The following is a 56,358-nucleotide window of genomic DNA, read 5'->3' as shown; positions in this document are numbered from 1 at the left end:
CACGGTGACCTGGCTGGCCATGTTGACCGTGTAGTCGGCGTTGAGCGTGAACCGGGACAGGCGGTTGACGCCGTTGAAGGCCGCGAACTGTGCTGCGGTGCCGTTGGCGGGGGCGTCGCCGGCGGGGGTGCTCAGCGGCGGGGCGTAGTACAGGTAGACGTAGCGGTTGCTGGCGAAGTTCGGGTCCGCCGCGACCCCCTGCAGCCCCTCCTCGTCGTGCGTGTACACCGGGATGTTCGCGATCACGGACGTGTTGCCGGCCGCGTCGGTGCGCCGCAGTGTGCCGTCGCGGGCGGTGTGCAGGACCGAGCGGTCCGGCAGCACCGAGATCGCCATCGGCTCGCCCGTCTCGGCCACGCCCTTGGCCAGCGTGACCTGCTGATAGTCGGCCGGGTTGATCGCCGCCGAGGCCGGTGCCGCCGGCCCTGCGAGCACACCGAGCCCCGGCGCGAGCAGTATCAGGGCGGCCGCCATTGGCCGCCATCGATTCATGGCGTGATGTCGGTTCACTTGCTATCCCTTCCTGACTGCAACTGCCAGGCAGGGCGCGCGCCGCCGCGCCGGAGCCTTCTCGAGAGAGAGCGCTCTCCTCGGCTTTGCGGGCAACACTAAGAGGTTATTATCAATGTGTCCAGATGTATCGCCAGAAGTGGCAAAACTTTCGCCAACTCAGACGAAAGTCGGTTGGGGCAGACTGGGGCGTGACGGACTTCGACCGCGCGGAGGCAGCATGAGCTTCGACGTGACCGCCGACGCCTACGGCCGCTTCATGGGCCGCTACTCCGAGCCCCTGGCGCCCCGCTTCGCCGACCTGGTCGGCGTGACCGCCGGCGCGCGCGTCCTAGACGTCGGCTGCGGCGCGGGCGCCCTGACCGCCGAGCTCGTCGCCCGCCTCGGCCCGGACACGGTCAGCGCCGTCGACCCGTCCGAGCCGTTCGTCGCCGCGGCCCGCGACCGCCTGCCCGGCGTCGACGTCCGCCTCTCCCCCGCCGAGCACCTGCCGTTCCCCGACGACACGTTCGACGCCGTCCTGGCGCAGCTGGTCGTGCACTTCATGGCCGACCCGGCGGCGGGCCTGCGCGAGATGGCCCGGGTCACCCGCCCCGGCGGCACGGTCGCGGCCTGCGTGTGGGACCACGCCGGCGGCACCGGCCCCCTGGCCGCCTTCTGGCGCGCGGTGGCGTCCCTGGACCCGTCGGCCCCCGACGAGTCCGGCCTGGCCGGCGCCCGCGAGGGCCACCTGGCGGAGCTGTTCGCCGAGGCCGGCCTGCGGCACATCACGTCGACGGTCCTGACCGTGCGCGTCGCCTTCCCCGACTTCGGCACCTGGTGGGATCCGTTCACGCTCGGCGTCGGCCCGGCCGGCGACTACGTGTCGCGCCTGGACGAGCCGGGCCGCGCTGAGCTGCGCGCCCGATGCGCGTCCCTGCTCCCACCGGCGCCGTTCGAGATCACCGCGTCGGCGTGGACCGCTCTCGGTCGCGCCTGAGCTCCACATCCAGGGTCTCCTGCGCGACGCGCATCGCCTCGGCGTAGACCGGCTCGGCCAGCCGCCGCATCGCCTCCTCGTACTCGACGGTCTCGACGACCATGCTGACCCACCAGATATTGCCCCACGGGTCGCGCACCCGCCCGCCCCGCTGACCGAACGCGTGGGTCGCCGACGCGGTGACCACCCGCGCCCCGGCGGCAACGGCGCGCTCGATCGCGGCGTCGGCGTCATCGACGAACACCCGCAGCAGCGACGGCATGGAAGGCCACTCCGGCCGCTGGTCGAACGCCAGCAGGATCGTGTCGCCGACCCGGATCTCGGCGTGCCCGATCGTCCCGTCCTCCAGCTGTACTCGTCCCAGCTCAACCCCGCCGAACACGCCGGCGACGAACTCGAGCAACCGCCCGGTGTCCGGCGTGACGATCCACGGCGCGGCGGTCGTATACCCCTCGGGCGCGGCGCTGCTCATGACGTCTCCCTCGTTGTCGTAGCGAACTGCGCCCAACGTAGGTCCCCGAAACGGTCAGCTCCTGTCCTAGTAGGGTCCCGTTGCGCCGGTCTGCGATCATGCGTGCATGCCGGGGGTCCACCCGGACACGGCCGGCGAATGGCAGGAGCTCGCCGGCCCGGCGGTCGAGGTGTCGCCATCGGAACGGGCGAAGTGATCTCCGGTCCGTAGTCAGATCTCGTACGGCCCCGGCGAGATGGTGGTCGTCGACGCGCCCGGGGGTCGGGCCAGCAGGCCGGTTCCGCGCACGACGGCATCGTTGCGGTGTACGCCGCCGACGATGTCGATGCTCATCTCGGCGGCCACCGTGCGGGCGGTGCAGGCATACGTGAACTCGCTGAGCTCCTCCTCCATCTCGTCGTTGCCGTGCAGCTCTTCGGGGCTGGCGGAGATGCCCAGCGCGTCGAGGTGGCGGCGTTCGACCGGGAGTGGGCGGCCGAGTGCCAGGGCCGCGTCGTCCTCGCTGTACCGGCGGATGGTCCGGCCGTGCTCGGCGATCAGCCAGGCCGAGTAGTCGGAGTACTCGGTGATGAAGAACGCGTGCGCCGCGCCGTGCTCGGCGCTGAGCCGCTCGGCGAGGTGGCGCACCTCCTCGGCTCGGTCGTCGTCGCTCGGGTCGCACCATCGGCCGGCGACGACGGTCCAGCCGTTCAGCTCCGGTGTGACGAACACCAGGTTGTCGGGGTCGTCCCTGCGGTCGGCGACCACGCTCGCGGCGAGGGCGAACGTCGCCGGGCGCACGGGGGTCAGGCCGAGGCCGGTCAGGATGGCCTGCTGGTCGCCGCCTCGCACGCACATCCAGGTGTCCCAGCAGAGGCTGAGGTTCACGAACGGCTCCACGGGCGCCTTGATGCGCACAAGGCGTTCGGCCGCGGCGAGGTCGGCGGGGTGCAGGCCTGCTTCGCCGACGATGTTGACGAGGATCTCGAGCGCGGCGGCGCGCAGGGCGCCCGGGCCGTTGCGCCGGATCCGCTGCAGGTGGGCGACGATCGGTTCTCCGCGCCTTGCGAGGTGCCACACGAGGCGGTTGCGTTCGTAGCCGGTGCAGAGGCCGAGGCGGCCGAGCTCGGTCTCCAGGTCGGCGTCGTCGTCGGTCACGCTGCCATGATGCCGGGACCCCGACGGCGCCGCCGGAGCGGGAGGCGCCGGCGGCCGCCTGACTCAGCCGCTTCGACGTCCCCCGTCGACGACGGGGCAGCCGGCCAGCCGCATCGCGGTCACGACCTGCTCGGCCTCGTCGTCATCGCAGATGATCCGGACCCTGGAGGTCAGCTCGTTGTACGGCAGGTATCCCCCGCCGCTGCTGCTGCCCCGCAGCACCCAGCCGGGCTCGTCCTCCCAGAACGCGTCGGATGTCATGCCGCGATCCTGGCACTACCGGTCGGCCACGACGAGCCGATATCCGGCGTCGAAGTCCTCGCGGCGTACAAGGTCGCGATGGCGGTCGTGCCAACGGCCGTCCCGCAGGTCCGCGGCGAGCCGCTGCAGCCCCGGCCGCAGCGCCGCGTCGCCGACCTGCGCCAGCATCGATATGCCCGACCGTACGGCGGGGTCGAGGTATGCCTCGGGCCGTCGCCAGTAGGCCGCGCCGAACCCGTCGGTGCAGTCGTGGGGCACGGGCACCGGCTCGACCCGGGCACCGCCGAGCAGCTCGGCGAGCTGCTGTACCGGCACCGCCCGGGTGTCGTCGAACGCGGCCGCCTGCGGCAGGTACTCGTTCACCAGCCAGAACCGCCGGAAGGCCGGCTGGTCCCAGGTGAGGATGACGATGCGGCGCCTGGCGACCCGGCGCAGCTCGGCGATGCCGGCGTCGAGGTCGGCCCAGTGGTGCACGGTGAGCAGGGCCATGACCGCGTCGGCGGCGCCATCGGCGACGGGCAGCGCCTCCGCGCGCGCCTGGACGACCCGCGCCGAACCGGCGGGCCGCTGCCCGATCATCACCGCGCTGGGTTCGACGGCGAGGACGGTCTGCGGCGGCTCGTACGACCCGGCGCCCGCCCCGACGTTGATGACCGATCGGGCGTCGCCGAGCGCCGCGGCGATCTGCGCGCCGATCCGGTGGTCCGGTCGACGGGTCGTCGTGTAGGTCGTACCGATGGCGTCGTAAATGGCCATCGTGACAGTGTCCCAGGGCCGGTGCGCCTACTCGAAGACGATCTCCGGGTAGCTGCGAGGGGCCGTCGAGCAGGCCGTCGTCGCCGCGGCCGTGCAGGTGGCGGTCGAAGCACCCGGCCACGTACGCCCCGGGGCGAGGTGGCCGGCCGCGTGGACGAGCGACCGGCGCTGGCACACAGCGTCGATCTGTTAATAGTCTTAACTATTTGATCGGTTGCGGACCGGACGAGGTTCGGAGATATTCGACGGATGGCCGGTGGCGACGATCTGGCGGCGTTGCTCGACGAGCAGGCCGCGTTCTATCGGGCGGTTGCGGCCGAGTACGAGGACCACGCGCTGCCGTTTCCCGGCGGCGGTGAGCTGTCCGAGGCGCTGGATGCCTTCCGGCCGACCGGCAGCGTGCTCGAGCTCGCCTGCGGTCCGGGCACCTGGACGACCCAGCTGCTGCGGCACGCCACGGACGTCACGGCCGTGGACGGCTCTGCCGAGATGCTCGGGCGAGCCGCGGCCCGTGTCGGCCGGCAGCGGGTGCGATTCGTGCTGGCCGATCTGTTCGGCTGGCGGCCGGACCGTCGCTACGATGTCGTGTTCTTCGGGTTCTGGCTGTCACACGTCCCGGCCGAACGCTTCGCGTCGTTCTGGTCGCTGGTGGCCGACTGTCTGCAACCGGATGGACGGGTGTTCTTCGTCGACGACGCGTACCGCACGGACGAGGAACTCATCGAGGGCGAGCAGTCCCCGGTGATCCAACGCCGGCTCACCGACGGCACGGCCTACCGGATCGTCAAGGTCCCGCACCAGCCCGCGGACCTCGAGCGGCAGCTCGACCGGATCGGCTGGCGCATCAAGGTCCATCCGACCTCTGGGCCGTTCTATTGGGGAAGCGGAATCCGCCCGCAGACCACCCGTTGAGCGGCGGACGACCCCAAAAAGATAGGCAAGGAGATCTTCACTCCTCGCCACTTCTAACATATAGCAGACCGGGGGGCTTGCCGCAAGACCCGGGTCGTGCCGCAGAATCGTCGGCCGGACCAAGAACGGACGAGGACATGGGGGCACGACGTGCGCGCGGAGGTATCGCGGTGAGCGAGCAGTTCGTGTTGGGTCTTCACGAGGTCGACGAGATGCAGGTCGCGGTCGTCGGCGGCAAGGGTGCGCACCTGGGGGCGCTGTCGCGGGTCGACGGCATCCGCGTGCCGGCCGGCTTCTGCGTGACGACGGACGCCTTCCGGCGGGTCGTCGCGGAAGCGCCGACGATCGACGATCGGCTCGATCGGCTGTCGCGCCTGGACCCGGACGACCGGGAGGCGATCCGCACGCTCAGCGCGGAGATCCGCCGGACCGTCGAAGGGATCGCCATCCCGGGCGATCTGGCGGCGGCGATCACCAGCGCTCTCGCCCGGCTCGGCGAGCAGGCCGCCTACGCCGTGCGATCCAGCGCGACGGCAGAGGACCTGCCGACGGCCTCCTTCGCCGGCCAGCAGGACACGTACCTCAACATCGTGGGGCCGGCGGCGATCCTCCGGCACGTCAGCCGGTGCTGGGCCTCGCTGTTCACCGAGCGGGCCGTGACCTACCGCCAGCGCAACGGCATCGACCACCGCACCGTCCACATGGCCGTGGTCGTGCAGCGGATGCTCTTCCCGCAGGCGGCCGGCATCCTGTTCACCGCCGACCCCGTCACGGGCAACCGGAAGGTCGCCACCGTGGACGCCGGCTTCGGCCTCGGCGAGGCCCTGGTCTCCGGCCTGGTGAACCCGGACGTCTTCAAGGTGCGCGACGGCGAGGTCGTCGCCAAGGCGATCGCCGCCAAGCAGCGTTCCGTGCACGCCCTGCCGGAGGGCGGGACGCAGGAACAGGCGATCGACCCGCAGCGGCAGGAGCAGCCGGCGCTGACGGATGCGCAGGTCGTGCGGCTCGTGCAGCTCGGGCGGCGGATCGAAGCGCATTTCGGCTGCCCGCAGGACATCGAATGGTGCCTCGTCGACGACGGCTTCCAGATCGTCCAGAGCCGGCCGATCACGACGCTGTTCCCCATCCCCGAGTCCGGCGACGGGGAGAACCACGTGTACCTCTCCGTCGGCCATCAGCAGATGATGACCGACGCCATGAAGCCCCTGGGGCTCTCCTTCTGGCAGATGACGACCCCCGCGCCCATGGCCGTGGCCGGTGGCCGCCTGTTCGTCGACGTCACCCAGAGGCTGGCCTCGCCGGCGAGCCGGGCCGGCCTGCTGGAGCTCGTGGGGAAGTCCGATCCGCTGACCGGGGACGCGCTGCGGACCGTCCTCGAGCGTGACGGCTTCATCCGGCCGCTGCCTGACGAAGGGCCCCCCGGGCCGCTGATTCGCCGCGCGCAAGCCCCGATCGAGACCGATCCGGCCATCGTCACCGAGCTGATCGGGCAGAGCGAGGCATCCGTCGCCGCCTCGGAACGCGACATCCGCACGAAGTCCGCGGAGGCGCTGCTCGACTTCATCCGAGCGGACATCCAGGAGCTGCGGCGGCTCCTGTTCGATCCGCGGAGCTATCAGGTGTTCATGTCGGCGATGGAGGCCACGTGGTGGCTCAACGAGCAGCTCGAGGCGTGGCTGGGCGAGAAGAACGCGGCGGACACGCTCACGCAGTCCGTGCCGCACAACGTCACGTCGGAGATGGGGCTGGCGCTGCTCGACGTCGCTGACGTGATCCGACCGCATTCGGACGTGGTGGCGTTCCTGCAGCACGTCGAGGACGAGGGTTTCCTGGACGAGCTGCCGAAGCTCGCCGGCGGGCAAGAAGCGCGAGACGCCATCGAGGCCTGGCTCGACCAGTACGGCATGCGCTGCGTCGGCGAGATCGACATCACGCGGCCGCGTTGGAGCGAACGCCCCTCCACGCTCGTGCCCATGATCCTCGGCAACATCAGGAACTTCGAGCCGGGGGCCGGCGAGCGGCGCTTCGAGCAAGGGCGGCAGGAGGCCGGGAAGAAAGAGCAGGAGCTGCTGGAGCGCTTGCGGGCCATGCCGGACGGGGAGGGCAAGGCCGAAGAGACGAAGCGGATGATCGACCGGGTCCGGACCTTCATCGGGTACCGGGAGTATCCGAAGTACGGCATGATCAGCCGCTACTTCGTGTACAAGCGGGCCTTGCTGGAAGAGGCCGAGCGCCTCGTGCAGGCGCACGTACTCCGTGAGCGCGAGGACATCTTCTACCTCTCGTTCCAGGAGCTCCACGACGTCGTGCGCACGAACCGCGTGGATGACCAGCTCATCGGCCGGCGCAAGGATGCGTTCAGGTCGTACCAAGCGCTCACGCCGCCCCGGGTGCTCACCTCCGACGGCGAGGGCATCGCCGGGGCGTACCGGCGCGACGACCTGCCGGCCGGTGCGCTGGTCGGCCTACCGGTCTCCGCCGGGACCGTCGAAGGGCGGGCCCGCGTCATCCTGGACATGGCACAGGCGGATCTCGAACCGGGCGACATCCTCGTCACGGCCACCACGGACCCCAGCTGGACGCCCCTCTTCGTCGCCGTCGCAGGCCTGGTGACGGAGGTCGGAGGACTGATGACGCACGGCGCTGTGATCGCACGGGAGTACGGATTGCCGGCCGTCGTCGGTGTGGCGGACGCCACCCGGCTGATCCTCGATGGGCAGCGGATCCGCGTGCACGGAACCGACGGGTACGTCGAGATTCTTCGCTGAGGCAGGCGGGCGACGAACGCGGTGGAAGCGCGGCCCCGCGCGTGGTTACATGACCTTCATGGTGTCTGCCGACCGATTGCTCGCATTCGCGGCCATGTCGTTCCTGCTGATCATGATCCCGGGGCCCAGCGTGCTGTTCGTGATCGGACGGGCGCTGGCGCATGGACGCCGCGCCGCGCTGACCACGGTGGTGGGGAACACGATCGGCGCGTACCTGCTCGTCGTGGCCGTGGCCCTGGGGCTCGGTTCCATCGTGGAACGTTCCGTCGCCACCTTCACGGTGCTGAAGTTGGCGGGCGCGGCATATCTGGTGTACCTCGGCGTCAAGGCATGGCGGGAGCGCGATTCGCTGCTGCAGGTCTCCATCACCGACGCCGGCGCGGCACGCGGTAGCCTGCGCACCTTCTGGGAGGGGTTCGCGGTCGGCGTGTCGAACCCCAAGACCATCGTGTTCTTCGCGGCCGTGCTGCCGCAGTTCGTCGACCGCGCTCAGGGGCACGCCGCGGTGCAGATGCTGGTGCTCGGCCTGGTCTTCAACGCCATCGCCGTCGTCTCCGACAGCACGTGGGGCGTGGTCGCGGCCACCGCACGGGACTGGTTCGCCCGCTCGCCGCGACGGCTCTCCATGGTCGGCGGGATCGGCGGGCTCACGCTGATCGGGCTCGGCGTCACCGTTGCCGTCACCGGCCGCAAGGACTGAGCCCGTCAGCAGGTGGTCTCGACCGTGTGCGCCTTCACGGTGGCGCCGTACTGATAGGCGATCTGGGTGGGCCACTGGTACCAGGGCAGCCGCGCGGTCGCGACGAAGATGTTGCCGGTGAAGCACCGGCTCAGTCGCAGTGTTGCGCGAGAGGCCTGGTCGGGCGTCGTGACGAGAATGACCGAACGCCAGCCATGCTGCTCGGCCATCCTCGCGATGTCGCGAGCCTCACCCCGGGTGGTGAACGGATCGGAGTGGAAGCACAGGACCGGCACGTTGTCCAGCCGACCCTTGTGGCACCACGACGTGTCAATCTCGGCGTCGGAGACCGAGATCGCCACGAGCGGCGCCCGGCCCTGTCGCGCCAGGTCCAGCGCCACGGGACGCCGGTTGCCGGGGCCGCCGAGCTGGACGATGACGTCGGCCCGCTGCGGCAGCGGGGGCAGGTCCGGCCAGATGAACAGGTGAGCGGTCAGCACCGACACGCCCGCGAGCACCACCGCCAGGACGGCCATCACGACGCGACGCCGGCGCCGCCGGCGCCGGACGGACGACGGTCCGCCCGCAACGTCGGTCTTGCTCATCGGTCACAGATTACCTGGAAGTCCGAGCCCGCTATCGCTGCGCCTCGAAGTGTTCCTTCATCGCGGGGTAATAGTCGTTGAAGTCCGGCATCGGCTGGTCGTCGCGCGAGGCGACCAGCGCGTCCAGGTAGAACTCCCAGCCCGGTCCGACCTCGCCGACGCCCTCCGTGCCGGTCAGGTGCTGGGTGAAGCGCAACTCGGTCACGCCCGCGGTCTCGGCCAGCTCCAGGTCCATGAGCCAGCGCCCGTGCTCGTCACCGGCGGACAGCGCCAACCGGCGCGGCGGCTCGCACGCGTCGATGGTCATGTCCATCCAGGGCTTGCCCTCCTCCTGGACCATCTGGACCTTGATCGTGCGGCCCGGCGCGGCGTCGCCCTCCCACGGGCCGAACCAGCGTGCGGTGCGCACCGGGTCGGTGAGGCTCGCCCAGACGTCGTCGATGGGGGCGCGGAAGGTGCGGGTCAGCACGAGGTCGTTGCCGAACAGGCGGCCGGTGGGTGTCGGGCTCATGCGGTCTCCTTCTGGGACGGGTGGCGCTCGGCGGCCGTGTGCCGCTCGCGGCGGGCGCGGTAGACCTCGGTCTCCAGCGCGTCGAAGTGGTGCTGCCAGCCGGACGGGCGCATCAGCCGCCCCAGCCATCCGGCCAGCTCGTCGAGCGGCGCGGTGTCCAGCGTGTAGACGCGGCGGCGCCCGTCGACGGCGTCGTGCACCAGGCCGGCCTCGCGCAGCACGCGCAGGTGGCGACTGACGGCCGGACGGCTGATCGCGAAGCGGTCGGCGATCTGGCCCGCCGTGAGCGGTTCGGTGCGCAGCATCAGCAGGATCTCCCGCCGCACCGGATCGGCGATCGCGCCCGCCACCTCGTCCACGCCCGGAAGCGTAACCAGTAGGTTACGCTTTTCGCAACGCTCGTCGCGCGCGCTTACCCACATGGCACGGAACGAAGGGCGATGGCGTCCTGGGACCGGTTCGGCTCGTATCGCACCACGAGCGCCGAAGGGCCGGACCGGCGACCGCCCGGCATCCCGGCCGCGACGGTGGCCCTCAGCAACCCGATCTGGCTGACCGCCACAGACTGGACGGCAATTCGGCACTACAGATTACGGACAGCAAAAACGGACCGAGCGCCCGCACAGGAATTGTGCGGGCGCTCAGTCTTCGCTATGGGTTCCTGCAGGGAGCCGGTCAGACGCCGCGGACGTTCTCCGCCTGCGGACCCTTCTGCCCCTGGGTCACCTCGTACTCGACCTTCTGGCCTTCCGCGAGCTCACGGTAGCCGCTGCTGGCGATGGCCGAGTAGTGGACGAAGACGTCCGCTCCTCCGTCGTCCTGCTGGATGAAGCCGAAGCCTTTTTCTGAATTGAACCACTTGACCGTACCGCGAGCCACACGTTCCTCCTGATGGTGGTGGGAACCCGTCCGTCGCCTATCGCCGGCAACAAACTCCCACCCAAGCGCGACCATACCCTACCTGACGGAACGATGCGTCACCGACTCCCCCCGAAATGTGCCGACAATTTTCTCGGCGCCCGCGACTACAGCGGCCGCAATGGACTGGCCACCCTCCGCGGCGCTTCGGATGCGCGACCGCGAGGTACCGCCGAGCCTGCTCGCCGACGGCTTCGCCGGCCGTATCTGACCTGCGCTTGACCGGCGCGAAGGCGGCCGGGCCGCGCCGGCTTCAGCCGTCGATGACGAGCTTCCCGGCCGAATTGAAGTAGGCGAAGCGCGGCCCGGCCGCCTCCGCGCCGATCGTCGGGCAGGTGTCCGGCACGACCCGGGCCACGTTGAGGTGCCGGCCGGGGTCGGTCCACGCCGCGTACAGCTTGCCGGACGCGTCCACGCCGAGCGCGGGCACCGCGAACCACTGCGTGCTCGACATCGCCGGCAGCGTCGCGCTGCTGGCCGTCGCGATCGCCGCCGCATCAATGTGGGCCGCCGACGCCGCTCAGGAACGCGTGGGATCCGGGCGGGTGGTCGTCGCCGTCGTCGACCACATCGTGGTCGACGGCTGTTAGCCCGCGTTCGGCCGGCGGAAGGGGCGGGTCATCGCGGCGAGCAGCGTGTGCTCGTCGTCGTCGCCGGCGAGCTGCCAGGTGAACGCGCCGCGCAGCCCGTGGCGCGCCGCGAAGGTCGAGCGCTCCTCGATGGACTCGGCGTCCTCGTAGCTGACGAACGTCCCGGTGCCGGGGTGGTAGAGCCATGGCGAGCGGGCCACCGGGTGGCGGTACCGCTGCCAGGACGGATCGGCAAGCAGGTCACGTGCGATGTCGCGGTAGTCGCCGGCCTGGACCGTGCCGACCTGGGGCTGGAACAGACCCGCCTGCTCGCCGGCCGAGGCGACGCGGAACCCACGGCCGTAGAACGGCACGCCCAGCACGAGCTTGTCCCGCGGTACACCCAGACGCTCGTAGTAGTCGACCGCGCCCGTGACGTTGTTCCACCGGCGCAGGCCGGGCTCGAGCGGGTCGTCCGCGACCTCGGACATCGGCGCGTTGAAGGTGGCGATCGGCGAGAAGCCGGTGCCGAAGTCGTACGTCATGAGGTTGACGAAGTCCAGCACCCCGGCGAGGGCCGGGAGCTCGTAGCTGTCCGCCGGGTCGTACGGGCCCGCCGACTGCAGCCGGCCGGCGGGCAGCGCGGCGGTCAGCAGCCGGTCGAGCCCGAGCCGGTCGCGGACCTCCTGGGCCAGCAGCGTGGCGTTGCGCCGGTCCTCGGGCCGGTGGGTCACCTCGGCGGGCCCGCCGGAGACGGGGAACTCCCAGTCCAGGTCGACGCCGTCGAAGCCGGCGGCCAGCGCCAGGCACTCGTCGGCGAAGGCGGCCCGGGACTGCGGGGTGAGCGCCGCGTCGGAGAAGCCGCCGGCGCCCCAGCCGCCGATCGACAGCACCGTCTGCAGGCCCGGGTTGGCCCGCTTGAGCTCGGCCAGCGCCTCGAGGTGGGCGGGCGCCTGGGACGGCAGCCTCAGGTGCCCGTCCTCGATGGTGGCGAACGCGTAGAAGACGTGGGTCAGCAGGCCGGCGGGGATGGCTTCGACCGCGTACGCGTGCCCGTCCATTCCCGGAAAGTAGGCGCCCAGCACCGCCCGCCCCGTGATCATCTACGAACAGTAGCAGTCAGGTCGATGTCGTGGTCCTGCGCGTAAACGGCGAGGCAGCCGGTGGCGCAGAAGCCGATCGTCCGGCCGTCGTGGACGAGGGTGTGCGCCTGCGGTCCGAGACGCACGCGCATGCCGCAGACCGGGTCGATGACCACGCCGTCGGGGAGGTCCGCGGGGGCGGACGGCTCGACGCCGCGGGTGAGGTACCGCACGATGTCCGTCGACATCGAGGGCTTGCCGTTCATGCCGATGCTGCCCTCGTGTACGCCGACCACGTTGATCCACACGGCCGGGTCCTCGCCGCCGGTGGCCGCGCCGGCGTGCCGGGTCAGCGCGGCCCGCACCGCGCCCATGGCACGGCGGGACAGCTCCTCGCGCCACGCCTCCGGCACGGTGACGGTGACGACGAACGGCGCGGCCGCACCGCTCCCGCCGGTCGTCCAGGTGCGGCCCTCGCGGAACCACACGTGGGTGATGCGCCCCGCGCGCTCGACGGCCTCGGCGGGCGCGTCGGGTTCGACCAGCAGGTTGGCGATGACCGCGCCCGCGACCTCCCGGCGCTGCGTCTCGTCAAGCGTGCCCTCCGGGCAGGCGATCTCGATCAGGTTCATGCCGGCGACCTCCTGGCTGCTCCTTAACTCTTACAACGCCGTCAAAGCTAGGTCGCCCTGATATCCTTGTCAACCGTGTCAGATTTAACCGTTCGCCGGCGCCGGGCCGACGCCGAGCGCAGCGTCGCCGCGATCCTCGACGCCGCGGCGAAGCTCCTGAGCGAGCGGCCGCACGCGAGCATGGAGGAGGTCGCCCGCGCGGCGGGCCTGACACGGCAGACCGTCTACGCGCACTTCCCGTCGCGCGACGCCCTCATCGGCGCGCTCACGGACCGGGCCACCGACCGGGTCGCCGCCGCGCTCGAGGGCGCGGACCTCGACACCGGCCCCGCCGGCGAGGCGCTCCTGCGGCTGGTCCAGCTCAGCTGGGACACGTTCGACGCCGAGCCATTCCTGCTGGCCACGCCCGGCCCGCACACGGATCCCGAGACCGACCGACGTCGGCACCGGACGGTGTTCGACGTGCTCGGGGAGGTCGTCGAGCGGGGTCAGCGCACCGGCGAGTTCGACCCCGAGCTGCCGCCCGGTTGGATCGTCGCGGCCACGGCGGCGCTCGGCCACGCGGCGGGCGACGACGTCCGTGCCGGGCGTCTCACCAGCGCCCAGGCCGGCACCTATCTGCAGGCCACCCTGCGCCGGCTCTTCACCCGATAGCCGAGGACCACGCGCTCAGGGGCAGCCGGTGAACGCACGGTCGACGGGCTCGGTGCGCCACTCCAGGCGGGCGTAGTCGTCCTGCGGGAGCTGGGACTTCGCGTATGCGCGGAGCTTGTCCAGCACGTCCGCCTCGGCCGTGACCAGGCGGAGCTTCGCGCCCGAGTAGGGGCGGACGGCGTCCAGCTCGGCGCGCAGGCGGTGCAACTCGGCGTCCAGGCGGTGGCGGGCGCGGTTGGCCCAGGCGACGGCGGTCTCCGACTTGTCCTCGTCGTCGGCGTACGCCAGGCGGCCGTCCCCGGTCGGGCGGGCGCCCCACAGCTGCCAGGAGCTGCCCTCAGGCTTGGCGTCGAGCAGGACCTGGGCGCCGGCGTCGGTGCGGTAGCCGTCGAAGTCGCGGTCGCCGACCCGGTAGTGCACGTCGGCGCGCACGCCGGTGACCTGCTCCTGGTAGGCGAGCGCGGCGGGGGCGCCGAGCACGGGGGCCGGGTGCCAGTGGCCGGGGCCGCCGTCGGCGCCCGTCGGGCGGGCGCACGGAGGCGGCAGGGCGCTCGGGCTGACGGGCGGGGCCGGTGGCGGGCCCGCGACGACGGTGGTCAGGCGCTGCACGTCGGCGGGGGTCAGGGCGCGGGAGCTGGTGCTGGCCTTGGCGCCGATGAAGTACTCGCCGCCGGACGTCGCCTGCTTCACCGAGTAGCTGGTGGTGCACTTCGCGGTGGTCTTGCCGTTGGCGGGCATGGTCACGGTCTCGGTGCAGGTGTTGAGGTGCTTGTCGTCGAGGGTCATCTCAATGGTGACCTCGGCGTTGACCTGGGCGGCCGGGTGCATGTACGGCGAGCGGGCGTTGACGTTGTTGATGACCGTGACGGTCGCGACGCACGATGCGGGTGCGCACGGTCCGACCTTGATCTGGCCGTCGATGGCCGCGGTGACCTGGGAGTCGAGGGCGTGGTCGAGCTCGGCGGCGCGCTGGGAGGCCGTGGTGCGCAGGGCCGACAGGGCGGCGCCGTCCAGGGGCTCGACGTCCAGTGCGGGCGCGGCGGGGCCGGGCCCGGACGCCGGGGCGGGCGCGGGCTCCACGCGGACGATGCGCGGCGGCTTGGCGGTGGTGATCCAGACCGTGGCGTGCTCGAGGCGCACCTGGCGGGCCTCGACGCCGCCGACCGGGGCCAGGTCGCCGAGGCGGGGCAGGTCGGCGGGGGGCGGCGGGGCCTCGTCCTCGTGGCCCGCTGGGAGGAGGTCGGCGGCGAGGATCGACGGGATGAGGGCGCGCGGGTCGAAGCCGAGGGCGTCGAAGTCGATGCGGACCCAGGCGGTGCCGTAGGCGGAGCCGGAGCCGGGTGCATGCGCGGCGGACCAGAAGGCGGCGTCGCCGCGGGCGTAGGTGCCGTCGCGGCCGAGGTCGAGCAGGTCCCCGTGGCCGCCGCCGGTGAAGTCCACCGTGGACAGGGTGAGGCCCTCGCGGGTGACGCGGGCGTCGATGCCGACCTCGCGGCCGCCGTCGGCGGTCAGGCTGCCGTGGTAGTGCTGGCCGGGCGCGGACGACAGGGCGCCGGCGGCGGCCAGGAGGAGCTCATAGGCCTGGCGGCGGGTGGGGTCGTCGGCGCCGGCGGCCGGCGACGGCCGGTCGGCGGGGCCGGTCCGGGCGACCGAGTAGGCGGTCAGGCCGACGGTGAGCGTGGCCAGGGTGGCCAGCAGGGTGCCGAGCACGACCGGCCGGCGGCGGCGCGCCGGCGCAGGCTGTTCGGCCGGTCCTGGCCTGGACTTCGGCGCCCAGGCCACCGGCTGCGAGGGTAGCCACTGCGGCGGCGGCGACGCTGGTGACGCCGGCAACGACGCGGGTGGCGGTTCCCCGGGATCGAGCGGTGACGACATGCCGAACCTCCCCGTGTCTCGGCACGGCGTCGATGTTATCGGATGTTTGCACCCCCTTTCGGGCCCGATAACGCACAGCAATGCAGCGACTACGCGCGGCTCTCGTACTCCTCGTCTGTCACCAGCGCACCCCACTCGGTCTCGGACCCGCCACCGGCCGGGGCCTCCCACATCGCGAGATGGGTCATGAAGTGCTCGGGCGCGGCGCCGTGCCAATGCCACTCACCCGGCGGCGTGTACACGGTGTCGCCCGCCCGCATCGGCCGGACCTCGCCGCCGCGGGCCTGGATCAGGCCACGGCCCTCGGTCACGTGCACGGTCTGGCCGAGCGCGTGGCGGTGCCAGGCGTTGCGGGCGCCGGGCGCGAAGCGGACCACGTTGACCCGCATCCGCGACTCCCCCGTGCCCCGGTGCACGACATCGAACCAGGCGTCGCCGGTGAACGTCTCCGCCGGCGCCTTCACGGTCGGCTCCTTGTCGAGAAACTCCATGAGCTCGACGCTACTGCGGCGCCCGCCATCATGCGGCCGATGCGGCCCGCCTGGGCGGCTGAGCGGCGGCGACGCTGCTGCCCAGTGAGGACAGCAGCGTCGCCGGGGCCGGCCGGTGCCGCGAACCGGGCAACGTCTGTTGCCGGAACCGGGAGACGCGCTATCGCGCCATGGCCGCGTTCTGCCGCTCGAAGGCCTTGTTCACCCCGTTGTGCCAGCCGTCGGCGAGCAGCTGCGACATCGGGTCGGGGAAGATGTCCTCCTCGCCCTTGTCGACGGCGTCGAGGATGGCCCGCGCGACGTCGGCCGGGTCGGCCTTCGGGATGTCGAGGGCCTCGGTCATCTCGGTGTCCGTCGGGCCGGTCAGCACCGCGTGGACGCGCACGCCGCTGCTCGCGAGCAGGGCGCGCTGCGCCTGGGTGAGCGACAGCGCTGCGGCCTTCGACAGCGAGTACGCCGGGGTGATCGGCAGCGGCGCCAGCGCCGAGAGCGACACGTTGTTGACGACGGCGCCGCCGGATGCGATCAGCCGGGGCAGCACCGCTTTGGTCATCTCGTACGTCCCGTAGAGGTTGACCGCCAGGTGCTCCTCCAGCGCCGAGCGCTCCCCCAGGTCGTCGGCGTTGCAGATCCCGGCGTTGTTGACCAGCACGTCGAGCTCGCCGATCGCGTCGGCCACGGCCCGGATCTGCGCGAGGTCGGTCACGTCGAGCGTCACCGGCGTGACCCGCGCGTCCGGGTGCTCGAGCGGGCGGCGCGTCCCGGCGTACACCCGCCGCGCTCCCCTGGCGAGCGCCTCTTCGACCAGGGCCCGCCCGATCCCCCGGTTGGCCCCGGTCACCAGCATCGTCTTGTCTTCGAATGACATCCCCGTCTCCTTCGCTAGCGGTCGAGGGATGTAGACCACCGGCCCGCCCGGATTTCGCCGGGGTGTGCCGAGCGTCACTTGTCCAAGTTGGCCCCTGGCCACTCCTGCGACTTGCACGCCTGGCGGGCCTGGTCCCACTCCGGGCCGACGGTGTTCAGGGCGGCGCCGGTCGGCGGGACGAAGTCGCCGTCGCTGTTGGGGTCGGGCACGCCGGGCACGCCGTGCGTGCGCATGCACTCGGCCCACTTGCGCCGCTGGGCGACCTCCTCGGTGGGGAGCGCCCGCCGCGGCGGCGGGTTGCCCTTCGCGCCCTGGAACAGCCGCAGGCACTCGGGCGGAGGGGTCAGCTCGGACGCCGGCGGGGGGATCACCCAGTACCCGTCGTCCTGGATCGGGTCGGGGAAGTCCGGGAACCCGTGCTCGCGCATGCACCGCGAGGCCTCGACGATCTTGTCGTGGTCCGCGCCGGAGCTCGGCCGTGCGCTCGGCGCGGAGCCGCCGCAGCCGGCCAGGGCGAGCAGGGCGGCGACCGCCAGGAGCACCATTCGCTGCATGGGGGTCACGGTGCCCGAACGCACGGGCCGCGGATACCCCCGAAGGTGGGCGGCGGCGGCCCCTCAATCGAGCCAGGCGTCGAGCGCGGCGACGTACTCGGGCACGAACCGCGGCTCCCAGCGGCGGAAGTACACGGCCATCGACAGGGCGTGCACGGCGTTGCCGAGGCGGACCCGGGCGGGCCAGCCGGGCGGCAGCGGGAAGGTCTCGTCGTAGGCGGACAGGAACGCCTCGCGCCCGTCGGGGAAGCCGGCGAAGACGTGCTCGTCGAGCTTGCCGAAGTCGAGGAAGCGGTCGGCGTAGCGGCCGTGCTCGAAGTCGAGCAGGCAGGCGATGCGCCCGTCGCGCAGGATGAGGTTCTGCCGCCACAGGTCGCCGTGGGTCAGCGCCGGCGGCTCGTCGGCGGCGGCGGTGGCCTCGACGGCCCGGTGCAGGGCCGCGGCCAGGCCGTCCCGGCCCGCGACCGTGAGGTCCTCGGGCGCCTCGGCGATGCGGGCGTCGACGAGGGCGTGCAGGTAGGCGCGGGCGTCGGGGTGCCGCACCCGGCCGAGGGCGTCACCGAACCACGGCCCGGTGCAGCGGTGCACCCGGGCGACGAGCCGCCCGAGGTCGGCGGCGAACGCGACCCGCTCGACCGGCCCCAGGCCGGCCCAGGCGGCGTCGGCCGGCTCGCCGTCCTGGAACTCCTGCACGAGCAGCGGCGCGCCGAGGGCGGTGCTGCGTGGCACGAACGCGCGGAAGCGCACGACCGGCACCCCGCCCTCCGCGGCCCGCCGGGTGGTGGCGATGAGCCGCCGCAGGTGCTCCGGGTCGGCGTCGCGCACCGGCGTCTTGACCAGCAGCCGCCCCTCGTCGGTGTCGGCGACCCACTGGCGGCTGGTGTGTCCCGCGTCGAGCGGCCGCAGGTCGTCGATGCGCAGCCCGGGGCACGCCTCGGCGAGGGCGGCGGCGATGGTCTCGTTCGTCACCGGACACTCATACCAAACCGCGGAAGCTGGTGCGGTACACCCGGGGCGTGACCCCGCAGGCCCGCTTGAACTGGGCGCGGAAGTTGGTCGGCGAGGCGAACCCGGCCAGGTGCGCGATGCGGTCGACGCCGTGGTCGGTGGTCTCCAGCAGCTCCTGTGCGCGCCGGATGCGGGCCTCGGCGAGCCACTGCATCGGCGTGACGCCCGCCTCGGCGCGGAAGCGGCGGTTGAGGGTGCGCACGCTCAGGCCGGCGTGCGCGGCGACGTCGGCGAGGGACAGGTCGCGGTCGGCGTGCTCCCGCAGCCACTGCAGCACCGGGGCGAGGCCGGCGTCGGCGGGCACGGCGGGGCGGGCGATGAACTGCGCCTGGCCGCCGTCGCGGTGCAGCGGCGCCACCGCGAGCCGGGACGCGTCGGCGGCGGCCGCGGCGCCGTGGTCGCGGCGCACGAGGTGCAGGCACATGTCGACGCCGGCGGTGGCGCCGGCCGAGGTGACGAACTGTCCACTGTCGACGTACAGCACGCCGGGGTCGAGCCGCACCGCCGGGAACGCGGCGCGGAAGCGCTCGGCGGCGGCCCAGTGCGTGGTGGCGCGGCGCCCGTCGAGCAGCCCGGTCGCGGCGAGCGTGAACGCGCCGACGCAGATCGACGCGAGGCGCGCACCGGCGGCCGCGGCGGCGCGCAGCGCGTCCAGCGCCACCGCCGGCACCGGGGACTCCGGGTCGTGCCGGCCGGGCACGATGACGGTGCCGGCGCCGGCGAGGGCGTCGAGGCCCTGGTCGGTGGCGAGGCGCACGGGGCCGGCGTCGACGACGGGCGCGGTCCCGCAGACCTCCACCCGGTACGCGGGCCGGCCGCCGGGCAGGCGCGCGCGCCCGAGCACTTCGAGGGGCGTGGCCAGGTCGAACGCGATGGTCCCGGGCAGCGCGAGGACGACGACACGGTGCACGCACCGCAGCCTAACCTGGCCGGATCCAGCCGGACTGTGGCAATGCGGCCACTGGCTCGCACCCGCCGCGGGCACCGAGGATCGTGACGTGTTGTTTGCGCAGATCGTGTTGTTCGACGGCTTCGACCCGCTCGACGTCGTCGCACCGTTCGAGGTCCTCGCCGCCGCCTCCGAGGCGGCCGGCGGCGGCCTCGCCGTCGAGCTCGTCGCCGCCGACGGCCCCCGCCGCGTCACCGGCGGCACCCTCGGCCTCGCCCTGGAGGCCACCGCCCGCCTCGACCCGGACCGGCCCGGCTACGTCATCGTCCCCGGCGCCAGCGGCCCGATCGCCGGCGACCCCGACGAGGGCGCCGAGACGATCCCGGTGCTGCTGGCCCGCTTCGCGGATTCGGCGGCGGTACCGCTGCTGCGCGCCGCGATGCGCAACCCGCGCGTCACCGTCGCGGGCGTCTGCGGCGGCTCCCTCGCCCTGGCCATGGCGGGCCTGCTCGAGGGCCGGCACGCGGTCACGCACCGCCTCGGCCTGGACGTCCTCGACGCCACCGGCGTGCGCGCGGTGGACGCCCGGGTCGTCGACGACGGCGACGTCGTCACGGCCGGCGGCGTGACGTCGGGCCTGGACCTGGCCCTGCACCTGGCGGAGCGCGAGTTCGGCCCGCGAGTTGCGCACGCCGTGGAGACCCTGTTCGAGTACGACCGGCGCGGCATCGTGTGGCGCAACGCCGGCCGTGCGCCCGTCGAGTTCTAGCCCGGTTCGGAAAGGAGCAGGCCTGTGCATCCGATCGTCGGCACGTGGGACGTGCGCGTGAAGACCCCGATCGGCACCATTGCCGCCGTGTACGTGTTCGCGCAGGAGCCGGACGGCCTGACCGGCACGGCGACCGCGGGCGCCGAGACGGTACCGCTGACCGCCATCGCCTGCGACGGCGACAACGTCACCTGGCGGCAGGCGGTGACCCGCCCGATGCGGCTCAACCTCGACTTCGCCGTCGTGGCCTCCGGCGACACGCTGGCCGGGCACTCCCGCGCCGGTCGGCTACCACGCTCGGCCGTGACCGGCACCCGGCGTACAGCGTGAGTCCGTGTCAGATCCCCTCGATCGCCGTGTAGAAACGACCGGCGATGTCCTCGTACTCGTCCAGGTCCTCGGCGACGGTCGGCACGGTGACGAACACGTGGTCGACCCCGGCCTCGGCCAGCTGCGCGATGTCGCCCGCGATCTGCTCGATGCTGCCGGTGTACGGCCGGCGCTCTTGTGGTATTGCATCGCCCACGGTGCTGAGCCCGACCTGGAACGTGCACCCGACCTCGCCCGGGTCCCGCCCGGCCTCGGCGGTCAGCTCCCGCAGCCGCCCCAGCATCCCCCCGACCGCCTCGGGCTGCAGCCCGGTCGGCAGCCACCCGTCGGCGCGCCGGGCGATGCGGCGCAGCGCCACCTCGGAGTTCCCGCCGAGGTACACCGGAATCGGCCGCGCCGGCTTCGGCCCGAACTCCGCGGGCGCGACCTCGTAACGTTCGTTGCGGAACGACACCGGGTCGGTCCCCCACAACGCTTCGGCCACGTCGAGGAACTCGTCGAGGGCCGCCCCGCGCTCGGCGAACGGCCGCGGCGCCACGGCCGCGAACTCGTCGATGCTCCACCCGGACCCGATCCCGGCCACGAGCCGCCCGCCGCTGGCCGCGTCGATACTGGCGAGGGTCCGCGCGAGCCGGGCCGGCACGTGCAGCGGCGCCACGAGCACACAGGTGCCGAGCTCCACCCGCTGCGTCACCGCGGCGGCGAGCGTGAGCGCCACCAGCGGGTCCAGAACACTGCCGTACCGCTCCGGCCACGGCACGCCCGGCATGCGGTACAGGCCGTGCTCCCCGCTCTGGTCGACGGGCAGCAGCAGCCGCTCGAAGGCCCAGACGCTGTCGTACCCGATGTCCTCCACCGCCCGCGCGGCCCTCGTGACGGCGGTGGCCGGGTCGAAGTTCTTGAGCAGCGGCAGACCGATCCCGACCTTCAACGACATTGCGGCGTCCCTCCGGTCCCGAGTCCAGCGTGGCGCCCAAGACCATATACCTCCGCACGATCCGCGGAACCGGCGCGCAGCGAGGTTCGGGTCACGCGAGACGGATCGGCCACCGGCAGATCCTACGAGTCGCGCAGTCGTGCACGTCTCCACGCTTGAGGCACGCCACCGTCGACGCAGCACCAACCACGCATCGCGCCTAAAACCACCCGGCGGGGTCGCGGGCGACCTGCAGTCCGCGGAAGAGCCCGTCGAGGCCGCCGGGCAGCCGGCCGGTGGTCGCCGGGGCATGGGTTGCCAGTTCGAGGTACACGCCGTCCACGTCGAAGACCTGCAGCCCCTTGCCGCCGTCCGCGCCGTCGGTCCGGCGGGCCGGGTGCCCGTCGAGGGTGGTGTTCGGGTCGCCGACCGTGCCGCCGTCGCCGGTGCGCATCGAGGAATTCAGTGCGAGCATGCTCAGCGGCCAGTCGCCGAGGTCGGTGCGCTTGCCGGTGTCGCTGTAGCCCAGTTCCGCCGACCAGCCGCCGGTCGCCGTGCTCTGCGAGACCACCACCGAAGCCAGTTGGAACGGCTGCGGGAGGCCGGTCGCGCGCACCGGCAGCCGGATCGCCCGGTTCACCCCGAAGCGGGCGCTCTCGGCGACGTGCCGGGCCACCGCGCGCGGATCGGTGGCGTCCCAGACGGTCACCGACGCCCACGCGCCGGGCGCGTACTGCCACTGCAGCGCCGTGCCGCCCTCCACGACGCCCCACCGGGCCGGCCGCCCGAGCACCGGGTCGGCATCGGAGCCGCCCTCGAGCTCGATCGTGTGCCCCGCCGGCACCGCCGCCAGCTCGACCATTCGCGCGTCCACGCCGGTCTTGCTCGTCGCCGACGCGACCAGCCGTTGCACGTCGGGCTCGGTGCGTGTCGTGCGGTCGGTGAGCCCGTCGGGCAGCCAGCCGAATTCGGCGTACTGCACCAGCGTTTCGAACGACGCCGGCGCCGCCACTTCGAGCGGTGGCGAAGTCCTCTCGGGCCGCGACCCGATCATCAGGCCGGCGCCCGCCACGATGACGAGCGCGGTCAGCGCCGCCGCACAGGCGATCGCGGCCTGCCGCAACCGGGCGTTGCGCCGGCCCGTGGCCGCCGCGCGGCCGATGTCCACTGTGGTCGCCGGCGCCTCCGAGTCCGCGACCGTCTTGAGCAACGCGTGCACCGCGCCCCCATCCATGCTCATGCCTCCACCGTGATGTGCCGCGCGTCGAGCGCCTTGCGCAGCGATTCTTGCCCGCGTGCGGTCTGGCTCTTCACCGTGCCGGCCGAGCACCCCAGCGCCTCTGCGGTCTCCTCGACGGAGAGGTCGCAGTAGTACCGCAGCACCAGCGCCGCCCGCTGCCGCGGCGGGACCTCGGCGAGGGCCTCGCGCATCGCGAGCCGCAGCGCCGGATCGGCCTCGGCCGCGGCGGCCTCGTCGAGCGGCTCCGCGCGCAGGTCGACCCGGCTCGCCCAGCCGGTGCGCCGCTCGCTCAGGAAGACCCGGACGACAACGGTCCGCACGTACCCGTCGAGGTTGTCCGCCGCGGCGGCACGCCGCCAGTGCGTGTACAACTTCGTGATAGCGACCTGCGTGATGTCGTCCGCGCGGTGCCAGTCCTGGCAAAGCAGGAACGCCACCTTGCGTATCCACGGCAGCCGTGCCGAGACGTACTCGACGTATCGCCGCTCGTCCTCACCTCGCACGCAGTCCTGACGCCACCGGCCGCGCACCCGGTTGCATCGACCGGCGAATCAGGTGACCGCGGTGCTGCGCCCAACGGTGCGCTGAGCACGCCGCCGACGCCGCTCGGTGGCGGGCCCCAGCCGGAGGAAGGCTTCAGGCCACGGCAGGCTTCGCCGCGGCGAGCGCCTCGCGGACGACCTGCGCGCTCGCCGGTGTACCAGGAAGTACCCCGTAGGCGCCGTAGGGACGCACGTAGACCGGGGTGTCCCGCTGGGCGCGCCAGTTCTCGGCGAGCGGGCCGGCGTCCACGGTGTCGAAGCCGAGGCTGTCGAAGAACTCGGTGACCGCCTGCTTGGCGGCCGCGTCGTCACCGGCGATCGGCAGCGCCGACCGGTCCGCGCTGCCCGCCGGGCGCGCCAGGGACGCCAGGTGCTCGGACCAAATGTTGTTGAATCCCTTCACCACGCGGGCTTCCGAGAGGTGCTTCTGCAGCAGCTCACCGGTGGTGCTGGAGCCGTCCTCCAGCTCGTCGAAGACGCCGTCGCGCTGCGGGTAGTAGTTGTTGGTGTCGATGACCACCTTGCCCGCGAGGGGCTCCGCCGGGACGTCGCGGTACGCGCGCAGCGGCACGGTCACCACCACGATGTCGCCGGCCGCGGCCGCCTCCGCGGGGGTCGCGGCGCGCGCCTTCGGCCCCAGCTCGGACACCAGGTCCTGGAGGGTCTGCGGGCCACGCGAGTTGCTCAGCACCACGTCGTGGCCGGCGGCGACCGCCAGCCGCGCCACTGTGCTTCCGATGTTGCCGCTGCCGATGAGTCCGATCGTCGTCATGTCAGCGCGAACCTCGGTGTTCCTCAACTGATTCCGGCCGGCGGCACACCGGTGACGGGTTGCACACCGGCCGGAACGGGTGGTGCGGGGTGATCCGCACACGTCGCCGGCGAACATCGCGCTCATAGCTGACAACCGTCGCCTCCGTAGGCGGTGTGCTCAAACTGTGATGTAAGTCATATTCGGCCGCTTGATACCCGCTCCTCACCTCCTCCGGTTCTACACAGAACTCAGCGGTTGTACACCTAGCGTTCAGCTCCAAGACACCTTGCCGTAACCGCTGGTGGCTACGCAGCCGCGCGATATTCGCGGTGCGGGTTCGTCTCATTCCCGCGCTCACCCGGCACACCTTCACCCGACTCAGGAGCCCTGGTCGGCACTGCGCCGTGCGTTCGTGCGGCCGGCGCCGGCGCTGCCGCGGGGCTCGACGCTGCCCGCCTTCCAACCTTCCTGGAGGTTCGCCTTGACCATGCTGGCCGATTTCGGTCTGTCCGACGACGACGCCGTCCCCCCGACCGACGGGACCGCCGCCTTGCCCTTTCTGCTGACAGTGCTTGTACCGACGCGGAACGAGGAAGGCAATATCGGTCCGTTGCTGGATCGTCTGGACGCCGCGGTCGCCGGCATCTCCGCGGAGATCGTGGTCGTCGACGACAGCGACGACGCGACGCCGAAGATCGTGGCTGAGCATGCGGTGGCTTCCGCGGTACCACTTCGTCTCATCTGCCGCCCGGAGGGCGAGCGGCGGGGCGGCCTGGGCTCCGCCGTCGTCGAGGGTGCCCGTATCGCGCGAGGTTCGTGGGTGCTGGTGTTGGACGCCGACCTGCAACATCCGCCGGAGGCGGCGGTCGCCATGGCGACCTCCGCGATCCGTCATGACGTCGACGTGGTCATCGGAACCCGGTACGCGGGCGCCGGCTCGGCGGAGGCGGGACTGGCCGGTGCGCACCGGACCTGGGCATCGTCGATGGCGACGCGCCTGGCCAAGACACTGTTCCCGAGACGTCTCGCGACCGTCACCGACCCGATGAGCGGCCTCTTCGCGTTCCGCGCGAAGGCCATTGACCTGAATCGTCTCGATCCGATCGGGTTCAAGATCCTGCTGGACATCCTGGTCCGGCATCCGTCCGCCCGGGTGGCCGAGGCCGCGTACCAGATGGAGCGCAGGCACACGGGCACCTCGAAGGCATCGATGCGCGAGGGGTTCGCCTTTCTGCGCCTGCTCGGACGGTTGCGCCGGCAGCGCCTGGTGGGACAGCTGCGGGAAGGTCCGGCCACCGGCGCCCAGCGGCTGCGCCAACTGGGACGGATGATCGCGTTCGGGCTGGTCGGGCTGACCGGTCTCGCCGTCAACAGCGTCGCGCTCTGGGCCCTGCACTCCGTCGCGGGGATGCACCACCTGCTTGCGGCGGCGGTGGCGACCCAGGCCTCGACGCTGTGGAACTTCGCACTCATCGAAACGCTGGTGTACCGCACGAAGACCGACGGCAGGTGGCACAGTCGCGGCGCCCGGTTCCTGATGATGAACAACCTGCTGCTCGCGGCGCGGCTGCCGGTGCTGCAACTGCTGGTGTGGGCCGGGCTCGGCCTCCTGGTCGCGAATGCCGCGACGCTGGTGGCGCTGTTCCTGGTCCGGTTCCTGTTCAGCGACCGGGTGATCTACGGAGCCGCCAGGACCAGGCGCGATCCGGTCCGCCTGCTGATTGACGACGGCCCGGCTCAGCCCGCCGCCGCGAGCGCCCAGAAGCGCTCCAGCTACCTGAAGTACCGATACGACGTCGCCGGTGCGGTCACCATCGGGTCGCAGATCCTCCTGCCGGAGCTGGAGTTCTTCCGTGCGCAGTGGATCGCCGACGACAAGGTGGACATCGCCGTCCGGGTCGGTGACGTCGGACTCCGCCGGCTGCGCAAGCGGGCGTCGCTGACCGAGCACCGCAGTCCCGCCGCGCTGCGCTACGAGGAGCACTTCGGGCGCTTCGGCGCCAACTTCCAGGTCGAGCTGGGCCAGCCGATCAACATCGTGGTGGGTCCGCTGCTGGCCCGCTCCCCGCACGTGGTCTACACCAACATCATCGAGGCGCTGCTGCGGTTCGTCCTGGTCTCCCGGGGGCGGATGCTCCTGCACTCGGCGTGCGTCAGCTTCGGCGACACCGGCGTGATGCTCTCCGCGCTCACCGACACCGGCAAGACCGCGACCGTGCTGCGGCTCCTGCGCGACCACGATGGACGGTTCCTGTCCGACGACATGACGGTCATCTCGGCCGACGGGACTGCTGTGTGCTTCCCGAAGCCGCTCACCATCAGCTCCCACACGTTGCGGGCGGTCAAGGCCAACGAGCTGACCGCGAAGGAGTGGCGCCGGCTGCAACTGCAGAGCCGACTGCACTCCAAGGGTGGCCGCTCACTGGCGCTGACGCTCAGCCGGTTCAACCTGCCGATCATGGGCATCAACGCGCTGACCCAGATGCTCGTACCGCCACCGAAGTACAACGTGGACCGGCTCGTGCCATGCCGCATGGGCAGCAGCACGCGGGTGTCGGAGCTGTACATCATCGAACGCGGCAAGCCGGGAATGCACGACCTCGACCGCGAAACGACGCTCAAGCGCATGATCGAAAACACCGACGACGCCTACGGTTTCCCGCCGTTCCGGTACCTCGCACCGGGCCTCACGATCGACGGACTGGGCTACGCGGAGCTCCGGGCGAAGGAACGGGAGATCCTCAAGGGGTTCCTCGCCGGCGTGCGGACGCAGGTGATCAGCTCCGACTGCTTCGGGTGGGCCGACGTCATCGCACCTCTCGTCACGCCTCCGCCGGCGACACCGGCGGTGCCGCGGCAGCCGACTGCGGCCGACGTGTGGCCGCGCTGGGGCGCCCGCATGGTGGAGCCCGAGCTGGGAGAAGCTACGTGACAGTGTCGGTGATCGCCGATGCGAAACCGATGGATGGCGGGCGGCGACCGTGGCGTCGTCGCCCCGCCGGGCTGCTGCGGGCCGTCCCCGTCACCGGCGTCCTTGCACTCGCCACGGCGTTCCGCTTCGTCGCGCTGAGTCGCGAAGGGTTCAACAGCGACGAGGCCGTCTACGCCGGGACCGCCGCCTCGATCGCGGGCGACACCTCGCTCAGCGGCCTCTTCCCGGTGTTCCGCGCGCATCCGGTCCTGTTCCAGCTGCTCGTGTCGCTGGTGTACCGGGCGGGCGTCAGCGACTGGTCGGCGCGCGCGGTCGCCGCCGCGATCGGCGTGCTGACGGTCGCCGTCGTGTATGCCCTGGGCCTGCGGATGTACGGGCGCCGCGCCGGCCTGATCGCCGCCCTGCTGCTGGCCGTCATGCCGTACCACGTGGTCGTCAGCCGGCAGGTCCTGCTCGACGGGCTGATGACCTTCTTCGCGACGGTTCTGATCTACTGCGTCGTCCGGTACGCCGAGACGGCGGCGGGCCGTTGGCTCATCGCGGCAGGTGCGTCGCTGGGCGCCGCGATGCTCGCCAAGGAGACGGCGCTGGTCGTTCTCGGCGGCCTCTATGTGTTCTTCGCGCTCACCCCGATCGTCCGCATGCGCGTGCCCCACCTCGTCGGCGCGTTCGCGGTGCTCGGTCTGCTGGTCGCCGTGCCGGCGGCGGCCAAGGCGTACGCCGGCGCCGGCTCGAGCGGCCAGAGCTACCTGCTGTGGCAGCTCGTGCGCCCGGCGAACCACGAGCTCTCCTTCTACTTCACGACCGTCCCGTCCGCCGTGGGGCTGGGGACGCTGGGGACCGCCCTCGCCGGCCTGATCTGGCTGCGGCGCGAGTGGACCTGGCGGGAGCGGCTGCTGCTGTGCTGGGTGATCGTCCCGGTGGTGTTCTTCACGCTGTGGCCCGTCAAGGGGTACCAGTACCTGCTGCCGATCGCACCCGCGCTGGCCATCCTCGCCGGGCGCGCGCTGGACCGGCTCGGCCTGCGGGCCGGGCGGCTGGCGTTGATCGCCGCGACGCTGGTGGTGACGATCTCGCTGGCCGGGGCGAGCTGGCAGGCGATCCGCCCGCCGCAGGGCGGTACGTTCCTGGCCGGGACGGGCGGGCTCGCCGGCGGGCGGGAGGCCGGCCTCTGGGTGCGCGACAACGTGCCTGCCGGCGCACAGTTGTTGACGATCGGCCCGTCGATGGCCAACGTCCTGCAGTTCTACGGCAAGCGGCGGGCGTACGCGCTGTCCGTGTCGCCCAACCCGAACCAACGCAACCCGTCATACGTTGCGGTGCCGAATCCGGACCGCGCCCTGCGCGACGGGCGGTTCCAGTACATCGTCTGGGACTCGTACACGGCCAGCCGGGCGGCGTTCTTCACCGCCAAGGCCCGCACGCTGATCGACCGGTTCCACGGCGTCGCCGTGTACAGCGGGACGGCCCGGGTCGGGCACGCGGACCAGATGGTGATCGTCATCTACCGGGTGCGTGCCCGGTGAGCGCGCGTATCTGTCTGCTGCTCGCCCTGGCCGGCGCATCGGTGCTGCTGCCCGCCGAGCCGGCGGCGGCCGCGCCCGCACGCTCGCCGATCTCCCACTTCATCTACCTGATGCAGGGCGGCCACACGTTCGACAACTACTTCGGCACCTACCCCGGCGTGGACGGGCTGCCGGACGACGCCTGCCAGGCGCTGGACCTCAAGCGGCCGGAGCGTGGTTGCGTGCAACCGTTCTCGCTGCACGACGGGCCGCCCACGGCACTCGACGCCGAACGCAGCCTCGTGGAGGCTCAGCTCGGCGGAGGCGCGATGAACGCTTTCGTCGCGGCCTACCAGGAGCGGGGCCGCGACGGCGCCCCGGCCATGGGCTACTACGACGACCGGGATCTGCCGTACTACTGGAACCTCGCCGACGAGTATGTGCTGTTCGACCGTTTCTTCTCCTCAGCGCCGTACGGAATCCGCCTCAACCGTTCGTACTGGGTGACCGGCCGCCAGACGCCCGGCGGTGGCGAACAGCTGCCGCGGCGAGGCTACGGCGACGAACCGACCATCTTCGACCGGCTGGAGGCCGTCGGGGTCAGCTGGAAGTTCTACGTCGAGGACTACAAGCCCGCCGAGACGTTCCGCACGGCGTCCACATCGGACGCCGCCGCGTCGCAGTCGGCTCGCGTGCCGCTGCTCAACTACGCGCGGTTCCTCGACGATCCGAAGCTCCGCGGCCACATCGTCGACCTCAGCGAGTACCACCGCGACATCGTGGCCGGGACCCTGCCGGCGGTGGCGTACGTGGCGAGCTCCGGTGCGAGCGAACGATCCGCCCGGTCGATCGGGGCCGGTCAGCGGCTGGTCCGGGACCTGGTCACCCAACTCCAGCTGAGCCAGTACTGGCGGGACTCGGCGTTCCTGTGGTCGTACGACGGCTCGGGCGGGTGGTACGACCACGTGGCGCCGCCCAAGGTCGGCGGGCACCAGCTCGGGCTGCGAGTACCGGCGCTGCTGGTCAGCCCATACGTCGCGCGGGGCAGGGCCGACCACACCACCCTCGACCCCACGGCCGCATTGCGGTTCGTGACCGACAACTGGGGCCTGAAGCCCCTGGACGTCGGTGCCGGGTCCAGTCTCGCGACGGCCTTCGATTTCACCGCGCCGCCCCGCGACGCAACGGTCGTCGGGACGGCTCGCACCCATGCCGCCGCGCCCGGCGTCGACGTCCGCCCGATCTACGGCTTCTACGGGGGCGGCGCGCTCCTCGTCGTCCTGGCGCTGGTCTTCGCCGTGGTGCCGAAAGCCAAGAAGGTCAAGGTTACCGAGGTCGTGAAGGAGGCCGAGGTTGTGCAGGAGGCCGAGGTAGTCGAGGAGGCCGACGTAGTCGAGGAGCCCGACGTAGTCGAGGAGCCCGACGTAGTCGAAGAGGCCGACGTAGTCGAAGAGGCCGACGTAGTCGAAGAGGCCGACGTAGTCGAGGAGCCCGACGTAGTCGAAGAGGCCGACGTAGTCGAAGAGCCCGACGTAGTCAAGGAGCCCGAGGGGGCCGACGCATGAGGCGCGTCGTCGCGGGAATGGTGGCGCTCGTCGTCGCCGCGCTGGTCTGGGCCCCGGAGGGCGTCGCCCAGGCGAACACGGCGCGCCCACACCCGAAGCGGAAGCCGTGGCCGATCACGGTCACCGTGCGGACGGTCCCGGCGATCCCCGGCGTCCACCTCACCTTCGACGGTCGGTCGCTGGTCACCGGTGCCGGCGGCACCGCGTCGTACACCGCCGAGCACAATTTCGACAAGCACTCGATCACGCTGCAGGACACCACGTTCGAGCGCCCCGACCGGCGGTACCGGTTCGTCCGGTGGGCCGGGCAGCGCGACCCCGGCCAGGCGTACCAGCCGACCATCACCGGCCTGCCGATGCGCGTCAACACCACCGTCACGGTCGCGTTCGCCGTGCAGTACCGGCTCACCGGCCAGTTCGTCGACGACACCGGCAAGGCCATCCCGATGAACGACGGCACGGTCGCGAAGATCAAGCGCGACGACGGCACGATCCTCGACCTCCCGGCGACCGGCTCGGTCTGGTTGGACGGCTCGGTGCCGGTGTACCACCGGAGCACGCTGCGCAGCGTCGACGTGTCGTACTCCGTGCAGAGCGTCACCATTGCCGGCAGCAACGTCGTGGACGCGGGCCGGCAGCGCTTCGAGCCGGCCAGATCGACGACGGTCTCCGTACCGCTGCGCTTCCACGACCTGACCATCCGGGCCCGGCGCGCGCTGACGGGCGGGGCGGCGCGCTCGACCGCGGTCGTGATGTTCCCCGACGGCTCGTCGCGCACGGTGCCGCTCGGTCCCGATGGCACGGCCGTCCTCACCGGCATCCCCCGCGGCGCGTACCGGGTGAAGCTTCACGCCAGCGGCATCGTCCTCGACCGGTGGTTCGTGCTGTCCCGCGACCAGACCGTCGACGTGACGGTCATCGCCGTCCGCGAGATCGTCGTGGCCGGCACAGTAGCCCTGCTCGTGGCCTTGGGTCTGCTCCTGCTCGGCCGGCCCGCCTGGCGCCACCGGCTGCACGTCGCCGCCCGCCGGATGGTGCGCCGATGAGGAGGCTGCTGATCCTGGCGCTCGCCGGTGCGCTCCTGGCCGCGGGGTTGTTCACCGGCAACGTCGCCAGCGCTGTCGTCATCGGCCCGCCGCCATCCGCACCCGCGAGCGCCGCCGAGCCGGCGACGCCACTGCTGGCGTACTACTACGTGTGGTTCGACCCCTCGTCGTGGAACCGGGCGAAGATCGACTACCCCACCCTCGGCCGGTACTCAAGCGACGACACGGGCGTGATGCGCCAGCACATCGAGTGGGCGAAGTCCGCCGGCATCAAGGGGTTCATCGTCAGCTGGAAGAACACCGAGACCAACAACCGACGGCTGCGCCTGCTCATGGACGTCGCCCGAGCCGCCGACTTCAAGCTGGCGATGATCTACCAGGGGCTCGACTTCGACAGGCACCCACAGCCCGTGAGCCGCGTCGCCGCCGACCTGTCCATGTTCCGCGACCAGTTCGCGCCGGACCCGGTCTTTCTCCGCCTCGGCGGCAAGCCGCTGACCATCTTCAGCGGCACCTGGGAGTTCAACCACGACGACGTGGCCAAGGCAACCGGACCCGTACGCCAGGACATGCTGGTCCTGTCGACGGAGAAGTCCGTCGACGGCTACCGGCGCCTCGCCGACGTCACCGATGGCGACGCCTACTACTGGTCGTCCGTCAACCCCGACAGCTACGGCGACCACAGCCCGAAGCTCGCCGCGATGAGCGACGCGATCCATCGGGACGGCAAGTACTGGGTCGCGCCGTTCGCGCCGGGATTCGACGCACGACTCGTCGGGGGCACCCGCACCGTCGACCGCAAGGACGGCGAGACGCTGCGGGTCCAGTACTCGGCCGCGGTGCGCTCCGCACCTGACGTGCTCGGCCTGATCAGCTGGAACGAGTTCTCCGAGAACTCATACGTCGAGCCGTCGCTGAAGTACGGCACCCGGTCACTGGACGTCCTGCGGGACCTGCGCTCCGGCGCCGTGCCGAGCGCGCCTTCCGCCGCGCTCGACTCGAGCAGCCTCGCCGGCCCCGGCCGCGGCGCGGCCGGGGATGCCCGGCGGGGCAGCGCCCTGACCAACGTCGGGCTGCTGGCGGGGTTCCCGATCGTCCTCATCGTCACGGTGGGACTCATTGCTCGGCGCCAACGACGGCACGGGCGGGACATCCCCGCCCAACGCCTCCCATCCGATCCGAAAGGTACGTTGTGAGCAGGTCCCGCTGGCGCCTCACCCGCGCCGATCAGGTGCTGGCCCTTGTCCTTGGCACAGCACTCGTCAGCTTCGCGCCCGCAACGGCACGGGCCGAACTTCCCGGCGCAGACGCCCAACTGGCGCGCGCCCCGTACCTCACCGACCTGACCGGCACCTCGGTCCAGGTCACCTGGGCGACCACGGCGCGCAGCCAGGGTGTGGTGAAGTTCGGCCAGGCCGGCAACTGCACCGCGTCGTCGGTCATGTCGGGCGCGCTCGGCAGTCCGATCACCGTCAATGGCGCCACCCGGTACCAGTCGTCGATCCGCGTCAGCGGGCTGCAGGCGGGTGCCACGTACTGCTACCGCGTCTACTCGGATGCGGGCACGGATCTGCTCGGCGACAACCCGTCGCCGTCCTTCACCACACTCGAGCCCGCCGATAGCACCAAGCCGTTCACGTTCGCGGTCTTCGGCGACTGGGGCGACACCACGAACGGCGGCGTCAACGACGGCACCCTGAACGCCAACCAGGCCGGGGTGCTCGCCCAGGTCGGCGCTAGCGGTGCGCGGTTCGCGTTGCAGACCGGAGACCTCGGGTACCCGAGCGGCAGCCAGACCAACTTCGGCGACCTGCAGCAGGCCGGCGTCAATGTCAGTGCCGTGTTCGGCCCGGCGTACTGGGCCGGCCCGGGGCAGAAGGTCCCGTTGTACACCCTCAGCGCGAACCACGGCCGCAACGCCAACCTGCTGTCCACGTGGCCGCAGTCTGCGGTGACGGCTGCTTCCGGCGGGGTGTACGACATGGTGTCGTACCCGTCCATCGCCGGCACCGATCCGGCGAGCTATCCGACGTCGTACTACGCGTTCTCGACCGGCGGCGTCCGCTTCTACCTTCTTGACGCGTCCTGGTCCGACCAGAACGTGGGCACCGCCACCGGCGGGGAATGCGGCTCGCACTGCGCGATGTACGACATCGACCACCAGGCGCACTGGACGCCCGCCTCGGCCGAGTACCAGTGGCTGCAACGGGATCTGGCCGCCCACCCGAGCGAGCTGAAGATGGCCGCGTTCCACTTCCCGCTGCGCTCCGACGACAACAGCCAGCCCGGGTCGCAGTACCTGCAGCACACGCCCGGCGCGACCGGCAGCCTGGAGAAGCTGCTCGCCGACGGCGGCGTCAAGCTCGTCTTCAACGGTCACTCGCACAGCTACCAGCGCCAGGCAGGCCCGCCGGGCGGCGTGTTCAGCTACGTGACCGGGGGCGGCGGAGCGCGCCTCAGCTCCGTCAGCAGCTGTTCGCCGAACGACGGGTACGCCCTGGGCTGGTCGTACAGCAAGCAGAAGGGCTACGCGTGCGGCGCCGCCCCGGTCCCGACCAGCGACGCTCAGGTCTTCCATTTCGTCAAGGTCCGGGTCGACGGCAAGCGGATCACGGTCACCCCGACCGACGCGCAGGGCCGCACGTTCGACGTGCAGACCTTCGACTTCGGCGCCGACAGCACCGCCCCGAGCGCGCCACCCGGCCTCACCGCGACGAAGTCCGGCTCCACCAAGGTGCGTCTGCAATGGTCGGCGGCAACCGACAACGTCGGCGTCGCGGCCTACGACGTCTATCGCGACTCCCAGTACCTGGCGACCGTCCAAAGCGGCGGCAGGGAGTACATCGACGCCACGGCGGTCGTCGGCACCGGCTACACGTACCACGTCCAGGCGCGCGACCTCGCGGGCAACACCGGCTCGGCGTCCGTGCCGTACGGCAATGGCACCCCGACCGACACCGTACCGCCGGCAGCGCCCGCGGGCTTGACGGTGACGGGCACCGGCACAACAACGGTCTCGCTGTCGTGGTCGCCGTCGAGCGACAATGTCGGTGTCGCCGGCTACGACGTCCTCCGCAACGGCGCACCGGTCGCCACGGTCGCCGGTACCGGCTTCGGCGACGTGGGGCTCACCCCGGGGACCGAGTACACCTACCGGGTCGTGGCCAGAGACGCCGCCGGCAACGCCTCGTCGCCGAGCGCGCCGGTCACCGTCACCACCGTCGCCGACACGTCCCCGCCGACCGCGCCCGGCTCGCTCCGGTCCGCCGGCACCACCGCCAGCCAGGTGACATTGCAGTGGAGTGCGTCCACCGACAACGTCGGCGTCGTGCGCTACGACATCCGTCGCAACGGCGCCATCATCGGCACCGCCAGCGGGACGCGGTACACCGACACGACTGTGGCGCCCGGCACGAGCTACACCTACACCGTCACCGCGTTCGACACCGCCGGCAACCAGGCCACGAGCGCGCCTGTCTCGGTCACGACCCAACTGCAGGGCTCGGTGTTCTATGACGGCTTCGAGACCGGGGACCTGGGCCAATGGAGTCCGGTCAGCGGGCTGACCGTGCAGGGGAGCATCGCGCACACCGGCACCAACGCCGCTCGCGCCAGCGGCGCCGGAGCGGTCTCCTACGCGTACACCACCCTGAGCAACACCTACCAGGAGCTGTGGATGCAGGGCTGGGTCTTCGTGGCGAGCCGGGAGACCTCGGTCAACCTGCTCGGCTTCCGGACCAGCACCGGCTCCTCGATCGTCAACGTGTACATCGACGCGAGCGGCCGGCTCTCGTTGCGCAACAACGTCGGCGGAACCACGACGTACGGCAGCACCGTAGTGTCGCCCGGCGCGTGGCACCAGGTCGTGCTGCACGCTGCCGTCAACGGCGCCGCCAGTACGGTCGACGTCACGCTGGATGGTGTCGCGGTGCCGGGCCTGACGCTCACCGGCCAGAACCTCGGCACAGCGCAGATCTGCCGGCTCCAGATCGGGGAGAGTACCGCCGGACGGACCTACGATGTCGTGCTCGACGACATCACCGTCTCGTCCACCCCGCTGACGGGCACCTGAGCCCCTCGCGCAGGGTCGATCCGGTTGCATCACCCAGGCTTGCGCGCGCGGATGGAGTAGGTCAGCGGGTAGCGGGGTGCGCCGACGGGGTGCCGGTAGATCTCGTCGGCGTGCTCCTGCAGCGACTGCCGTTGCAGGTAGAACGTGTGGTCGTGTTCGTGCAGGAACTCGATGCGCAGCCCTGCGCCCGCGATCGCCGAGACGACGGACGACAGCATGTGTGTCCACTCGATGGTCACGTCGTGCTCGGTCTCGGCCGTCGCGTCGGCGTAGGTGCCGGGCCCGCCGGAAAGGTGCGGGCCCTCGTCGAAGTAGTCGTTGGTGACGGTCCGGCCCGTCTCGTCGTCGAGGACGAAGCTGAACGGATGGAACTCGGCGAGGTAGAGGAACCCGCCGTCGTCGAGCAGCTCCGCGATGAGGCTTGCCCAGCGCGGCAGGTCCGGTAGCCAGTTCAGCGCGCCGAAGCCGGTGTACACGATGTCGAAGGTCTGGCCCGGCAGGGCCGACACCGCGTCGTAGACGTCCGCCAGGACGAACCGAGCGTCGAGGTTGAGGTCGGCCGCCAGCTGCGTGGCCGCCTCGACCGCCGGGGGCGAGAAGTCCAGGCCGACCGCCCGCGCCCCGCGCGCCGCCCACGACAGCGTGTCCCGGCCGAAGTGGCACTGCAGGTGCAGCAGGCGCTTGCCGGTGACGTCACCGACCTCCGCCTTCTCGAAGTCCTTCAGCGAGTCGCGGCGGTCGCCGAACCCGGCCACGTCGTAGAAGGTACTGCCCAGATGAATGTGCACGCGTTCGTCCCAGGAGGCCTGGTTCAGCTCGCGCCACCGCCCCGTCCGCTCATCCATGTTCGGACGATACAAGGCACCGCTACGCGAGGGAGTCGTGGAGGTTGCGCATCGCGAGGATCGATGAGCGGACCTCCTGCAGCAGCTCGGTCGTGCTCAGCGGGCGCCCCCACTCCTGCATGGCGAGCTCGTCGAACCCGATCGTCTCGATGCCGCAGCCGTACCGCCGGCCGAGCAGGCGTACGGCGTCGCAGTGCTGGTGGCGCACGTACGGGTCGTTGGTGACGAGCAGGACGCGGTCGGTCGGGGACGGGGAGCCGATGTGCTCGGCCCAGCCGATGAGCGTGTCGGCGGTGTTGGCGCGCAGCGGCGGGCGGGTCGAGGCGGCGGCGAGCACGTGGACCTCGGCCACGCCGGGGACGGGCCAGACGCGGTGCCACCAGTCGTCGCCGGAGCGGTATGTCGCGGGCTCGGCCAGGCCGAAAAAGCGGCGCAGGCTCTCGGTCATCATGTCGGCCTCGGTGTCGATCGGGCCGAGTCCCAGCCGGACGCCCTCGCGGTACTCCCGGTCATCGCGCCAGCGCAGGCTGCCCAGCCCGGCGAGGGTGCGCGCGGTGAGCCCGCCGGCGAAGAGCCGGGCGGTGTAGTCGCTGCGGCCGAGCGCCACCCTGATCCCGCCGCCGAGGACGACGACGTGGTCATAGGTGTGGTACTCCGGGTGCTCCCGCCCGCCGAGCCCCAACGCCCGGATCCGGGCGCGCACCCACGGGTCGACCTCGGGTCCGAAGTCGATGCGCTCGGTGTCGAACCGCTCCTTGACGCCGGCGCGGAAGTCCCACACCTTCGAGAACTCGGCCAGCCGCTCCAGCACCGTGTCGATCGGCTCGTCGGGGACCTCGCCGCCGAAGTGCCCGACGAGGTCGACCATCGCCGGGGACGTCACCCAGCCCTCGATCGAGGCGACGATGCCGGCCGGGTCCGGACCGCCCGGCTCGCACGGGGGCAGCGCGAACGGCTCACTCACCGGCGCAGCCTACCCGATGCCGACACTGGCGATTTCACGGATCCGTGCGCCCCAGCGGCCTGCACATACTGACCGCCATCGAACTATCCGCCAGTTGCATGGGAGGCAGCGTTGCAGCGACAGACCCCCGCCACCCGGCTCATCGCGCGGTTCGCCCTGCGTGTCGGGCTGATCCTCGCGCTCATGGGCACCGGCGTCGCCGTCGCCACCCCGGCGGTCGCGGACGAGATCGGCCAGGCGCCGACCGCGGCGAACATCACCGGTGACGGCAGCTTCGCCGTCACCTCGGCAAGCATCTCGAGCACGGTCAGCGGCTTCGGCGGCGGCCGCGTGTACTACCCGACGGCCTCGGGCCGCTACCCGGTCGTCGCCATCTCCCCCGGCTTCACCGCCACCTGGTCGAGCCTGGCCTGGATCGGCCCGAGGCTCTCGTCCTGGGGCTTCGTGGTCGTCGGCATCGAGACCAACTCGATCTACGACCAGCCGGGCAGCCGCGGCAACCAGCTCCTCGCCGCGCTGAACTGGGCGGTCAACACGGCCCCCACGGCCGTGCGCTCCCGCGTCGACGGCAGCCGCCGCGGCGTCGCCGGCCACTCGATGGGCGGCGGCGGCACCTTGGAGGCCCTGGCGGCGGACACGTCCGGCCTGGTGAAGGCCGGCGTACCGCTGGCGCCGTGGGACTCCGACAAGACGTGGAACAACGTCAGCGAGCCGGTGCTCATCGTCGGCGGCCAGTCCGACACCGTCGCCCCGGTGTCGAGCCACTCGCTGCCGTTCTACAACACCCTGGCGGGCCCGAAGACGTACGTCGAGCTGACCGGCGCCAGCCACTTCTTCCCGCAGAGCACGAACTCGACCGCCTCGCGGGCGATGGTCTCCTGGTTCAAGCGCTGGTTGAACCAGGACGCTCGTTTCACGCCGTACACCTGCGGCTTCTCCGGCACCGCGGTCTCGGACTTCCGCAGCAACGCCTGCTGAGCCCGCGACCCTGCGACGGGCGGCGTCCGCAGCGTGGCGGGCGCCGCCTTAAAGTGTCTGCATCATGCTGCTGCAGGCGATCGCCGTCATCCTCACCGGCCTCCTGGCCGGCGAGGAGTTCATCGTCCGTTACGGCGTGCAGCCGGCGCTGCGCACGCTCGACGACCGCGCGCACATCCAGGCGCGGGTCGCCCTGGTCCGTTCGCTGCGGATCGTCGTGCCCGCGTTGATGCTGCCCGCGGTGGTGGCGTCGGTGGCCGCCGTGATCGCCGCCGCCTCCGCCCTGCGCTGGGCCGGCCTGGTCGCCCTGGTCGCGTTCCTGCTGTTCTCGTTCCTGGGCACGGTCCCGATCAACATGAAGGTCATCGACTGGCGCGCCGACGCTCCCCCCGAGGGCTGGCGCGCGACGGTCCGCCGATGGGAGCGCCTGGACGTGTTCCGCTCGAGCGCCGCGATCGTCGCATTCGCCTGCTTCACACTGGCACTGAGCGCGTAGCGCAGCCGTCACGGCGGGTAATGCGGGGCATGATCGGTTAGGTCGGGTGGTGTAGCGTGAGGAGCAGATTCGGAAGCCGCCGACGCCACTCTTACTCGGGTGCCTCGTCGGTGGCCAGCAATGCCCAGACCTGAATGTCGTGCCGGACGCCCGCGTAGGGGTACGCCTCCCGCAGCACCCCGTCGAGCCGCATCCCGAGCCGCCGGGCAACGTTGGCGCTGGCAACGTTGTCGGGCCGGCAGCGCCACTCGACCCGGTGCATCCCACGGGTGCGCAGTGCCCAGTCGATGAGCACCCTGGTCGCTGCGGTGATGAGCCCGCGGCCCTGCCCGGCCGGCTCGAGCCAGCACCCGAGCTCGCACACACCGGAGGCCGCATCGAAGCTCACGAACATCGTGCCGCCGACGAGCGTGCCGTCGAGCCAGATCCCGTACAGTCGCCCGCCGTCACGGGCCGCCAGGTCCGAGTAGCGCTGGAGGGTGGCCCGCGCCGAGGCGAGGTCGGTGCTGACCGACGCCCACGGAATCCACGGATCGACCGTGGCCCGCGCGCGGTCCATGTGCGCGAGGAACTCCTCGGCCTGCCACGGCTCCAGCGGGCGCAGCTGTGCGCCGTCGGTGAGGGGGACGCTGAACATGATCCTCACCGTACCTTGGGTCTTGCGCCCGCCCATGATCGCGGGTCTGCCGACGCCCGGTCAGGGCGGCATTGCCCAGCCCGGCCGCCCGCGCCACGCAGCCGCCACGCCGCACAGCCGCCGCGCCTGCCGCTGACCGACCGGACCCCAGCGGGCCGGCGTTTCCGTTGGGGCCGTCCGGTCCCGACATCGTGGGACCTTCGGCCCTGGTCACCCGGGTCATTGGGGCTCCTGCTGCCCGAGTGAGCGCAACGGTCGAAGGTCCCGCGCGGCCGGGCCCTTGACCTCTGGCCGCGTGCCGCGCGCCGCGCGAGGCTGGGACTGCACGAGCCGTTCCAATCCGGGGAGGCCGTCATGACCGCGAATCCCCCCGTCATCGTGGGTGTCGACGGATCGCCCGCCGCCTTCGGCGCGGTCCGCTGGGCCGCCGACGAAGCGCTGCTGATGGGCAGGCCGCTGCTGATCGTCCACGCCGTGGAGCTGCACGGTCCGTACGGACGGATCGTCGACGAGCATGGGATCGCCGTCGACGCCGCCACCGAGATCAGGCACTGGCAGCCGGGCCTGGACGTGACCACCGCAACGTGGCACGGCGAGCCCGCCCGCGTGCTGGTGGAACACTCCCGGCACGCCAGCCTCGTCGTCGTGGGCAGCCGCGGCAGCGGTGGCTTCCGCTCGCTGCTCGTCGGCTCGGTCGGGGTGCACCTGGCCGGCTACGCGCACTGCCCCGTGCTCGTCGTCCACCACGCCGAGCGGTGGGCCGGCCCCGAGTCGCTGCTGCCTCGGCACCGGCCGATCGTCGTCGGCGCGGACGGGTCCAGCGCCGGGGAGCACGCCCTGGGCCTGGCCTTCGCGGAGGCGGCGGCCCGTTCCGTGCCGCTGACCGCGGTCCGGACCTGGCACGAGCCCGAGCACCGCCGGGGACGGTCCACCACGTCAGCCGACATCGGCGAGATCACCGCGCGCGAGCTCGAGGCCGATCTGGAGCCCTGGCGGGCGGAGTATCCCGACGTCCCCGTCCGAGCGCACGTCGCGCACGGCCCCTCCGTGCCCGTCCTGCTCGACGAGGCCCGCGACGCGCTCATGATCGTTCTGGGCTCCCGCGGCCGCGGCGGTTTCCAGAGCCTCGCCCCCGGCTCGGTGGCGCAGCAGGTCCTCGAACACTCCGCCGCGCCCGTGCTCGTGGCACGGCAGGGCTGACCGCCGGGCGTCGCGTGCCACCGGGGCATCGCGTGTGCGACGAGCACGGGGCAGTCGCAGCGCTGCAACAGATCACCGGGGCATCGCGTGTGCGACGAGGACGGGGCAGTCGCAGCGCTGCAACAGATAGAGGCCGACCGAGCCGAGCAGCACGCCCGCGACGCCGCCATGGCCGCGGGAGCCCACCACCACGAACCGGGTCCGCTGCGACCAGTCGCACAGCACGTCGCCCGCGTCGCCGGTCACGCCGTGGAACTCCCAGGGCACGCCGGGGCACTCCCGGGCCGCCGCGGCGACCCGCTCGGCCGCCGACGCCGACAGGGAGCGCGCGGCCTCGGCGGTGTCGTACAGCAGCGGCGGCAGGCCCAGCGCCGGCGGGGCGAGCGGCGACTCGATCGCCCGTACCGCGACGAGCTGCGCCTCCCATCGCTCCGCCTCGGCGAAGGCCAGCCGGAGCGCCGCGCCGGCCGGCGCCGAGTCGTCGACGCCGACGAGCACGCCGCCGGACGGGTCCGGCCGCCCGCGCACGACGGCGACCGGGCACCGGGCGTGCGTTGCCACCTGCTGGCTGACCGAGCCCAGCACCGCGCCGGCGGCCCGGTGCCAGCCTCGGGTGCCCACGACGAGCAGCGCCGCGTCGGCCCCCGCGCGCAGCAGGACGTCGGCCGGGTGGCCGAGAACCGCCTCCGCGTGCACGTCCACGCCGGGCGCGGCCGCATCGGCGGCGCGGGCCGCGTCGGCGGCAAGGGTGCCCGCGAGATCCTGGGCGGTGCCGGCGAGCCGGCCGCGCGGCGCGAGGGCCGCCGGCACCCGCCAGTGATAGGCCAGGACGACGCGCAGCGGTGCGCGGCGCCGAGCGGCGGCGCGGGCCGCCCACCGCACGGCCTGGGCCGCCGGCTCCCCGCCGTCGAACCCGACCACGATCTGCCGGCCGGCCATGTGCCCACCCCCTCGACTGGCCCGGCGGCCGCCGGGTTCAGCCGGCCCGGGCGGTGACGCGGACTGCGTCGACGCCGGCGGTGGTTCGCACCAGCGCCTCGGCCACCGCGATCTCGGTGTCGTCGTCGAACCGCCCGTCGATGGTCGCGACGCCGTCGTGCAGGTGCACCGGCCAGCGCCGCCGCCCGTCCGCGTAGGTGTCGAGGCGGTGCTGGGCCTCCCGCTCGGCCGTGTCGTCGGTGGGCAGCAGCGTCCGCAGCACGTCGCAGTGGCTGACCACGCCGACGACGCGCTCCTCGGTGACCACCGGGACGGTGTGTGCGTCCCGCTGTACCATGACCGCCGCCAGGTCGGCGAGGTCGGCCTCCGGCCAGGCGGACACCGGCAGGCCGGCCATCACGTCGCGGACGCGTTGCGGCGCACGGCCCGATGCCGCCTGGCGCAGCACGTCGCGCTCGCTGATCAGGCCGACGAGCGTCCCCGCGTCGTCGACGACGGGGACGCCGGTGATCGCGTACCGCTCCAGCAGCGCCACCGCGTCCCCGATCGGCGCGTCGGCGCGCACCGTGTGGGCCGGGGTACTCATGATGTCCTTGGCGTGCATCGCTCCTCCTCGGGTCCGTCGCCGCACGCCAGCGTCCGGTCGGCGACCGCCGGCGCCCGGATACCTCGATCATGCGTCGCCGCGGTGCCGTCCGTTCAGGGACCTTGGTCCCGCGCGCCGTTGCCGGGGTCCGAACCTCGGCCGGCGGCCGGACACCTGCCCGTCCTACGGCCAGACGAGCAGGACCTGGCACGGGGCGTGGTCGACCACGAAGCGGGTCTGGCGGCCGAGGCTGCGTGGGCCGAGGTGGTTGCGTTCGCCGTCGCGCGCCACGATCAGCAGCTCGGCGCCGAGCTCGGTGCAGGCCGTGACCACCTCGCGCTCGGCCGGGCCGCGGCGCGACGCGACAGCCGCAGGGCGGGCCAGCCGCTCAGCCGCGGCGGCGAGGAGGTCCTGCTCCGCGGCGGCGGCCATCGCATCGACGGCCGGGGCGGTGTCGCGGTGGCCGCGGCCCAGCAGGCCGGTCCAGGCGCCGGCGACCTCCGCCGCCAGTGCGGGGTCGACGACGTGCAGCAGGGTGAGCGATGCGCCGGGCGGGGTGTACCGCGCGGCGGCGTCGGTGGCGGCCGACCAGGTGCCCTCGGCGATCCAGACGAGCACGTTCATGCCCTGACATTCGCACATTTACACCCCGGCGATGTGCAACCCGGCCCAGAGTGCGGTAACCGCGGCGATCAGCGCGGCCGGAACCGTCAACGCGCCCAGGCGCAGGAACTGGCGAGCCGAGGGGGCCGCGTCGCGGGCGTGCAGGATCTGGCGCCAGAGCAGGGTGGCGAGGGATCCGACGTACGTCAGGTTCGGGCCCACGTTGACGCCGATGAGCACGGCCAGCAGCAGGCCGGGCGAGTGCTGGACGGCGGGCAGGAGTACCAGCGTGGCGGGCAGGTTGTTGAGCACGTTGGCCAGCAGCGCCGCCAGGGCCGCGACGGCGAGCAGGCCCAGGAACGTCGGCGCGGCGGGGACGAGGGCGTCGACCAGGCGGCCCAGGCCGTGCGTGCGGACGGCGAGCACGACGATGCCGAGGCCCAGGACGAAGGCGCAGAAGGCGGGGTTGGCGGCGCGGATCGCGGCGGGCAGGGTCAGCAGGCGGCGGCGCACGAGCGGGACGGCCAGGGCCAGGGAGCCCGCCACGGCGGCGAACGCGGGGTGCACGCCCAGGGGCTGGCCGAGCGCGAAGCCCGCCAGGGTCGCGGCGAGCACGGCCAGGGCGTAGCGCGGCGCCGGGCCGGCCGCGGCCGGAACGGGACCGGCGCCGACCGCCAGGTCCGCGGCGAAGAAGCGGCGCAGGACCAGGTACTCGACGCCGATCACGGCCAGCCAGGGCGCCGCCATGAGGCCGGCGAAGGCGGCGAAACCGAGGCCGGACGCGGCGAACGCGAGGAGGTTCGTCAGGTTCGACACCGGCAGCAGCAACGAGGCCGAGTTCGCCAGGTGGGTGCAGGCGTACACGTGCGGCGCCGGCCGGGCCCGGATGCGCAGCGCCGCGGCGAACACGACGGGAGTGAGCAGTACGACGGTGGCGTCGAGGCTGAGTGCAGCCGTGACCGAAGCGGCGGCGAGGAAGACGGCGCCGAGCAGGCGGCGAGGGCGGCCGAGGCTCCGGCGGGCGGCCACGTCGCCGATGTACACGAACACGCCGTGCAGCTCGGCGAGGTACGACAGCAGCAGGACGGCGGCGAGGAACCCGATCGTGGGGCCGAGCGCGCGAGCCTCGTCGACGGCGTCGCGCCACGGGACCAGGCCGAACGCGACGGCGACCACGGCTGCGGGGACGGCCGCGACGGCCTCGGGGAGCTTGAAGGGTCTTGCCACGGCGAATCCGAGGACGACGACGAGCAGGAGCACCGCGACGACGAGCACCGCGGCAGCCTACGGGTGCACGACGGACAGGGTGACGAGCAGCCCTGGGTGGTCGGTGACACCGCCGAGGTCGAACGGCGCACCGGTGGTGATCAGATAGTCACCGGTGGCGATCACGTGCTGGACCGCGCCGTCGTCACGGCGCTGGTAGCCGGTCGGCAGGCAGGCGGTGATGTCGGGGAGGTTCAGGTCGCCGGCCAGGACCGTTGGCTCATAGCCGGCGCGGGCGTGCACGGCGGGGATTGCGGTGCCGAGCAGGTACACGCACTGGGCCTGCGCGACCGCCGGCTTGGTGTTGGCGAGGTGGGTGGTGCAGGCCTGGTACGCGCCGGGGGCGTGCACGCACAGCCAGGCGCGCTCCTCCGGATCGCCGGCGTCCTGGGTGTCGCCGTCGGGGTAGAGGCCGCCGTCGACGGTGTGTGCGCGGCGCGGCGCGGGGAGGCGGGCGAGCAGGCCGATGCCGTAGGCGCGGCCGTTGCGGCACAGGAACGGGCCGGCGGTGCGGCGGTCGTACGCCGGCTGGAAGGCGCGCACGACGGTGTCGCCGGGGAACAGGTCGTCCAGGACGGCGCCGAGGGCGGCGACGTCGTCGTCGCAGATCTCGTTCAGCGTGACCAGGTCGGGGCGGCGGTCGCGCAGGACGGCCGCGGCGGCGGGGACCGCCCGGCCGGAGTAGCAGCCGGCAAAGCCGCTGTCGCAGAGGTTGAGCTGCAGGACCCGCAGCGGCCGGCGGCTGGTCCGGGAGTCGGCGGGCGAGGCGGTGAGGAGGGCGGCGGCCAGGACCGCGAGCACGGTCGCCACTCGCCGAAGCATGGCGTCACTGTATCGCTCCCAGTGTTAACTATAAGCCCTCCAACGCCCCCGCAAATCGGTCCGAATGCGGATTTTCGGCCGGGGCCGCGGACCTACGGTAGGCAGGTCCCCATGTCTGCACACACCGAGGGAGTACCGTGCCCGACGCCAGGACACAGGAGATCGCCGCCGAGCAGAAAATCGTCGACCGGGTGTACGAGCGGCTCGAGGGCATGCGCGAGCAGGCCGCGGCGCTCGCCGTCGAGGGGCACACGCGGGCGAGCGGCAGCACGGTCGCCGGGCTGGTCGAGCGCGACGCGATGGTGCTCAAGGCGGCCGCCCGGCTGCAGACGCTCGACGCCGAGGCGGAGGGCATCGTGTTCGGGCGGCTCGACTTCGACGACGACGAGACGTACCACATCGGGCGCATCGGCGTGCGCGACGGCATCGAGCCGCTCCTGGTCGACTGGCGGGCGCCGGCCGCCGCGCCGTTCTACCGGGCCACGTCCGGCGAGCCGCTGGGCGTGATCCGCCGCCGGGTCATCATCTGCCGCGGGCCGAAGGTCGTCGACCTCGACGACGACGTGCTCACCCCTGACCGGGCCGGCGATCTGCGCGTGCTCGGCGAGGGTGCGCTGCTGGCGGCGCTGCGCCGCTCCCGCGGGCCGCACATGCGCGACATCGTCACCACCATCCAGCAGGAGCAGGACCAGGCGATCCGGGCGCCCGCGCGGGGCGTCACCCTGATCACCGGCGGGCCGGGGACCGGCAAGACGCAGGTGGCGCTGCATCGGGCGGCCTATCTGCTGTACACCGACCGCGGCCGCTTCACCGACGGCCGCATCCTGGTCATCGGCCCGTCGACGACCTTCACCGCCTACATCGGCCGGGTGCTGCCGTCGCTCGGCGAGGACAGCGTGCACCTGCGCGCGATCGGCGAGCTCTTCGACGGCGTGACCGCGACCCGCCGCGACCCGGCGGCCGTCGCCGCGATCAAGGGCGGCGAGCGCATGCCCGGCGTGCTGACGGAGCTCATGTGGCAGATCCCGCCGTCCGCGCCGCAGCGGTTGCGCATCGTGTACGCCGGGCAGGTGCTCACGCTCGCCGCCGACGACCTGCCCGCGGTGCGCCGGCGGGCCCGCGAGCGCTGCGAGGCCGACGGCCGCAGACCCAACGCGGGCCGGGCGGCGGCCGCGGCGGCGCTGCTGGACGCGCTGTGGGCGCGGGCGGACGGCAGGCACCTGGACCGGCAGCTGTTCGGAGAGGAGGTCGGCGACCGCGGCGAGTTCCTCGGGTTCCTGCACGCCTGGTGGCCGGCCCTGACCCCCGAGTCCGTCCTGGGCTGGCTCGCCGACCCGGCACGGGTGCACGGCCTGGACGCCGCCGACGCCGAGACCCTCGCGGCCTCGTACCGAACAACAGGCGACTGGTCCGTCGACGACGTGCCGCTGCTGGACGAGCTGACCGGCCTGCTCGGCGCGCCGCCGAAACCGCCGAAGGCCCCCGAGCCGGAGTGGAAGCTGCGCGAGCTCGGCGCGCAGGCGCGGCCGGCGACGACGTTCGTGCTGGCCTGCGGGCTGCGCGACGGCTGGGAGCTGTACGCGCCGGGGCTGCTGACGCCGATGGCCCTGGCCGGGCAGGGCATCGACAACGACGCGGTCGGCGCCGCCCAGCGCTGGGCCGAGGCCGTCATCCTGCGCGAGGGCCACAAGGTCGTGGGCTGGACCGACGGGTTCGACCCGCACGGCGAGGAGGGCTACGTGCCGCTGCTGGCCGAGCCGCTGCCGGTCGACGAGCCCGACGACACGCCCGTCCCTGAGCCGTATCTGCACGTCATCCTCGACGAGGCCCAGGATCTCTCGCCGATGGAGTGCCGCATGATCGCCCGCCGCGCCGAGTTCGCCTCGATGACCGTCGTCGGCGACCTCGGCCAGGCCACGCATCCGCTCGCGGCGGGCGCGTGGCCGGCGCTGGTCGAGCGGCTCGGCAAGCGCGAGCTGCGGATGCTGGATCTTCCAACCGGATATCGGGTACCGCAGGAGATCGCCGACTACGCGGCCCGCGCGCTCGCCCCGGGGATCGAGCCGACCCGCTCGTACCGGCCGGGCGGCCTGCTGCAGGTGCGGGAGGTCGCCGACCTGCACGCCGCCGCGCAGGCCGCGGTCGCCGAGGCGCCGCAGGGTGCGACGGTCGCCGTCATCGCCGCCGACGCGCGGGTGCCGGGCCTGGCCGCGCTCGGCGTGCCGGTGATGCCCGCGAGCCTGGTCAAGGGCCTCGAGTTCGACCACGTGGTCGTCGTCGAGCCGGCCGAGATCGTCGAGGCGGAGCCGCGCGGGATGAGCCGGCTCTACGTGGTGCTCACGCGGGCGGTGGCGGGACTGGTCGTGCTGCACCGCCGGGAGCTGCCGGCCGAACTGCGATGAGCAGCACCAGCCCGGCGGCGCACAGGACGGTCCCGATGGCGTACGCCGAGCGGTACCCCAGCTGCGCCGCGACGCCGAACAGCGGCCCGGCGAGCACCGCGCCGATCGGGAACGTGTTGGTGAACAGGGTCGTGGCCCGGCCCGGCTCGCCGGGGATCATGTCCTGCATGTAGGAGATGCCGACGGCGGACACGGCGGAGATGAAGAGGGCGTTGACGACCTGCGCGGCGGCGAGCACCCCCAGGCCGGGGGTGACCAGCGCGATCGCGTAGTAGGCGACGCCGCACGCCGCGCCGGTGAGGATGAGGGTGCGCAGCCGGAACCGGGTCGTGAGCACGCCGAGGCCGAGCATCAGCGGGATCTCCAGGGCGGCGCACAGCCCGAGGATGAGCCCGGCGTTGGAGGCGTTGCGGTGCAGGTCCTGCGCGATGAACAGCGGCAGGGCCTGCACCCCGAGCGTCAGCGGCACCTGCAGCAGCACGAACGCCAGGGCGGTGAGCAGCAGCGTCGGGCGCCGCGTCGCGTGTTGCGCCGCCGCCGTCCGCTCGGCGTCGGGCGGCGCCACGGCGACGTCCTCGAGGCGCAGGAACGCGACCAGTGCGGCGAGGGCGTACATCGCGGCGGCCAGGGTGTACACCAGCCGGAAACCGCCGAGGTCCAGCATCAGCGCGCCGATCGCCGGGCCGGCGACCCACGCCAGGGAGAACACGGTGCGCATCGCGCTGATGCCGACGGCCGCGTGCGCGGGACTGTCGCGCTCGAGGATCTGCCGGGCGTAGGCGAACGTCTGCGGGAACAGCGCGCCCGCGGCGGCCGTGGCGGTGACGGTGAGGCGAGCAGGACCCAGTACTCCCGGACGAACGCGGTCGCCAGGGTGCCCACGACCCCGGCCAGGGCCGCGCCGACGAGGATCCACCGCCGGATCGGCAACCGGTCCGACAGCCGCCCGACCAGCGTCGTGGCGACCACGCCGGCGAGGGGCGACGCGGCGAGGAACACGGTGACCCCGAGGGGCCCGGCGTGCACGTCGGTGCTGAGGAACAGCGACAGGAACGGGAAGACGAGCGCCGTGGACAGCCCGACCGCGAGGAACATCAGCCCCAACGGCACCAGCGCCAGCCCAACCGCGCGCGACTTCGCCGGCGCCGTGAGGGTCATGCGGGGACTGTACCGATAAAGTCAGCTCACGGCGACCCGGTGTCCGGCTCCTGCGCCGTCGGTGCCTCGGCGGGCGTCGGCGCCGGGTGCGCCTCGGTCGGCCTCGGTGCCAGGTGCGCCGACGGATCCGGGCAGATCATGTACGGCATGGGGCCCGCCGGCCCGCCCGGCGCCGGGTGGCCGGGGTAGACGGGAAAGTACGCAAACGGCATCGGCAACGGCGGCGGCACCGGCTTCGGCGGCACGAAGTAACGGCTCGCCGGCGGCAGCGCGAGCAGCAGCACCACGGCGCCGGAGAGCCCGATAACGAGAAGCGCGGCGCCGATGCCGGAGATCAGGGCGGCCACGCCGAACGTGTCCGGATGGTTGTAGAGGGCGTCGAGGAACCCCTGGTCCTCGTAGACGGTGTCGACCACGACGCCGTCGCCCACGTGGATGGCGGACGTGAGCAGGGCGAACGGCAGCCCGGCGCAGAACTGCGTGAGCATCAGCGCCACGAGCCCGCCGCCGGCGACGAACATGAGGATGCGCGCGACGTTGGACCCGCGCAGCAGGGGCACGGCGGTGGCGCTGTACCACGCGGCGACCAGCAGCGCCGGCACGCAGACGAACAGCGTCGAGGCGACATTGTCGCTGCGCGCGCTGCTCACCTCGTCGGGGTCGGTCCCCGGGAAGCGGGCCGCGATGTCGGTGATGACCTGGTCGAAGTGCACCGCATAGCTGACCACCAGCCCGATCACCCCGAGCAGCAGCGCGACGACGGTGAGCTGCAGCCAGACGGCGACCCGCACCTGCGCGGGACGGGCCGGCCGCACAGGTTCGACGGTCATGGGCCCAGACAGTACGGGACCGCGCCGCCGCGCCGCTGCCCTCGTCCGGCCGGTCAGCTCACGCGAGTTGCCGACGAGGACCACTTGCCGAGCGTGCTGTTCTCGGTGAGCGTCGTCGCGGTGCACACGTACTTCCCCGGCTCCGGCAAGAACTCCGTGTTGCTCTCGGTGAAGAACTTGCCGTTGCGGTACACCTTGCGCTTCGCGTCCGTGGAGATCACGGCCTCCTGCAGTTCCTTGGTCTCGAGGTTGGCCGACCAGCGCATCGTGGTGGTGCCGCTGGGGCGGGCCTCCCAGCGCACGCCGTCGGCGATGGCGACCTCGGGCTCGGTGTGGCTGTCGTCGATGACCAACGTGCCGTCCTCGCGGAACGTGAACAGCTGGCCGGCCTGGCCCTGGGTCTGCCGCTCGACGTTGTTGATGCTCCAGAAGTTGGTGGCGTTGGTCATCCGCCACGTGCCGAGCAGGCAGGGGTCGACGCCCGGCGGGTAGCTCTTCGCCGGGCTCGCCGACGCGGAGGGCCTCGCCGACGAGCCGGCGCCGGCGGCGAGACCCGACGGCGACCCGCCTGGATCGCCGTTGCCCCCGCCGAGGCCGGCGTAGGCGGCGACCCCGGCCAGCAGGACGAGCGCCACGGCCGCCGCGCCGAGCGTCAGGCCACGCCGGCGCGCCGGCGAGGGCGGCCGGGCAACGACCAACGGCGGCGGCGCGATCTCGGCAGCGGCGGCCGGAGGTGCCGCGCCGAGCAGGCTGCCCTCGGCGACGGCGAGCTCCGGCTGGTCGACGGTGATCGGCTCGACGCCGAGCTCGCGGTGCAGCGTGCTCGACACCGCGGGCATCCGGGAGGCGGCGCCGACGAGGAAGACGGTGCCGGGCTCGACGCCGGCCTCGGCGAGCACGGCCCGCGCGGTGCGGACCGTCTGCTCCAGGATCGGGCGGGCGAGCCGGTCGAGCTCCTCGCGGCCGAGGGGGACGTCGGCGTCGAGCAGCGGGATGTACACCATCGTGTTGGAGGCCCTCGTGAGCGCCTCCTTGGCGGAGCGCACGTTGTCCCACAGCTGCTGGCGGGCGCGGCGGTCGGCGACGGTCCCCGGCGAGGTGAGCCGCCGCCAGCCGGCCTCGTCGGGGACGGCGCCGGTGAGGTGGGCGACGATCGCGGCGTCGATGTCCAGGCCGCCGGAGTCGGGGCGGCCCTGGGTGGCGAGGACCTCGAAGGCGTCGCCGGCGCGGCGCACGACGGTGGCGTCGAAGGTGCCCGCCCCGAGGTCGTAGACGAGTGCGGTGCCGCCGTCGGGCAGCCGGTCGCCGGCGACGGTGACGAGGTGCCGGGCCGCGGCGACGGGCTCGGCGACGAGGCGGACCTGCGCGGTGCCGGCCGCGGCGAGCGCCGCCACCCGTACCGTCGCGCGGCGCTCCTCGCCCCAGGCGGCCGGGTGGGTGACGACGACCTCGACCGGTGCGATGCCGGTGGCGCGGGTGGCCTCGTCGACGACCCGGCCGATGACCACGCCGAACGCCTCGGCGACCGGCACCTCGCGCTCGCCGAGCAGGAGCGTGCCGTCGTCGATGCAGCGGGGTGCCGCTCGACCGCGCCTGGGCTGCTCGTCGCGGCGTGCAGGGCGTCGCGGCCGACGACAAGGTGCCCGGTCGTGTCGACGCCGACGGCGGAGGGCAGCAGCGGCGAGCCGTCGAACAGCAGCGGGCGCGGCTCCCGGTCGCCCAGGGCGAGCACCGCGACGGTGCTCGAGGTGCCGAGATCGATGCCCAGTCGCGGTCCGCCACCCGTCACGGGCTTCAACTTAGTCGATCTGCCGCTCGTCCCGGCGTGCTGCTTCCCTCGCCGCGATGTTTCATCAATAATCTATGCTCAGTCGCCACCGCCATCCGGCGGCTCCTGAACAGCCCGCGCGTCACCCGGCCACGGCGGGTTCACAGGATCGAACTGACGTACGGATCAACCTCTCCCTGCTCGGCGGCAGGGCGACGCCACAGACACCCTGCAGGTGCGATCGGCGCGCTCCTGTCCCGCCGAAAGGAAGTAGATGATCGTGAAACTCGCCGTGACCGGGTCAGCAGCGGCACTGCTGCTACTGCTCGTCCTGCCGATTTCGCCGGCGTCCGCCGCGACCGCGGCAACCTTCTATGCATCACCGGCCGGTTCCGGGTCGTCGTGCACCCAGGCGGCTCCGTGTTCGCTGGCGGGCGCCCAGAGCGCGGTACGCGCAAAGCTCGTCGCCGATCCCGGCGCGGACGTGCAGGTGCTGCTCGCGGACGGCACGTACCGGTTGTCCAGCACGTGGAAGTTCACCGCCGCCGACTCCGGCAGCGCGGGGCATCCCGTCGTGTGGCGCGCGGCGCCCGGCGCGGTCCCGGTGATCTCCGGCGCGACCCGGGTGACCGGCTGGGTCCAGGAAGGCACGAGCGGCGTCTGGTCCGCGCCGGTGCCGACGGGCAGCGAGACACGGCAGCTGTACGTCGACGGCAAGAAGGTGCCGGTGGCCGGTGCGCCGCTGTCGAACCTCGGGTGGAACGGCACCTGGACCGGGTCGTCGTCCGGATACAACATCAATGGCGACGCCGCCGCGAAGGCCTGGTTCGGCGCGCGCACGGCGGCCGAGGTCGCGCGAGTGCAGTTCGACTATCCCGGCGGCAACGGCCCGTGGACCGAGTCGCGCTGCCCGGTCGCCGGCTACACCGCGAGCACGGCGGTGCTGACGATGGCGCAGCCCTGCTGGACGAACGTCACCAACCGGGCCGGCTTCAGCCAGGGCAGCGGCGGCCTGCCGTCCATGTCGGTGAACACCAAGCCGGCACGCGTCGACAACGCCAGGGCGCTGCTCAGCCCCGGTGCATGGTTCCTGGACCCGGCGGCGAACCGGCTGTACTACCAGCCCGAGGCCGGGCAGCAGGTGGCGAACCTCGACGTGGAGCTCCCGCGCCTGGAGTCGCTGCTGCAGGGCGCGGGCACGCTCGCCAACCCGCTGCACGACGTCACGTTCACGGGGCTGCAGTTCTCCTACGCCACGTGGAACGACCCTTCACGCTCCTACGGCTTCTCCGACGTGCAGAGCAACCTGCGTATCACCGAAGGCCGCAACCAGGGCATGTGCACCTTCGCAAACCCGGCGGGCAGCTGCCCGTGGGGCGCGCTGACCCAGCCGCTGGCCAACGTCGCGTTCACCGCCACCGCCAACCTCACCCTGGCCGGCAACCGGTTCGTCAACCTCGGCGGCGCCGGCCTCAGCGTCATGTACGGCGCACGCAACACCCTCATCCAGGGCAACGAGTTCACCGACATCTCCTCGACGGCGCTCCTGCTGGGCTGCACCTATGACCCGACTCCGACGAACGCGTCCGACGCACAAGGGATCAAGAACCATTGCACGCCCGATCCGGCGGCGGTCAGCGGTGACAGCATCGGTCTCAACGAGATCCTCACCAACACCACCGTGTCCGACAACGTGATCCACCACATCGGCACGGAGTACTCGTCCGCGTGCGGCATCACGCTGCTGTTCTCCCGCGGTACGAAGATCACGAACAACGTGCTGTACGACCTGCCCTACACCGCCATCACCGCCGGCGTCATCCAGGGCCACGTGGATCAGGCGAGCACGCCGCAGAACTCCACCAACATCAACGAGAGCAACACCATCAGCAACAACCTGTTCCACGACTACATGTCGGTGCGCAGCGACGGCGGTGCGATCTACGCCGAAGGCCACCAGGCCGGCTACGTCACCAGGACCGACGGCACCATCGACCCGGTCGCCACGCTCGCGAAGGGTCTGCAGGTCAAGGGCAACGTCGCCTTCAACGGCCGCAACACCAACTTCACCTACTACGACGACGCCGGTTCGGAATGGATCAACTGGGAAGGCAACGTCGCCTTCAACGCCGGCGGGGCCGCGCAGGGTGGCTGCAGTTCCACCGGCCACTTCTGGATCCGCAACAACTACTTCTCCGCACCCGTGCAGTCGTACGCGTGCAACCCCCCGGTCGACTCGAACGCCTCCGGCAACGTGTCGATCCCGGCGGCACCAGGTCCGGCCACGATCCCGGCGAGCATCCTCGCCGCAGCGGGGCTGACCTCCGCGTATGTCGCTCAGCCGAACGCGGGTGCACCACAGGTCCGGTACATCTCGCCGACGAACGCCACACAGGTGCTGATCGGCGGGCACGGCTTCACCGCGACGACGCCGGTCTACGTCAAGAACGTGCGGGTCACCGGCGTGCAGTTCGTGTCCGGCGGATTCCTCATCGTGCCCATCCCAGCCGGAACCACCGCGGCCGACATCCGCGTCGGCGACGGCGGCGGCCCGGTCACCGCCGGCCGCATCGACGACACCGACAGCCGCATCATCTACAGCGGCTTCAGCCTGCAGTCCGGCCGGACCTTCGGCGACCTCAACGGCGACATCCACTTCGCCACCGCCAACGGCTCGACCGCGACACTCACGTTCACCGGCACCGGCATCACCGTCTACGGCGAACAGAACACCGACCAGGGCGACATCGGCATCAGCATCGACGGCGCCGCACAACAGACCGTCAGCACCCTCCCCACCGACGGCCTGCGCCATGCCAACGTCTCCGTGTACAGCAGAACCGGACTCAGCGCCGGCACGCACACCATCGTGGTCACCAAACTGTCCGGCAACTACGCCGTGCTCGACGGATTCGCCGTCCTGAACACCGGCCCGACCACGATCCGAATGGACGACACCGACAGCCGCATCACCTACAGCGGCTTCAGCCTGCAGTCCGGCCGGACCTTCGGCGACCTCAACGGCGACATCCACTTCGCCACCGCCAACGGCTCGACCGCGACACTCACGTTCACCGGCACCGGCATCACCGTCTACGGCGAACAGAACACCGACCAGGGCGACATCGGCATCAGCATCGACGGCGCCGCACAACAGACCGTCAGCACCCTCCCCACCGACGGCGTACGTCATGCCAACGTCTCCGTGTACAACAGAACCGGACTCAGCGCCGGCACACACACCATCGTGGTCACCAAACTGTCCGGCAACTACGCCGTGCTCGACGGCTTCGCCGTGACCTCGGCCTGACCGTCACCGGCGTCCTGCCGGACTATTCCGATTGAATGAGTCGTCCGCTTGCGTGCGTGTCGCCTCGGTGCAATGTAAAACTGCATCGATGCGACACCACGGGTCCACTGACGGACGGGTGCTCGGCGGCCGCTATCGCCTCGGCGATGTGCTCGGCACCGGGGGCACGTCGGTGGTGTGGCGCGCCCGCGACGAGGTCCTCGCCCGGGATGTGGCGGTCAAGGTGCTCTCGGGCCCGCACACCGCCGACGCTGCGGCCCGCCTGCGCATCCGCGTGGAAGCCCGGGCCGCGGCGTCGCTGGCCCACCCGAACGTCGCCCAGATCTACGACTTCGGCGAGACCGTCGAGGACGGCCAGCGCATCCCGTACATCGTCATGGAGCTCGTCCCCGGCCCGACCCTCGCCCAGCGGGCCACCAACGATGACGTGCCGCCCGCGGAGGCGCTGCGCATCTGCGCCGAGATCGCCGCCGGCCTCGCCGCCGCGCACGCCGACGGCATGGTCCACCGCGACGTCAAGCCGGCCAACGTCATCCTCGCCCCGACCGGCGCCAAGGTCGTCGACTTCGGCGTCGCGGCCGCCACCGACCCGGCCACCACCGTCGACGACGAGGTGCTCGGCACCCCCGCCTACCTGGCGCCGGAGCGCATCGCCAACGGCCCCGTCACCCCTGCCTCCGACGTCTACTCCCTCGGCGTGCTGCTGTACCTGCTGCTCACCAGGCGGCTGCCGTGGGCCGTGACGGACGCCGCCGAGGTGCTCGAGGCCCACCTGCACCGGCGGCCGGCGCCGCTGCCGGAACTGGACGGCGTGCCACCGCACGTCACCGCGCTGTGCCTACGCTGTCTCGCGAAGGATCCGGCCGACCGGCCCACCGCGCACGAACTGGCCGTCGCCCTCGCCGCCGGCAGGCCGGCCACCCCGTTCGAGCACCCGCACGCCTCCGGCCGGCGGCGCCGCGCCGGCCTGCTCGCCGCCGGCCTCGCCGGTGCGGCCGCGACCGCCGTCCTGGTCTGGCTGCTGCTGCCCGGCCCCGAGCACCTGCCACCGCCCGAGGCCCGCAACGAGACCGGAATCCCGGCACCGTCCGCGCTGGTGGCGGACTCGGCCACCCCATCCAACGCCGCGTCCGCCGTCTCAACTGTTGGCGCCGCCCCGGTCACCCGCCCCGCTCCTACCCGTACCGGCACCACACCCGCCGCCCCTCCCTCTGACCCTCCCGCCGCCCCTCCCTCTGCGCCGTCGAGCCCCGCGACGTCATCGCCTCCCCCGCCGGTGACCTTCACCTCCGACGGCGGGACCATCCGGGCCGAGTGCACCCCGGAGGGCCTCGCCCATCTGGTGTCCTGGTCGGCGACGTCGCCCTTCCGGGTCCGCCGCGTCGACGCCGGCCCCGCCACCACGGCCGTCGCCTCGTTCGCCCGCGGCGGCCGCACGATCGACATGACCGTCACCTGCACCGGCACGACCCCGACCGTGTCCACCACCACCAACACCGACTGAGCCCGGTAATCCGCTTGAGGTGGAACCCCGCTGAACGGGCGCGGGATTCGGCCCGTCACCGCCGTGCCGGTCAGGCGCAGTCGCGGCAGACCTGTACCCCGTGATCGTCGGCGAGCCGGCTGCGGTGGTGGATCAGGAAGCATCGTCCGCACCGGAACTCGTCGCCACGCATGGGCACGACGGGGAGCGACATCTCTTCGTCGATGGGTTCGAGGTCGGATGCCGAGACCGGTCCGGCCACGTCGTCGACGTCGGCGTTGCCGGCCCGTCCCTTGGCGTGCGAGCTCGTGATTGCGTCGAGCCCGTCGTCGGTGGCCTCGACCTGGCTCGGGCGGGCCGCGTCGTAGTCCACGTTCGTCCGTCGCCGAGTCGCCTGGTGTGCTGCACGCATGTCCGCTCCGAAGGGTGATCGATCATCTTGGGCGGGCGCCAGGCGGTGCCGCCAACGGGACTCGCTGTACCGGAAGGCCGCAGCCGAGGTCGGGAATCCCAGCACGGTCGGAATGGGCTGCTCGGGCGTGCACTCGTGATGATGGTGCGGTGGAATCGTCCGATGGGCGCTACCCCACACTAACAGGAATGGCAGATCCCCGAGCTGCCGGAAATCTTCGGTGGCGCTCACGGCCGATCCGCATCGGTTGCTCATACCCGCGGTCAAGGTGCCTGAAACGATCGCGACACCCGGCGTGACCGGACGCGCCCCCGGCCGGACGTACCATGGAGATACCTCCACCCTTCCATGACCGGTGGCCCTTCGGCCGACGCCGGTGAGCACGCCGCGGCATCCAGCGGACTTCGACGGCCGCTCCCCTACTTGGACGCACGCCGACAGAAAGGCCTGCCATGCTTGCCAGCGCTCAAACCCCTGAATCGTCCGTCCAGCCCCGTCTCACGCTGGCCGGGGAGCGGATGCACAACGCCACCCTCAACGGCGGCTGGTGGCCACGTTCGTGGGAGCCCGCCGCCGAGCTGCCGGGTCTGATCGCTGCGCTCACCGCGCACTACGGACCGATCCGCCGGCTGATTCTCAACAGCCGGGTCTGGCGGTCCGGCCAGGAGCCGACCGCGGTCGACTTCGGACCGGTTCCCGTCCGCTGGTTCAGCACGGCCGAGCCGAGTCTGCTGGTCGTGATCACCGAGCCCGGCGATCAGATCAACCTGCTGGTCGTACCGCCCGGCAGCCAGGCCGCCACCGCCCGGGCCGCCATGGACAAGGCGGCGGATCGGGCCAACCGGCTGCAGGCGCCGG

56 protein-coding genes (2 of these 56 cut by a window edge) are annotated in these 56,358 nt (G+C 72.3%); 21 read left to right on the top strand and 35 right to left on the bottom strand.

Translation table 11 applies throughout. The features are described 5' to 3' along the window. A protein-coding gene (locus ABD901_RS05205) for a PQQ-dependent sugar dehydrogenase (RefSeq protein ID WP_345121794.1) crosses the window boundary here: on the bottom strand, window positions 1-474 show its 5' end (the start). Its footprint begins 2,346 nt before the window's first position; the window shows 474 of its 2,820 coding nt (coding positions 1-474); its start codon is at window positions 472-474; its stop codon lies off the left edge, out of view. Window positions 475-625: 151 nt separating this feature from the next. Between ABD901_RS05205 and ABD901_RS05200 the strand changes: the two genes are divergently transcribed. Further along, window positions 626-1,489 carry a class I SAM-dependent methyltransferase gene (locus tag ABD901_RS05200; protein WP_345121792.1) on the top strand — a complete coding sequence of 288 codons (864 nt, stop codon included), beginning with the start codon at window positions 626-628 and terminating at the stop codon, window positions 1,487-1,489. On the opposite strand, the gene ABD901_RS05195 is transcribed toward ABD901_RS05200, so the two are convergent. The 4 genes from ABD901_RS05195 to ABD901_RS05180 form a co-directional block, all read right to left on the bottom strand. Next, window positions 1,452-1,961: a VOC family protein gene (locus ABD901_RS05195; protein ID WP_345121790.1), complete on the bottom strand. Its 510-nt coding sequence runs from the start codon at window positions 1,959-1,961 to the stop codon at window positions 1,452-1,454. The two genes, ABD901_RS05200 and ABD901_RS05195, sit on opposite strands and share 38 nt — an antisense overlap. Before the next feature lie 210 nt (window positions 1,962-2,171). Further along, window positions 2,172-3,098 (bottom strand): hypothetical protein, encoded by a 927-nt coding sequence (locus ABD901_RS05190; protein ID WP_345121788.1) that lies wholly within the window; start codon window positions 3,096-3,098, stop codon window positions 2,172-2,174. Window positions 3,099-3,161: 63 nt separating this feature from the next. Beyond that, complete coding sequence (locus tag ABD901_RS05185) at window positions 3,162-3,359, bottom strand: hypothetical protein (protein WP_345121786.1); 198 nt, start codon at window positions 3,357-3,359, stop codon at window positions 3,162-3,164. Window positions 3,360-3,374: 15 nt separating this feature from the next. Further along, window positions 3,375-4,115, bottom strand: a complete 741-nt coding sequence (locus ABD901_RS05180; RefSeq protein ID WP_345121784.1) for a class I SAM-dependent methyltransferase — start codon at window positions 4,113-4,115, stop codon at window positions 3,375-3,377. A 249-nt stretch (window positions 4,116-4,364) separates the two neighbouring features. On the opposite strand from ABD901_RS05180, the gene ABD901_RS05175 reads away from it, so the two are divergent. From ABD901_RS05175 to ABD901_RS05165, 3 genes are all read left to right on the top strand, one after another. Continuing rightward, entirely contained in the window at window positions 4,365-5,027 is a 663-nt protein-coding gene (locus ABD901_RS05175) for a class I SAM-dependent methyltransferase (RefSeq protein WP_345121782.1), read from the top strand. 137 nt (window positions 5,028-5,164) lie between these two features. Further along, entirely contained in the window at window positions 5,165-7,795 is a 2,631-nt protein-coding gene (gene rph / locus ABD901_RS05170; RefSeq protein ID WP_345122384.1) for a rifamycin-inactivating phosphotransferase, read from the top strand. Between the two features lie 58 nt (window positions 7,796-7,853). After that, window positions 7,854-8,495, top strand: a complete 642-nt coding sequence (locus ABD901_RS05165; protein WP_345121780.1) for a LysE family translocator — start codon at window positions 7,854-7,856, stop codon at window positions 8,493-8,495. 5 nt (window positions 8,496-8,500) lie between these two features. Here ABD901_RS05165 and ABD901_RS05160 read toward each other — a convergent pair whose 3' ends face one another. From ABD901_RS05160 to ABD901_RS05140, 5 genes are all read right to left on the bottom strand, one after another. Then, the gene (locus ABD901_RS05160) at window positions 8,501-9,079 is read right to left on the bottom strand and encodes a YdcF family protein (RefSeq protein ID WP_345121778.1); all 579 of its coding nucleotides are present in this window, start codon (window positions 9,077-9,079) and stop codon (window positions 8,501-8,503) included. 31 nt (window positions 9,080-9,110) lie between these two features. Then, the gene (locus tag ABD901_RS05155) at window positions 9,111-9,590 is read right to left on the bottom strand and encodes an SRPBCC family protein (protein ID WP_345121776.1); all 480 of its coding nucleotides are present in this window, start codon (window positions 9,588-9,590) and stop codon (window positions 9,111-9,113) included. Continuing rightward, on the bottom strand, window positions 9,587-9,949 hold the full coding sequence (locus ABD901_RS05150; RefSeq protein ID WP_345121774.1) for a metalloregulator ArsR/SmtB family transcription factor: 363 nt from the start codon (window positions 9,947-9,949) through the stop codon (window positions 9,587-9,589). The genes ABD901_RS05155 and ABD901_RS05150 overlap by 4 nt, the downstream gene beginning before the upstream one ends. A 316-nt stretch (window positions 9,950-10,265) precedes the next feature. Continuing rightward, entirely contained in the window at window positions 10,266-10,469 is a 204-nt protein-coding gene (locus ABD901_RS05145; RefSeq protein WP_345121772.1) for a cold-shock protein, read from the bottom strand. Window positions 10,470-10,761: 292 nt separating this feature from the next. Continuing rightward, window positions 10,762-10,962 carry a hypothetical protein gene (locus ABD901_RS05140; protein WP_345121770.1) on the bottom strand — a complete coding sequence of 67 codons (201 nt, stop codon included), beginning with the start codon at window positions 10,960-10,962 and terminating at the stop codon, window positions 10,762-10,764. On the opposite strand from ABD901_RS05140, the gene ABD901_RS05135 reads away from it, so the two are divergent. Further along, window positions 10,952-11,098: a hypothetical protein gene (locus ABD901_RS05135; RefSeq protein WP_345121769.1), complete on the top strand. Its 147-nt coding sequence runs from the start codon at window positions 10,952-10,954 to the stop codon at window positions 11,096-11,098. The two genes, ABD901_RS05140 and ABD901_RS05135, sit on opposite strands and share 11 nt — an antisense overlap. On the opposite strand, the gene ABD901_RS05130 is transcribed toward ABD901_RS05135, so the two are convergent. After that, window positions 11,095-12,180: a glycoside hydrolase family 18 protein gene (locus tag ABD901_RS05130; protein ID WP_345121767.1), complete on the bottom strand. Its 1,086-nt coding sequence runs from the start codon at window positions 12,178-12,180 to the stop codon at window positions 11,095-11,097. The two genes, ABD901_RS05135 and ABD901_RS05130, sit on opposite strands and share 4 nt — an antisense overlap. Continuing rightward, on the bottom strand, window positions 12,177-12,791 hold the full coding sequence (locus ABD901_RS05125; protein ID WP_345121765.1) for a hypothetical protein: 615 nt from the start codon (window positions 12,789-12,791) through the stop codon (window positions 12,177-12,179). The genes ABD901_RS05130 and ABD901_RS05125 overlap by 4 nt, the downstream gene beginning before the upstream one ends. A gap of 75 nt (window positions 12,792-12,866) precedes the next feature. On the opposite strand from ABD901_RS05125, the gene ABD901_RS05120 reads away from it, so the two are divergent. Next, a complete protein-coding gene (locus ABD901_RS05120; RefSeq protein WP_345121763.1) occupies window positions 12,867-13,445 on the top strand; it encodes a TetR/AcrR family transcriptional regulator in 579 nt (192 codons plus the stop codon). A gap of 15 nt (window positions 13,446-13,460) precedes the next feature. On the opposite strand, the gene ABD901_RS05115 is transcribed toward ABD901_RS05120, so the two are convergent. From ABD901_RS05115 to ABD901_RS05090, 6 genes are all read right to left on the bottom strand, one after another. Further along, window positions 13,461-15,227, bottom strand: coding sequence for a hypothetical protein (locus ABD901_RS05115; protein ID WP_345121761.1), 1,767 nt, complete (start codon window positions 15,225-15,227; stop codon window positions 13,461-13,463). Between the two features lie 182 nt (window positions 15,228-15,409). After that, on the bottom strand, window positions 15,410-15,811 hold the full coding sequence (locus ABD901_RS05110; RefSeq protein WP_345121759.1) for a (R)-mandelonitrile lyase: 402 nt from the start codon (window positions 15,809-15,811) through the stop codon (window positions 15,410-15,412). A 160-nt stretch (window positions 15,812-15,971) separates the two neighbouring features. Beyond that, complete coding sequence (locus ABD901_RS05105) at window positions 15,972-16,679, bottom strand: SDR family NAD(P)-dependent oxidoreductase (RefSeq protein WP_345121758.1); 708 nt, start codon at window positions 16,677-16,679, stop codon at window positions 15,972-15,974. A 74-nt stretch (window positions 16,680-16,753) separates the two neighbouring features. After that, entirely contained in the window at window positions 16,754-17,233 is a 480-nt protein-coding gene (locus ABD901_RS05100; RefSeq protein ID WP_345121756.1) for a hypothetical protein, read from the bottom strand. Between the two features lie 63 nt (window positions 17,234-17,296). After that, entirely contained in the window at window positions 17,297-18,202 is a 906-nt protein-coding gene (locus tag ABD901_RS05095) for a phosphotransferase family protein (RefSeq protein WP_345121754.1), read from the bottom strand. 7 nt (window positions 18,203-18,209) lie between these two features. Continuing rightward, entirely contained in the window at window positions 18,210-19,151 is a 942-nt protein-coding gene (locus tag ABD901_RS05090; RefSeq protein WP_345121752.1) for a GlxA family transcriptional regulator, read from the bottom strand. 88 nt (window positions 19,152-19,239) lie between these two features. On the opposite strand from ABD901_RS05090, the gene ABD901_RS05085 reads away from it, so the two are divergent. Then, the gene (locus ABD901_RS05085) at window positions 19,240-19,899 is read left to right on the top strand and encodes a DJ-1/PfpI family protein (protein WP_345121750.1); all 660 of its coding nucleotides are present in this window, start codon (window positions 19,240-19,242) and stop codon (window positions 19,897-19,899) included. A 24-nt stretch (window positions 19,900-19,923) separates the two neighbouring features. Further along, window positions 19,924-20,229, top strand: coding sequence for a hypothetical protein (locus ABD901_RS05080; RefSeq protein ID WP_345121748.1), 306 nt, complete (start codon window positions 19,924-19,926; stop codon window positions 20,227-20,229). A 7-nt stretch (window positions 20,230-20,236) separates the two neighbouring features. Here the strand turns inward: ABD901_RS05080 and ABD901_RS05075 are convergent, their stop codons facing one another. The 4 genes from ABD901_RS05075 to ABD901_RS05060 form a co-directional block, all read right to left on the bottom strand. After that, window positions 20,237-21,166: an LLM class F420-dependent oxidoreductase gene (locus tag ABD901_RS05075; protein WP_345121747.1), complete on the bottom strand. Its 930-nt coding sequence runs from the start codon at window positions 21,164-21,166 to the stop codon at window positions 20,237-20,239. Between the two features lie 199 nt (window positions 21,167-21,365). Beyond that, a complete protein-coding gene (locus ABD901_RS05070; protein ID WP_345121745.1) occupies window positions 21,366-22,385 on the bottom strand; it encodes a hypothetical protein in 1,020 nt (339 codons plus the stop codon). Continuing rightward, window positions 22,382-22,888, bottom strand: coding sequence for a SigE family RNA polymerase sigma factor (locus tag ABD901_RS05065; RefSeq protein WP_345121743.1), 507 nt, complete (start codon window positions 22,886-22,888; stop codon window positions 22,382-22,384). The genes ABD901_RS05070 and ABD901_RS05065 overlap by 4 nt, the downstream gene beginning before the upstream one ends. Window positions 22,889-23,021: 133 nt before the next feature. Further along, a complete protein-coding gene (locus tag ABD901_RS05060) occupies window positions 23,022-23,816 on the bottom strand; it encodes an NADPH-dependent F420 reductase (RefSeq protein WP_345122382.1) in 795 nt (264 codons plus the stop codon). A gap of 352 nt (window positions 23,817-24,168) precedes the next feature. Between ABD901_RS05060 and ABD901_RS05055 the strand changes: the two genes are divergently transcribed. From ABD901_RS05055 to ABD901_RS05030, 6 genes are read left to right on the top strand one after another with little or no spacing between them, the layout of a single operon-like run. Further along, window positions 24,169-26,613 (top strand): glycosyltransferase, encoded by a 2,445-nt coding sequence (locus ABD901_RS05055; protein WP_345121741.1) that lies wholly within the window; start codon window positions 24,169-24,171, stop codon window positions 26,611-26,613. Beyond that, complete coding sequence (locus ABD901_RS05050) at window positions 26,610-28,139, top strand: ArnT family glycosyltransferase (protein WP_345121739.1); 1,530 nt, start codon at window positions 26,610-26,612, stop codon at window positions 28,137-28,139. Before ABD901_RS05055 ends, ABD901_RS05050 begins: the two co-directional genes overlap by 4 nt. Further along, window positions 28,136-29,683, top strand: coding sequence for an alkaline phosphatase family protein (locus ABD901_RS05045; RefSeq protein WP_345121737.1), 1,548 nt, complete (start codon window positions 28,136-28,138; stop codon window positions 29,681-29,683). The genes ABD901_RS05050 and ABD901_RS05045 overlap by 4 nt, the downstream gene beginning before the upstream one ends. Continuing rightward, the gene (locus ABD901_RS05040) at window positions 29,680-30,729 is read left to right on the top strand and encodes a hypothetical protein (RefSeq protein ID WP_345121734.1); all 1,050 of its coding nucleotides are present in this window, start codon (window positions 29,680-29,682) and stop codon (window positions 30,727-30,729) included. The genes ABD901_RS05045 and ABD901_RS05040 overlap by 4 nt, the downstream gene beginning before the upstream one ends. Then, window positions 30,726-31,925, top strand: coding sequence for an endo-1,3-alpha-glucanase family glycosylhydrolase (locus ABD901_RS05035; RefSeq protein WP_345121732.1), 1,200 nt, complete (start codon window positions 30,726-30,728; stop codon window positions 31,923-31,925). The genes ABD901_RS05040 and ABD901_RS05035 overlap by 4 nt, the downstream gene beginning before the upstream one ends. Further along, entirely contained in the window at window positions 31,922-34,801 is a 2,880-nt protein-coding gene (locus tag ABD901_RS05030; protein ID WP_345121730.1) for a fibronectin type III domain-containing protein, read from the top strand. Before ABD901_RS05035 ends, ABD901_RS05030 begins: the two co-directional genes overlap by 4 nt. Before the next feature lie 29 nt (window positions 34,802-34,830). Here ABD901_RS05030 and ABD901_RS05025 read toward each other — a convergent pair whose 3' ends face one another. Both ABD901_RS05025 and ABD901_RS05020 read right to left on the bottom strand, forming a co-directional pair. Beyond that, window positions 34,831-35,646, bottom strand: coding sequence for a class I SAM-dependent methyltransferase (locus ABD901_RS05025; protein WP_345121728.1), 816 nt, complete (start codon window positions 35,644-35,646; stop codon window positions 34,831-34,833). Between the two features lie 22 nt (window positions 35,647-35,668). Beyond that, window positions 35,669-36,610 carry a hypothetical protein gene (locus tag ABD901_RS05020; RefSeq protein WP_345121726.1) on the bottom strand — a complete coding sequence of 314 codons (942 nt, stop codon included), beginning with the start codon at window positions 36,608-36,610 and terminating at the stop codon, window positions 35,669-35,671. A 111-nt stretch (window positions 36,611-36,721) separates the two neighbouring features. On the opposite strand from ABD901_RS05020, the gene ABD901_RS05015 reads away from it, so the two are divergent. Continuing rightward, a complete protein-coding gene (locus ABD901_RS05015) occupies window positions 36,722-37,588 on the top strand; it encodes an alpha/beta hydrolase family protein (RefSeq protein ID WP_345121724.1) in 867 nt (288 codons plus the stop codon). A 64-nt stretch (window positions 37,589-37,652) separates the two neighbouring features. Continuing rightward, window positions 37,653-38,084, top strand: coding sequence for an anthrone oxygenase family protein (locus ABD901_RS05010; RefSeq protein ID WP_345121721.1), 432 nt, complete (start codon window positions 37,653-37,655; stop codon window positions 38,082-38,084). A gap of 91 nt (window positions 38,085-38,175) precedes the next feature. On the opposite strand, the gene ABD901_RS05005 is transcribed toward ABD901_RS05010, so the two are convergent. Next, the gene (locus ABD901_RS05005) at window positions 38,176-38,721 is read right to left on the bottom strand and encodes a GNAT family N-acetyltransferase (protein WP_345121719.1); all 546 of its coding nucleotides are present in this window, start codon (window positions 38,719-38,721) and stop codon (window positions 38,176-38,178) included. A 354-nt stretch (window positions 38,722-39,075) separates the two neighbouring features. On the opposite strand from ABD901_RS05005, the gene ABD901_RS05000 reads away from it, so the two are divergent. Further along, window positions 39,076-39,921: a universal stress protein gene (locus ABD901_RS05000; RefSeq protein WP_345121717.1), complete on the top strand. Its 846-nt coding sequence runs from the start codon at window positions 39,076-39,078 to the stop codon at window positions 39,919-39,921. A gap of 72 nt (window positions 39,922-39,993) precedes the next feature. On the opposite strand, the gene ABD901_RS04995 is transcribed toward ABD901_RS05000, so the two are convergent. The 5 genes from ABD901_RS04995 to ABD901_RS04975 all read right to left on the bottom strand — a co-directional run bounded on the left by ABD901_RS04995 (window position 39,994) and on the right by ABD901_RS04975 (window position 44,137). After that, complete coding sequence (locus ABD901_RS04995) at window positions 39,994-40,860, bottom strand: universal stress protein (RefSeq protein ID WP_345121715.1); 867 nt, start codon at window positions 40,858-40,860, stop codon at window positions 39,994-39,996. 37 nt (window positions 40,861-40,897) lie between these two features. Next, window positions 40,898-41,464 carry a CBS domain-containing protein gene (locus tag ABD901_RS04990; protein ID WP_345121713.1) on the bottom strand — a complete coding sequence of 189 codons (567 nt, stop codon included), beginning with the start codon at window positions 41,462-41,464 and terminating at the stop codon, window positions 40,898-40,900. A gap of 165 nt (window positions 41,465-41,629) precedes the next feature. Beyond that, window positions 41,630-42,070 carry a universal stress protein gene (locus ABD901_RS04985; protein ID WP_345121711.1) on the bottom strand — a complete coding sequence of 147 codons (441 nt, stop codon included), beginning with the start codon at window positions 42,068-42,070 and terminating at the stop codon, window positions 41,630-41,632. 18 nt (window positions 42,071-42,088) lie between these two features. Beyond that, the gene (locus ABD901_RS04980) at window positions 42,089-43,324 is read right to left on the bottom strand and encodes an SLC13 family permease (protein WP_345121708.1); all 1,236 of its coding nucleotides are present in this window, start codon (window positions 43,322-43,324) and stop codon (window positions 42,089-42,091) included. Window positions 43,325-43,333: 9 nt separating this feature from the next. After that, a complete protein-coding gene (locus ABD901_RS04975; protein WP_345121706.1) occupies window positions 43,334-44,137 on the bottom strand; it encodes an endonuclease/exonuclease/phosphatase family protein in 804 nt (267 codons plus the stop codon). A 137-nt stretch (window positions 44,138-44,274) separates the two neighbouring features. Here ABD901_RS04975 and ABD901_RS04970 point away from each other — a divergent pair, with 137 nt between their 5' ends. Further along, a complete protein-coding gene (locus tag ABD901_RS04970) occupies window positions 44,275-46,539 on the top strand; it encodes a HelD family protein (protein ID WP_345121704.1) in 2,265 nt (754 codons plus the stop codon). Here the strand turns inward: ABD901_RS04970 and ABD901_RS04965 are convergent. The 4 genes from ABD901_RS04965 to ABD901_RS04950 are packed head-to-tail and all read right to left on the bottom strand — an operon-like array spanning window position 46,475 to window position 50,059. Beyond that, window positions 46,475-47,305: an MFS transporter gene (locus tag ABD901_RS04965; protein WP_345122380.1), complete on the bottom strand. Its 831-nt coding sequence runs from the start codon at window positions 47,303-47,305 to the stop codon at window positions 46,475-46,477. The genes ABD901_RS04970 and ABD901_RS04965 overlap by 65 nt on opposite strands. After that, entirely contained in the window at window positions 47,203-47,697 is a 495-nt protein-coding gene (locus ABD901_RS04960) for an MFS transporter (RefSeq protein WP_345122398.1), read from the bottom strand. Before ABD901_RS04960 ends, ABD901_RS04965 begins: the two co-directional genes overlap by 103 nt. Before the next feature lie 26 nt (window positions 47,698-47,723). Beyond that, entirely contained in the window at window positions 47,724-48,527 is an 804-nt protein-coding gene (locus ABD901_RS04955) for a hypothetical protein (protein ID WP_345121702.1), read from the bottom strand. A 53-nt stretch (window positions 48,528-48,580) separates the two neighbouring features. Further along, a complete protein-coding gene (locus ABD901_RS04950; RefSeq protein ID WP_345121699.1) occupies window positions 48,581-50,059 on the bottom strand; it encodes an Hsp70 family protein in 1,479 nt (492 codons plus the stop codon). A gap of 510 nt (window positions 50,060-50,569) precedes the next feature. On the opposite strand from ABD901_RS04950, the gene ABD901_RS04945 reads away from it, so the two are divergent. After that, on the top strand, window positions 50,570-53,605 hold the full coding sequence (locus tag ABD901_RS04945) for a hypothetical protein (RefSeq protein WP_345121697.1): 3,036 nt from the start codon (window positions 50,570-50,572) through the stop codon (window positions 53,603-53,605). Window positions 53,606-53,693: 88 nt separating this feature from the next. Next, window positions 53,694-55,109, top strand: a complete 1,416-nt coding sequence (locus ABD901_RS04940) for a serine/threonine-protein kinase (protein WP_345121695.1) — start codon at window positions 53,694-53,696, stop codon at window positions 55,107-55,109. 70 nt (window positions 55,110-55,179) lie between these two features. Here the strand turns inward: ABD901_RS04940 and ABD901_RS04935 are convergent, their stop codons facing one another. Then, entirely contained in the window at window positions 55,180-55,731 is a 552-nt protein-coding gene (locus ABD901_RS04935) for a DUF4193 family protein (RefSeq protein WP_345121693.1), read from the bottom strand. A 221-nt stretch (window positions 55,732-55,952) separates the two neighbouring features. On the opposite strand from ABD901_RS04935, the gene ABD901_RS04930 reads away from it, so the two are divergent. After that, a protein-coding gene (locus ABD901_RS04930; RefSeq protein ID WP_345121691.1) for a DUF5994 family protein crosses the window boundary here: on the top strand, window positions 55,953-56,358 show its 5' portion. The gene runs 92 nt beyond the window's last position; only the first 406 of its 498 coding nucleotides appear in the window; it begins with the start codon at window positions 55,953-55,955; the stop codon falls past the right edge of the window.

It is taken from the genome of Dactylosporangium darangshiense, from assembly GCF_039537565.1.
In the GTDB taxonomy this organism is placed as follows: Bacteria; Actinomycetota; Actinomycetes; order Mycobacteriales; family Micromonosporaceae; genus Dactylosporangium; species Dactylosporangium darangshiense.
Note: the sequence above shows the minus strand (reverse complement) of the source record. Positions and strands in the feature narration are given on the sequence as shown.

Bases quoted from the DNA above. Each gene is read 5' to 3' on its own strand.
- ABD901_RS05200 (WP_345121792.1), top strand. From the start codon at position 626: ATGTGTCCAGATGTATCGCCAGAAGTGGCAAAACTTTCGCCAACTCAG.
- ABD901_RS05195 (WP_345121790.1), bottom strand. From the start codon at position 1,961: ATGAGCAGCGCCGCGCCCGAGGGGTATACGACCGCCGCGCCGTGGATC.
- ABD901_RS05185 (WP_345121786.1), bottom strand. From the start codon at position 3,359: ATGACATCCGACGCGTTCTGGGAGGACGAGCCCGGCTGGGTGCTGCGG.
- ABD901_RS05180 (WP_345121784.1), bottom strand. From the start codon at position 4,115: ATGGCCATTTACGACGCCATCGGTACGACCTACACGACGACCCGTCGA.
- ABD901_RS05175 (WP_345121782.1), top strand. From the start codon at position 4,365: ATGGCCGGTGGCGACGATCTGGCGGCGTTGCTCGACGAGCAGGCCGCG.
- rph (WP_345122384.1), top strand. From the start codon at position 5,165: ATGGGGGCACGACGTGCGCGCGGAGGTATCGCGGTGAGCGAGCAGTTC.
- ABD901_RS05165 (WP_345121780.1), top strand. From the start codon at position 7,854: ATGGTGTCTGCCGACCGATTGCTCGCATTCGCGGCCATGTCGTTCCTG.
- ABD901_RS05160 (WP_345121778.1), bottom strand. From the start codon at position 9,079: ATGAGCAAGACCGACGTTGCGGGCGGACCGTCGTCCGTCCGGCGCCGG.
- ABD901_RS05155 (WP_345121776.1), bottom strand. From the start codon at position 9,590: ATGAGCCCGACACCCACCGGCCGCCTGTTCGGCAACGACCTCGTGCTG.
- ABD901_RS05140 (WP_345121770.1), bottom strand. From the start codon at position 10,962: ATGTCGAGCACGCAGTGGTTCGCGGTGCCCGCGCTCGGCGTGGACGCG.
- ABD901_RS05130 (WP_345121767.1), bottom strand. From the start codon at position 12,180: ATGATCACGGGGCGGGCGGTGCTGGGCGCCTACTTTCCGGGAATGGAC.
- ABD901_RS05125 (WP_345121765.1), bottom strand. From the start codon at position 12,791: ATGAACCTGATCGAGATCGCCTGCCCGGAGGGCACGCTTGACGAGACG.
- ABD901_RS05110 (WP_345121759.1), bottom strand. From the start codon at position 15,811: ATGGAGTTTCTCGACAAGGAGCCGACCGTGAAGGCGCCGGCGGAGACG.
- ABD901_RS05105 (WP_345121758.1), bottom strand. From the start codon at position 16,679: ATGTCATTCGAAGACAAGACGATGCTGGTGACCGGGGCCAACCGGGGG.
- ABD901_RS05100 (WP_345121756.1), bottom strand. From the start codon at position 17,233: ATGCAGCGAATGGTGCTCCTGGCGGTCGCCGCCCTGCTCGCCCTGGCC.
- ABD901_RS05075 (WP_345121747.1), bottom strand. From the start codon at position 21,166: ATGTCGTTGAAGGTCGGGATCGGTCTGCCGCTGCTCAAGAACTTCGAC.
- ABD901_RS05070 (WP_345121745.1), bottom strand. From the start codon at position 22,385: ATGAGCATGGATGGGGGCGCGGTGCACGCGTTGCTCAAGACGGTCGCG.
- ABD901_RS05060 (WP_345122382.1), bottom strand. From the start codon at position 23,816: ATGTTCGCCGGCGACGTGTGCGGATCACCCCGCACCACCCGTTCCGGC.
- ABD901_RS05055 (WP_345121741.1), top strand. From the start codon at position 24,169: ATGCTGGCCGATTTCGGTCTGTCCGACGACGACGCCGTCCCCCCGACC.
- ABD901_RS05040 (WP_345121734.1), top strand. From the start codon at position 29,680: ATGAGGCGCGTCGTCGCGGGAATGGTGGCGCTCGTCGTCGCCGCGCTG.
- ABD901_RS05035 (WP_345121732.1), top strand. From the start codon at position 30,726: ATGAGGAGGCTGCTGATCCTGGCGCTCGCCGGTGCGCTCCTGGCCGCG.
- ABD901_RS05025 (WP_345121728.1), bottom strand. From the start codon at position 35,646: ATGGATGAGCGGACGGGGCGGTGGCGCGAGCTGAACCAGGCCTCCTGG.
- ABD901_RS05010 (WP_345121721.1), top strand. From the start codon at position 37,653: ATGCTGCTGCAGGCGATCGCCGTCATCCTCACCGGCCTCCTGGCCGGC.
- ABD901_RS05005 (WP_345121719.1), bottom strand. From the start codon at position 38,721: ATGTTCAGCGTCCCCCTCACCGACGGCGCACAGCTGCGCCCGCTGGAG.
- ABD901_RS05000 (WP_345121717.1), top strand. From the start codon at position 39,076: ATGACCGCGAATCCCCCCGTCATCGTGGGTGTCGACGGATCGCCCGCC.
- ABD901_RS04995 (WP_345121715.1), bottom strand. From the start codon at position 40,860: ATGGCCGGCCGGCAGATCGTGGTCGGGTTCGACGGCGGGGAGCCGGCG.
- ABD901_RS04990 (WP_345121713.1), bottom strand. From the start codon at position 41,464: ATGCACGCCAAGGACATCATGAGTACCCCGGCCCACACGGTGCGCGCC.
- ABD901_RS04985 (WP_345121711.1), bottom strand. From the start codon at position 42,070: ATGAACGTGCTCGTCTGGATCGCCGAGGGCACCTGGTCGGCCGCCACC.
- ABD901_RS04975 (WP_345121706.1), bottom strand. From the start codon at position 44,137: ATGCTTCGGCGAGTGGCGACCGTGCTCGCGGTCCTGGCCGCCGCCCTC.
- ABD901_RS04960 (WP_345122398.1), bottom strand. From the start codon at position 47,697: ATGACCCTCACGGCGCCGGCGAAGTCGCGCGCGGTTGGGCTGGCGCTG.
- ABD901_RS04955 (WP_345121702.1), bottom strand. From the start codon at position 48,527: ATGACCGTCGAACCTGTGCGGCCGGCCCGTCCCGCGCAGGTGCGGGTC.
- ABD901_RS04945 (WP_345121697.1), top strand. From the start codon at position 50,570: ATGATCGTGAAACTCGCCGTGACCGGGTCAGCAGCGGCACTGCTGCTA.
- ABD901_RS04940 (WP_345121695.1), top strand. From the start codon at position 53,694: ATGCGACACCACGGGTCCACTGACGGACGGGTGCTCGGCGGCCGCTAT.